General features: G+C 66.3%; 51 protein-coding genes and 2 tRNA genes (1 of these 53 running past the window's edge). 33 read left to right on the forward strand and 20 right to left on the reverse strand.

Going from position 1 to position 57,428, the window contains the following annotated elements; all coding sequences use genetic code 11:
- Window positions 1–50: 50 nt before the first annotated feature.
- The 8 genes from AC13GI_RS16375 to AC13GI_RS16410 all read left to right on the forward strand — a co-directional run bounded on the left by AC13GI_RS16375 (window position 51) and on the right by AC13GI_RS16410 (window position 9,348).
- Window positions 51–1,402 (forward strand): IS3 family transposase gene (locus AC13GI_RS16375; RefSeq protein WP_482995612.1). Its coding sequence is split into 2 segments (ribosomal slippage): window positions 51–498 and window positions 498–1,402, totalling 1,353 coding nucleotides; the frame shifts between segments, so codons are not numbered across the junction.
- A gap of 39 nt (window positions 1,403–1,441) precedes the next feature.
- A complete protein-coding gene (locus tag AC13GI_RS16380) occupies window positions 1,442–3,628 on the forward strand; it encodes a Tle-like phospholipase domain-containing protein (RefSeq protein WP_482996847.1) in 2,187 nt (728 codons plus the stop codon).
- Window positions 3,629–3,805: 177 nt separating this feature from the next.
- A complete protein-coding gene (trpE, locus tag AC13GI_RS16385) occupies window positions 3,806–5,281 on the forward strand; it encodes an anthranilate synthase component I (protein WP_099819693.1) in 1,476 nt (491 codons plus the stop codon).
- A gap of 67 nt (window positions 5,282–5,348) precedes the next feature.
- On the forward strand, window positions 5,349–6,128 hold the full coding sequence (locus tag AC13GI_RS16390) for an SIMPL domain-containing protein (RefSeq protein ID WP_482996848.1): 780 nt from the start codon (window positions 5,349–5,351) through the stop codon (window positions 6,126–6,128).
- 2 nt (window positions 6,129–6,130) lie between these two features.
- Complete coding sequence (locus tag AC13GI_RS16395; protein WP_482996849.1) at window positions 6,131–6,718, forward strand: anthranilate synthase component II; 588 nt, start codon at window positions 6,131–6,133, stop codon at window positions 6,716–6,718.
- A 16-nt stretch (window positions 6,719–6,734) separates the two neighbouring features.
- Entirely contained in the window at window positions 6,735–7,766 is a 1,032-nt protein-coding gene (gene trpD, locus AC13GI_RS16400) for an anthranilate phosphoribosyltransferase (protein WP_089237368.1), read from the forward strand.
- Between the two features lie 74 nt (window positions 7,767–7,840).
- Complete coding sequence (trpC, locus tag AC13GI_RS16405) at window positions 7,841–8,635, forward strand: indole-3-glycerol phosphate synthase TrpC (RefSeq protein WP_033832398.1); 795 nt, start codon at window positions 7,841–7,843, stop codon at window positions 8,633–8,635.
- The gene (locus AC13GI_RS16410; RefSeq protein WP_099819691.1) at window positions 8,632–9,348 is read left to right on the forward strand and encodes a haloacid dehalogenase-like hydrolase; all 717 of its coding nucleotides are present in this window, start codon (window positions 8,632–8,634) and stop codon (window positions 9,346–9,348) included. The genes trpC and AC13GI_RS16410 overlap by 4 nt, the downstream gene beginning before the upstream one ends.
- A gap of 97 nt (window positions 9,349–9,445) precedes the next feature.
- Here AC13GI_RS16410 and AC13GI_RS16415 read toward each other — a convergent pair whose 3' ends face one another.
- Window positions 9,446–10,207 (reverse strand): sulfite exporter TauE/SafE family protein, encoded by a 762-nt coding sequence (locus tag AC13GI_RS16415; protein ID WP_482996850.1) that lies wholly within the window; start codon window positions 10,205–10,207, stop codon window positions 9,446–9,448.
- Between the two features lie 137 nt (window positions 10,208–10,344).
- A complete protein-coding gene (gene crp / locus AC13GI_RS16420) occupies window positions 10,345–11,034 on the reverse strand; it encodes a cAMP-activated global transcriptional regulator CRP (RefSeq protein WP_089238148.1) in 690 nt (229 codons plus the stop codon).
- A 150-nt stretch (window positions 11,035–11,184) separates the two neighbouring features.
- Here crp and speD point away from each other — a divergent pair, with 150 nt between their 5' ends.
- A complete protein-coding gene (speD, locus tag AC13GI_RS16425; protein ID WP_025874620.1) occupies window positions 11,185–11,979 on the forward strand; it encodes an adenosylmethionine decarboxylase in 795 nt (264 codons plus the stop codon).
- Window positions 11,980–12,145: 166 nt separating this feature from the next.
- Window positions 12,146–12,466 carry a DMT family transporter gene (locus AC13GI_RS16430; RefSeq protein ID WP_099820429.1) on the forward strand — a complete coding sequence of 107 codons (321 nt, stop codon included), beginning with the start codon at window positions 12,146–12,148 and terminating at the stop codon, window positions 12,464–12,466.
- 72 nt (window positions 12,467–12,538) lie between these two features.
- Here the strand turns inward: AC13GI_RS16430 and coq7 are convergent, their stop codons facing one another.
- On the reverse strand, window positions 12,539–13,183 hold the full coding sequence (gene coq7 / locus AC13GI_RS16435; RefSeq protein WP_346578091.1) for a 2-polyprenyl-3-methyl-6-methoxy-1,4-benzoquinone monooxygenase: 645 nt from the start codon (window positions 13,181–13,183) through the stop codon (window positions 12,539–12,541).
- 196 nt (window positions 13,184–13,379) lie between these two features.
- Here coq7 and rplM point away from each other — a divergent pair, with 196 nt between their 5' ends.
- Window positions 13,380–13,808 (forward strand): 50S ribosomal protein L13, encoded by a 429-nt coding sequence (rplM, locus tag AC13GI_RS16440; protein WP_025874623.1) that lies wholly within the window; start codon window positions 13,380–13,382, stop codon window positions 13,806–13,808.
- Window positions 13,809–13,810: 2 nt separating this feature from the next.
- Window positions 13,811–14,203 carry a 30S ribosomal protein S9 gene (gene rpsI, locus AC13GI_RS16445; RefSeq protein WP_005411311.1) on the forward strand — a complete coding sequence of 131 codons (393 nt, stop codon included), beginning with the start codon at window positions 13,811–13,813 and terminating at the stop codon, window positions 14,201–14,203.
- A gap of 283 nt (window positions 14,204–14,486) precedes the next feature.
- Here the strand turns inward: rpsI and AC13GI_RS16450 are convergent.
- A tRNA-Gln gene (locus AC13GI_RS16450) sits at window positions 14,487–14,560 on the reverse strand.
- A 52-nt stretch (window positions 14,561–14,612) separates the two neighbouring features.
- Window positions 14,613–14,689: transfer RNA gene (locus tag AC13GI_RS16455), tRNA-Met, on the reverse strand.
- A gap of 121 nt (window positions 14,690–14,810) precedes the next feature.
- On the opposite strand from AC13GI_RS16455, the gene AC13GI_RS16460 reads away from it, so the two are divergent.
- The 4 genes from AC13GI_RS16460 (at window position 14,811) to bfr (ending at window position 16,689) form a co-directional block, all read left to right on the forward strand.
- Window positions 14,811–15,434 (forward strand): RNA pyrophosphohydrolase, encoded by a 624-nt coding sequence (locus tag AC13GI_RS16460; RefSeq protein ID WP_025874624.1) that lies wholly within the window; start codon window positions 14,811–14,813, stop codon window positions 15,432–15,434.
- Window positions 15,431–15,733 (forward strand): hypothetical protein, encoded by a 303-nt coding sequence (locus AC13GI_RS16465; RefSeq protein WP_482996851.1) that lies wholly within the window; start codon window positions 15,431–15,433, stop codon window positions 15,731–15,733. Before AC13GI_RS16460 ends, AC13GI_RS16465 begins: the two co-directional genes overlap by 4 nt.
- A gap of 135 nt (window positions 15,734–15,868) precedes the next feature.
- Complete coding sequence (locus AC13GI_RS16470) at window positions 15,869–16,078, forward strand: (2Fe-2S)-binding protein (protein ID WP_089237360.1); 210 nt, start codon at window positions 15,869–15,871, stop codon at window positions 16,076–16,078.
- A gap of 140 nt (window positions 16,079–16,218) precedes the next feature.
- Window positions 16,219–16,689, forward strand: coding sequence for a bacterioferritin (bfr, locus tag AC13GI_RS16475; protein ID WP_025874625.1), 471 nt, complete (start codon window positions 16,219–16,221; stop codon window positions 16,687–16,689).
- Window position 16,690: 1 nt separating this feature from the next.
- Here bfr and AC13GI_RS16480 read toward each other — a convergent pair whose 3' ends face one another.
- The 3 genes from AC13GI_RS16480 to AC13GI_RS16490 are packed head-to-tail and all read right to left on the reverse strand — an operon-like array spanning window position 16,691 to window position 21,453.
- Window positions 16,691–18,895: a hybrid sensor histidine kinase/response regulator gene (locus AC13GI_RS16480; RefSeq protein ID WP_099820431.1), complete on the reverse strand. Its 2,205-nt coding sequence runs from the start codon at window positions 18,893–18,895 to the stop codon at window positions 16,691–16,693.
- Entirely contained in the window at window positions 18,896–20,791 is a 1,896-nt protein-coding gene (locus AC13GI_RS16485) for an EAL domain-containing protein (protein ID WP_482996852.1), read from the reverse strand.
- A gap of 44 nt (window positions 20,792–20,835) precedes the next feature.
- Window positions 20,836–21,453 (reverse strand): DUF4126 domain-containing protein, encoded by a 618-nt coding sequence (locus AC13GI_RS16490; RefSeq protein WP_025874628.1) that lies wholly within the window; start codon window positions 21,451–21,453, stop codon window positions 20,836–20,838.
- A gap of 178 nt (window positions 21,454–21,631) precedes the next feature.
- Here AC13GI_RS16490 and AC13GI_RS16495 point away from each other — a divergent pair, with 178 nt between their 5' ends.
- The 5 genes from AC13GI_RS16495 (at window position 21,632) to ampE (ending at window position 25,324) form a co-directional block, all read left to right on the forward strand.
- A complete protein-coding gene (locus tag AC13GI_RS16495; protein ID WP_099820433.1) occupies window positions 21,632–22,375 on the forward strand; it encodes a DUF6776 family protein in 744 nt (247 codons plus the stop codon).
- A 4-nt stretch (window positions 22,376–22,379) separates the two neighbouring features.
- Window positions 22,380–22,844 carry a bactofilin family protein gene (locus AC13GI_RS16500; RefSeq protein ID WP_025874630.1) on the forward strand — a complete coding sequence of 155 codons (465 nt, stop codon included), beginning with the start codon at window positions 22,380–22,382 and terminating at the stop codon, window positions 22,842–22,844.
- Window positions 22,845–22,875: 31 nt separating this feature from the next.
- Window positions 22,876–23,268 carry an iron-sulfur cluster insertion protein ErpA gene (gene erpA / locus AC13GI_RS16505; RefSeq protein WP_025874631.1) on the forward strand — a complete coding sequence of 131 codons (393 nt, stop codon included), beginning with the start codon at window positions 22,876–22,878 and terminating at the stop codon, window positions 23,266–23,268.
- A 141-nt stretch (window positions 23,269–23,409) separates the two neighbouring features.
- Complete coding sequence (nudC, locus tag AC13GI_RS16510; protein ID WP_099820435.1) at window positions 23,410–24,342, forward strand: NAD(+) diphosphatase; 933 nt, start codon at window positions 23,410–23,412, stop codon at window positions 24,340–24,342.
- A gap of 94 nt (window positions 24,343–24,436) precedes the next feature.
- Complete coding sequence (gene ampE / locus AC13GI_RS16515) at window positions 24,437–25,324, forward strand: regulatory signaling modulator protein AmpE (protein WP_482996853.1); 888 nt, start codon at window positions 24,437–24,439, stop codon at window positions 25,322–25,324.
- Window positions 25,325–25,822: 498 nt separating this feature from the next.
- Here the strand turns inward: ampE and AC13GI_RS16520 are convergent, their stop codons facing one another.
- The 10 genes from AC13GI_RS16520 to AC13GI_RS16565 all read right to left on the reverse strand — a co-directional run bounded on the left by AC13GI_RS16520 (window position 25,823) and on the right by AC13GI_RS16565 (window position 42,380).
- Window positions 25,823–26,248, reverse strand: a complete 426-nt coding sequence (locus AC13GI_RS16520; RefSeq protein ID WP_482996854.1) for a DUF2752 domain-containing protein — start codon at window positions 26,246–26,248, stop codon at window positions 25,823–25,825.
- Between the two features lie 43 nt (window positions 26,249–26,291).
- Window positions 26,292–26,576, reverse strand: a complete 285-nt coding sequence (locus tag AC13GI_RS16525) for a CD225/dispanin family protein (protein WP_482996855.1) — start codon at window positions 26,574–26,576, stop codon at window positions 26,292–26,294.
- Between the two features lie 33 nt (window positions 26,577–26,609).
- Window positions 26,610–26,897 (reverse strand): CD225/dispanin family protein, encoded by a 288-nt coding sequence (locus AC13GI_RS16530; protein WP_089237339.1) that lies wholly within the window; start codon window positions 26,895–26,897, stop codon window positions 26,610–26,612.
- Window positions 26,898–27,093: 196 nt separating this feature from the next.
- Entirely contained in the window at window positions 27,094–28,983 is a 1,890-nt protein-coding gene (locus tag AC13GI_RS16535) for an MFS transporter (protein ID WP_482996856.1), read from the reverse strand.
- Between the two features lie 132 nt (window positions 28,984–29,115).
- A complete protein-coding gene (locus AC13GI_RS16540; protein ID WP_482996857.1) occupies window positions 29,116–29,913 on the reverse strand; it encodes an SDR family NAD(P)-dependent oxidoreductase in 798 nt (265 codons plus the stop codon).
- Between the two features lie 161 nt (window positions 29,914–30,074).
- Complete coding sequence (yccS, locus tag AC13GI_RS16545; RefSeq protein WP_482996858.1) at window positions 30,075–32,252, reverse strand: YccS family putative transporter; 2,178 nt, start codon at window positions 32,250–32,252, stop codon at window positions 30,075–30,077.
- A 136-nt stretch (window positions 32,253–32,388) separates the two neighbouring features.
- On the reverse strand, window positions 32,389–34,446 hold the full coding sequence (locus tag AC13GI_RS16550) for a TonB-dependent siderophore receptor (protein WP_482996859.1): 2,058 nt from the start codon (window positions 34,444–34,446) through the stop codon (window positions 32,389–32,391).
- A gap of 230 nt (window positions 34,447–34,676) precedes the next feature.
- On the reverse strand, window positions 34,677–37,799 hold the full coding sequence (locus tag AC13GI_RS16555; RefSeq protein WP_099820444.1) for an efflux RND transporter permease subunit: 3,123 nt from the start codon (window positions 37,797–37,799) through the stop codon (window positions 34,677–34,679).
- Between the two features lie 31 nt (window positions 37,800–37,830).
- The gene (locus AC13GI_RS16560; RefSeq protein WP_099820445.1) at window positions 37,831–41,064 is read right to left on the reverse strand and encodes an efflux RND transporter permease subunit; all 3,234 of its coding nucleotides are present in this window, start codon (window positions 41,062–41,064) and stop codon (window positions 37,831–37,833) included.
- 74 nt (window positions 41,065–41,138) lie between these two features.
- On the reverse strand, window positions 41,139–42,380 hold the full coding sequence (locus AC13GI_RS16565) for an efflux RND transporter periplasmic adaptor subunit (protein WP_099820446.1): 1,242 nt from the start codon (window positions 42,378–42,380) through the stop codon (window positions 41,139–41,141).
- Between the two features lie 186 nt (window positions 42,381–42,566).
- Between AC13GI_RS16565 and AC13GI_RS16570 the strand changes: the two genes are divergently transcribed.
- The 12 genes from AC13GI_RS16570 to AC13GI_RS16625 all read left to right on the forward strand — a co-directional run bounded on the left by AC13GI_RS16570 (window position 42,567) and on the right by AC13GI_RS16625 (window position 55,362).
- The gene (locus AC13GI_RS16570; protein WP_482996860.1) at window positions 42,567–43,886 is read left to right on the forward strand and encodes a M20 family metallopeptidase; all 1,320 of its coding nucleotides are present in this window, start codon (window positions 42,567–42,569) and stop codon (window positions 43,884–43,886) included.
- A gap of 599 nt (window positions 43,887–44,485) precedes the next feature.
- Complete coding sequence (gene queF / locus AC13GI_RS16575; protein ID WP_099820447.1) at window positions 44,486–45,304, forward strand: NADPH-dependent 7-cyano-7-deazaguanine reductase QueF; 819 nt, start codon at window positions 44,486–44,488, stop codon at window positions 45,302–45,304.
- Window positions 45,305–45,504: 200 nt separating this feature from the next.
- A complete protein-coding gene (locus AC13GI_RS16580) occupies window positions 45,505–45,798 on the forward strand; it encodes a LysM peptidoglycan-binding domain-containing protein (RefSeq protein ID WP_093818171.1) in 294 nt (97 codons plus the stop codon).
- 47 nt (window positions 45,799–45,845) lie between these two features.
- Window positions 45,846–46,349 (forward strand): hypothetical protein, encoded by a 504-nt coding sequence (locus AC13GI_RS16585; protein WP_099820448.1) that lies wholly within the window; start codon window positions 45,846–45,848, stop codon window positions 46,347–46,349.
- A gap of 399 nt (window positions 46,350–46,748) precedes the next feature.
- Entirely contained in the window at window positions 46,749–48,971 is a 2,223-nt protein-coding gene (locus AC13GI_RS16590; RefSeq protein WP_099820449.1) for an NADP-dependent isocitrate dehydrogenase, read from the forward strand.
- Window positions 48,972–49,298: 327 nt separating this feature from the next.
- A complete protein-coding gene (locus tag AC13GI_RS16595; RefSeq protein WP_099820450.1) occupies window positions 49,299–50,246 on the forward strand; it encodes a hypothetical protein in 948 nt (315 codons plus the stop codon).
- Window positions 50,239–50,787: a GTP-binding protein gene (locus AC13GI_RS16600; protein ID WP_025878599.1), complete on the forward strand. Its 549-nt coding sequence runs from the start codon at window positions 50,239–50,241 to the stop codon at window positions 50,785–50,787. Before AC13GI_RS16595 ends, AC13GI_RS16600 begins: the two co-directional genes overlap by 8 nt.
- The gene (locus AC13GI_RS16605) at window positions 50,780–51,196 is read left to right on the forward strand and encodes a roadblock/LC7 domain-containing protein (protein ID WP_099820451.1); all 417 of its coding nucleotides are present in this window, start codon (window positions 50,780–50,782) and stop codon (window positions 51,194–51,196) included. The genes AC13GI_RS16600 and AC13GI_RS16605 overlap by 8 nt, the downstream gene beginning before the upstream one ends.
- 52 nt (window positions 51,197–51,248) lie before the next feature.
- Window positions 51,249–51,608: a hypothetical protein gene (locus AC13GI_RS16610; RefSeq protein ID WP_089237314.1), complete on the forward strand. Its 360-nt coding sequence runs from the start codon at window positions 51,249–51,251 to the stop codon at window positions 51,606–51,608.
- A gap of 114 nt (window positions 51,609–51,722) precedes the next feature.
- Window positions 51,723–53,453 (forward strand): bifunctional isocitrate dehydrogenase kinase/phosphatase, encoded by a 1,731-nt coding sequence (gene aceK / locus AC13GI_RS16615; RefSeq protein WP_482996861.1) that lies wholly within the window; start codon window positions 51,723–51,725, stop codon window positions 53,451–53,453.
- A gap of 63 nt (window positions 53,454–53,516) precedes the next feature.
- Entirely contained in the window at window positions 53,517–54,410 is an 894-nt protein-coding gene (locus AC13GI_RS16620) for an energy transducer TonB (RefSeq protein WP_380652925.1), read from the forward strand.
- Between the two features lie 76 nt (window positions 54,411–54,486).
- A complete protein-coding gene (locus tag AC13GI_RS16625) occupies window positions 54,487–55,362 on the forward strand; it encodes an energy transducer TonB (RefSeq protein ID WP_482996862.1) in 876 nt (291 codons plus the stop codon).
- Between the two features lie 58 nt (window positions 55,363–55,420).
- Here AC13GI_RS16625 and AC13GI_RS16630 read toward each other — a convergent pair whose 3' ends face one another.
- Complete coding sequence (locus tag AC13GI_RS16630) at window positions 55,421–56,995, reverse strand: sensor domain-containing diguanylate cyclase (protein WP_099820455.1); 1,575 nt, start codon at window positions 56,993–56,995, stop codon at window positions 55,421–55,423.
- Between the two features lie 230 nt (window positions 56,996–57,225).
- On the reverse strand, window positions 57,226–57,428 hold the end of the coding sequence (gene rho, locus AC13GI_RS16635) for a transcription termination factor Rho (protein ID WP_482996863.1). The gene runs 1,576 nt beyond the window's last position; only the last 203 of its 1,779 coding nucleotides appear in the window; the start codon falls outside the window, past its right edge; it ends in the stop codon at window positions 57,226–57,228.

A 57,428-nucleotide genomic window follows, 5' to 3' on the forward strand; every position in this document is an offset into this window, starting at 1 on the left:
GGTGAAGTGACCCCCGGGAGTTGGACGCCAGATCCAACCCCGAGGGATACATGAACAGGTACGAAGCTCGATTCAAACTGCAGGTCGCCAAAGAAGCCTGCAAGACCTCCACGTCGGTCAAAGCCATCGCCCGACACCACGGTTTGGAGTTCTCCACGGTCAGACGCTGGGTGGCTACGTATCGGCTGCACGGTTGGCGCGGGTTTCACCGCCAGACCCGGTCCTATGACCTCGCGTTCAAGCTGGCTGTTCTGGAGAAGATGAGCCGGGACGGCATGTCCGGGCGTGAGGCCACCACCTACTTTCAGATTGGCGATGCCGGCGCAGTGGGGCAGTGGCGGCGCCTGTATGCTCAGGGCGGTGCCCAAGCGTTGGCACCGCCGCCGCTGCCGCCCCGAAAGCCGATGAAAAAGACCCGTTCGTCCAAACCACCTGAGGATATGAGCCGCGATGAGCTGCTCAAGGAAGTCGCCTATCTGCGTGCGGAGACCGACTACCTAAAAAAACTCGATGCCTTGATCCGGGAAGAGCAGGCGGCGCAGGACGCAAAGCGCAAGCCATCCAAGGATTGAGGCAGGTTCATACGCTGTCGCTTCTGCTCGAAGCGGCAGAGCTGTCGCGCAGTACTTTCTATTACCAGAACCATGTCCTGGCCCATCCGGATCAGGACGAGGCAGATCTGTGCGAGCGCATCCGTGCAATCTACGATCAAAGCCAAGGGCGCTATGGCTATCGCACGGTGACGCTGGAATTGGCCAATCAGGGCCATCGGACCAATCACAAGCGGGTACAGCGTCTGATGGGAGAGATGGGCCTGAAATCACGGGTCCGCGTGAAGCGCTACCGATCTTTCAAAGGGGCAGCCAATGTTGTGGTTGGCAATGACCTCAATCGCCAGTTCCATGCCGAGCGGCCCAACCAGAAGTGGGTGACCGACGTCACCGAGTTCAAGGTGCAAGGGATGAAGCTCTACCTGTCGCCGATCATGGACCTCTACAACGGCGAAATCGTGGCTTATCAGATCAAGCGTCAGCCCGTGTTCGATCTGGTAGGTCAGATGCTGGACGAAGCCATCAACAAGCTCTCCCCGGATGAGCGCCCCATGATCCACTCCGACCAGGGCTGGCAGTACCAGCATGAAAACTACCGGCACATGCTGGAAAAGCACTCGTTGAAGCAAAGCATGTCCCGGCGTGGCAACTGCCTGGACAATGCGGCAATGGAAAGCTTTTTCGGGACGCTGAAGTCAGAATTTTTCTACCTGAACAGCTTTGACAGCATCGAGAGTCTGGAGGCTGGGCTCGTGGATTACATCAAGTACTACAACCAAGAGCGCATCAGATTGAAATTGAAGGGCCTGAGCCCGGTACAGTACCGGAAACAGGCCCAAGCGGCCGTTTGACCCCACCGTCCAACTCTCGGGGGTCACTTCATAGGATGGGTGCGCGCAAGTAGTGATCCCGACGCGCTGCGCGAAGCTGGCATCAACATCTCGGACGCCGAACTCAAGGAAATGCTGCAGCCGAGGAAGTCCGGATTCCGCGCCGAGATCTATATCCCCGACAAGCGCGTCTTCGGTGAGGATGCGAAACCTGTCGTGGTCTACAAGGGGTCCACGGGTGAGATTCTTGACCCGCTGGCGCCCAATGGAAAACGTGAATCCGGCGGCGAGGATTTCCTCAACAACGGTCAGCAGGGCATCGGCATGCGCAGCGATTATTACGACCGCGCGATGGAACTTGCCGTAGCCATGAACCGTCGTCTGCCCGGCGGCTTCGAAATCGCCGGCCACTCCCTCGGTGGCGGCATGGCTTCCGCCGCGTCCGCAGTCACCGGCGCACGTGCCACCACGTTCAACGCCGCCGGCCTGCATCCGGCAACCCCGGCGCGTTATGCCAAGGACAACGGCCTGCCGACCTTCGACACGCAGCAGTCCGTGCACACCTACCAGACCACCGGTGAGGTGCTGAACGATGTGCAGAACGGCATGCACCGCCTGAGCGAGCATCAGCGTCGTGGCTACGGTGTGCTTGCCAACGAACTGGGCATGGTGCTGAAGGATCCGGCCATGCAGAAGGTCGTCGGTGAAAAGCTGCGCGAGATGCTGCCTCCGGGCGCGCAGACGTCCGCTGCACAGTTCATCGAACAACTGGCGAGCCAGCCGGGCCAGCAGGCGCTGCGCGATATTCCGCTCGCGGCAGGTCGCCTCGAGCTGTTGCTTGAGCCCAAGACCCGCGACGCGCACGGGGCACTCGTCGATCGCCCGCACGTGGCGCCGCCCAGCCAGGTGGCGGAACTGGCGGGCCCGCTGTCCACCGTGCTGCATGCCACGGCGTACGGCATGCGCAGCGGTCGCCTGGCCGGCGAGCAGGTCGAACGGGCCGGCGCCGCCACTGCCCATGCGCTGGACAAGGTGGGCGATGGTGTCGAGCGCGTACTGAAGACCGAAGGCATGGTCATCGGCCAGGTGGTGAACATGGGGTCCACCAGCCTGCAGGTGAGCACCCGGGCGACCAGTACGGTGGTTGCGTCGGGGCGCGAACTGACCGGCAGCATCGAAGCCACGCTGCACCGCGTCGAATCGCAAACCCGCTCCCATGGCCTGTCCGCACTGTCGTGGGTGGCTGACCGGGTGGGCGCGGACAACGTCGCCGGCCGGCTTGCCAAGCAGGCCGAAGCTGTCCGTGACCACGGCGAGCACCATGCGCAGCACGCGACGAAACAGGCCGTTGCCGACGCCGCAAGCACGCGCGTGGCGGGTGAACGCGTGGCCGCTGCCATCAGCCACGACGGCCAATGGGTGGCCGGCAAGCTGCAGAACGGGTTCGCCACCGCTGGCGCCCATGTCGATCGTGGCTATGACCTGGTGGCGTCCCAGCTGAAGGGCATCACCGCCAAGGCGCCGATCACCCTGTCCGCGCTGGGTGGTGCTGCGGTGGGCATCGGGGCTGCCGCCGCGACCCACGTGCCAACTGGCAACCTGCCGTTGGACGCAATGAGGCTGCACAACCTCGACAGGTCCGAACGTGTCATCCGCGGCATGATGCCGGCCTTCAGCGAGGCGACTGCCCGCCATGGCATGGATCCGACCGTCATCCCCAGCCTGGATTCGGAACTGATCAAGCAGGAAGCCGTCGCCCGCAAGCTGGTCGAGCAGCACCAGCGCATACAGCATCCGGAAGATGGCCGCCGCGCCGGCGTGGCGGCAGAACCCACTGCGCGCGCGCCCGGCATCAACGACCCTGGTCACACCGACTACCGGTTGTTCAATGGCGCACAGACCGGCGTGCACGCCCTGGATGCCGCCCACAACCGCGTGCCGAACGTGCAGAGCGACCAGCTCGCCGGTGCACTGGCCGTGCAGGCCAAGCGCGAGGGGCTGGAGTCCATTTCCCACGTGGTGCTCAGCGACGATCACCGCCGCGCCTTCGCGGTGGATACGCCCGACCTGAACGCCGCGCACCGCCGCCATGCCCACGTCGAGGTGGCGGCGGGCATGGCCCAGCCGCTCAGCGCGAGCACCGCCCAGATTGATGCGATCAACGCCAGTCGCGAGCAGGCGCAGGGGGTGTCGCTGGCCCAGCAGCAGGTGCAGGAGAGCCAGGAACAGGCGCGGCGGATGGGCTAGGGCGAAGACAAACCGCCCGTCGCCAAAGGGTTTCCCTGCGGCCAAAGCTGCGATACAGTCATTGGGTGTCCAGCCTGACGACCCCGCATACCCTTTCTTCCGCACGCCGTTGGTGGCGATGGTGGCCTGTTGCCGTCGTCCGTCCCCATAACGCTGTGTCCCGGAAGGAAAGTCGTCTTGATCTCGCACGCTCAGTTTCAGCAGCAGGCCGCTGAAGGCCACACCCATATTCCCGTTGTCCGCGAAGTGCTGTCCGACCTGGACACGCCGCTTTCGGTCTATCTGAAGCTCGCCGACGGCCCCAATACCTACCTGTTTGAATCCGTCGAAGGCGGCGAGCGCTTTGGTCGTTACTCGATCATCGGCCTGCCGGCACGTCGCGTGTACGCCTTCCACGGCCACACCCTGACTGTGCGTGAGGACGGCCAGGTGCTGGAAACCCGCGAGGTCGCCGACCCGTTTGCCGAGGTCGAGGCGCTGCGCAGCGCCCACTCGGTGCCGAAGCTGGAAGGCCTGCCGGGCTTCACCGGTGGCCTGGTCGGCTGGTTCGGCTTCGAATGCATCGGCTACATCGAGCCGCGCCTGGCCTCGCCGGCCGGCCGTGACGAACTTGGTACCCCGGACATCCTGCTGCTGCACTCCGATGAGCTGGCGGTATTCGACAACCTGAAGGGCCGCCTGTACCTGATCGTGCATGCCGATCCGCGTGTCGAAGGCGCCTTCGAGCAGGCCCAGGCCCGCCTGGATGCACTGACCGCCAAACTGCGTGCGCCGGGTGCCGGCTATCCGGCACCGCTGACCAGCGACGTGCTGGACGAGTCCGATTTCGTTTCCGGTTTCACCCGCGAAGGCTTCGTCGACGCGGTCCAGCGCAGCAAGGAATACATCCGCGCCGGCGACATCTTCCAGGTGGTGCTCAGCCAGCGCCTGAGCGTGCCGTTCAAGGCGCGCCCGGTGGATGTGTACCGCGCGCTGCGTGCACTGAATCCGTCGCCGTACATGTATTTCCTGGATGTCGGTGACCTGCAGGTGGTCGGCTCCTCGCCGGAAATCCTGGTGCGCCTGCAGGATGGCGAAGTGACCGTGCGCCCGATCGCCGGCACCCGTCCGCGCGGCGCCACGCCGGAGCTGGACCAGGCGCTGGAGGTCGAGCTGCTGGCCGACCCGAAGGAACGCGCCGAGCACCTGATGCTGATCGACCTGGGCCGCAACGACGCCGGCCGCGTGTCCAAGGCCGGCACCGTCGAAGTGGGCGAGCAGTTCGTGATCGAACGCTACAGCCACGTCATGCACATCGTCAGCGAAGTGACCGGGCAGCTGCAGCCGGGCCTGAGCTATGCCGACGTGCTGCGCGCCACCTTCCCGGCCGGTACGGTCAGCGGCGCGCCGAAGATCCGCGCGCTGGAAGTGATCCGCGAGCTGGAACCAATCAAGCGCAATGTCTACGCCGGCAGCATCGGCTACATCGGCTGGCACGGCGATGCCGATACCGCGATCGCGATCCGCACTGCGGTGATCAAGGACGGCCGCCTGTATGTGCAGGCCGGCGCCGGCATCGTCTACGACTCCGACCCGGACAAGGAATGGGACGAGACGATGAACAAGGGCCGCGCGCTGTTCCGCGCCGTCGCCCAGGCCGCCAAGGGCCTGTGAGTTTCCCTGTGCTGTGGCCTGCGCCGCAGCACCCTTCGCTGTTTCCATTCAAGACAAGGAGTACCGCATGAAGCTGCTGAGCGTTCTGCTGTGGTCGTCGCTGCTGGCCACGATGGCCCCCTCTGCGTGGGCACAGGCCAACACCATTCCCTCGCAGCCACACCTGCTGGTGAAGGGCGAGGCGCGCCGGCTGGTGATGCCGGACCGGTTCGGCCTGCAGTTGAACATCGAAGAGACCGACATGGATGCCGATGCCGCACGTCGCCGCGTGCAGGACAACGTCGCCCGCGTACTGGCGCTGTTCAAGCAGCACAAAGCGGTGGAGGGCAGCGTGCGCGCGGACAACCTGCGCATCGGCCCCGCCACGCGCTATGAGCAGAGCCGGCAGGTCTTCATCGGTACCCGCGTGTCACGCCAGCTGCGCGCCAGCTTTGCCAGCGTGAAGGCGATGCAGGATGTGCTGGGGGCGCTGAATGCCAACGAGAACGTACAGGTCAGCAGCCTGGCCCCGACGTACTCGGGCGAGGTGGCGCTGCGCCGTGAACTCAAGGGCGAGGCCGCAGCCAAGACCCGCGAGTCCGCGCAGGGCTTGGCCAAGGCCTACGGCACCCAGCTGCGCGGTCTGTACAGCATTTCCGATGTGGCGCCGAACTTCGCCTACGGAATCCAAGCAGGCAGCTGGCCCAGCAGCGGCGATCTGGTGACGCCGCCTTCGCCGCCCTCGCCCGAGGCGCCGATGAACAGCATTGAGACCACGGGCTCGCGCCTGCCCGAATCCATCGAAGCCGGCCCCATCACCTACACCGAAAACGTGTACGCCATTTTCCTGATAAGCGACGGAACCTGACCATGTTGTGGATGATCGACAACTACGACAGCTTCACCTACAACCTCGTGCAGTACCTGCAGACGCTGGGTGCCGAGGTGAAGGTGGTGCGCAACGATGTGATGAGCGTGGACGAGATCGCCGCGCAGAAACCCGAGCGCATCGTCATCTCGCCCGGCCCGTGCACGCCCAGCGAAGCGGGCGTGTCGCTGGAGCTGATCCAGCGCCTGGGGCCGACCACGCCGATCCTCGGCGTGTGCCTGGGCCACCAGGGCATCGGCCAGGTCTACGGCGGTACGGTCATCCGCGCCGGCAACATCATGCACGGCAAGACCTCACCGATCCGGCACGAAGGCAAGGGCGTGTTTGCCGGCCTGCCGGACGGTTACCAGGCCACCCGCTACCACTCGCTGGTGGTGGACAAGAACAGCCTGCCCGACGCGCTGGAAGTGACCGCGTGGACCGAGAACGAGGATGGCTCGATCGAAGAGATCATGGGCCTGCGCCATCGCCAGTTCCCGGTCGAGGGCGTGCAGTTCCACCCCGAATCGATCCTCACCGAGCATGGTCACGCGCTGCTGCGCAATTTCCTGCAGCGCCCGGCTGCCTGATCCAAGGAGTATTCCGATGAGCTTCTCCCCCCAGGAAGCCCTGCAACGCACCATCGAGCATCGCGAGATCTTCTTCGACGAAATGGTCGACCTGATGCGGCAGATCATGCGCGGCGACGTCTCGCCGATGATGACCGCCGCCATCCTCACCGGCCTGCGCGTGAAGAAGGAAACCATCGACGAGATCGCCGCCGCGGCGACGGTGATGCGCGAATTCGCGCTGGCCGTACCGGTCGCCGATACCACCCACCTGGTCGACATCGTCGGCACCGGTGGCGATGGCTCGCATACCTTCAACATCTCCACCTGCGCGATGTTCGTTGCCGCCGCCGCCGGCGCGCGCGTGGCCAAGCATGGCAACCGCAGCGTGTCGTCCAAGTCCGGCAGTGCCGATGCGGTCGAAGCACTGGGCGCGGCCATCGAGCTGCAGCCGGCGCAGGTGGCCGCGGCCATCGAACAGACCGGCATCGGCTTCATGTTCGCGCCGATCCACCACCCGTCGATGAAGGTGGTGGCGCCGGTGCGTCGCGAGATGGGGGTGCGCACCATCTTCAATATCCTCGGTCCGCTGACCAACCCGGCCAATGCGCCGTCGGTGCTGATGGGCGTGTTCCACCCCGATCTGGTGGGCATCCAGGCGCGCGTGCTGCGCGAACTGGGCGCCGAGCGCGCGATGGTGGTGTGGGGCCGCGACAACATGGACGAGATCTCGCTGGGCGCGGGCACCCTGGTGGGTGAGCTGCGCGACGGGAAGGTGCGCGAGTACGAGATCCACCCGGAAGACTTCGGCATCGCCATGTCGGCCAGCCGCAACCTGCGCGTGGACGGCCCGGAACAGTCCATCGCCATGCTGCGTGCGGTGCTCGACAACGAGCCGGGCCCGGCACTGGACATCGTCGCCCTGAATGCGGGCGCGGCGTTGTACGTGGCCGGCGTGGCCAGCGATATCGGCGACGGCCTGGCCCGCGCCCGCGCCGTCATTGCCGATGGCAGCGCCCGTGCCCGCCTGCAGCAGTATGTCGACACCACCCGCGCGCTGGTTGCCTGAGCACGCGGTTCAGCCTGACCCACCCGATGGCCGATAATGGTCGTCCTCACCGCCCCAGCACCGACCCGACGACGATGAGCGATATCCTGCAGACGATCCTGGCCCGCAAGGCCGAAGAAGTAGCCCAGCGCCGCGCCCAGCGACCGCTTGAGGAGCTGCAGGCGGCGCTGGCCGATGCGCCACCGGTGCGCGGTTTCGTGCGCGCGCTGCAGGCTGCCGTCGCCAATGGCGATCCAGCGGTGATTGCCGAAGTGAAGAAGGCCAGCCCGTCCAAGGGCGTGATCCGCCCCGACTTCCGCCCGGCCGACATCGCGGTCAGCTATGAGTTCGGCGGCGCCAGCTGCCTGTCGGTGCTGACCGATGTCGACTTCTTCCAGGGGGCCGACGCCTACCTGCAGCAGGCGCGCGAAGCCTGCACGCTGCCGGTGCTGCGCAAGGACTTCGTGATCGACGCCTACCAGGTGGTCGAGGCGCGCGTGCTCGGCGCCGACTGCATCCTGCTGATCGTCGCCGCGCTGGACGACACGCAGCTGGCCACGCTGTCCGAACTGGCGATGTCGCTGGGCATGGACGTGCTGGTGGAAGTGCACGACATCGACGAGCTGGAGCGAGCGCTGCAGGTTCCGGCGCCGATGATCGGCATCAACAACCGCAACCTGCGCACCTTCGAGGTGTCGCTGCAGACCACGCTGGACATGCGCCTGGCCGTGCCGCGTGACCGCCTGCTGGTCACCGAGAGTGGCATTCTCGGCCCGCAGGATGTGGCGCTGATGCGCGATGCCGGCATCCACTCGTTCCTGGTCGGCGAGGCCTTCATGCGCGTGGAAGAGCCGGGTGAGGGTCTGCGTCAGCTATTCTTCGCAGCATGAAAACGTACTATCCAACGCCGCGCGAGGATGCGCCGCTGGTGGTCTTCGACTTCGACCACACCCTGTATGACGGCGATTCGGGTACCCACCTGTTCGCTTCGCTGATCAAGCGCAACCCGCTGCGGATGCTGGCGGCGCTGCTGGTCACCCCGATTGCCGGGCCGATGGTGGCGATGCTGCCGACCCGCCGTGCCGGTATCTCGGTCTACGTCTGGATCGGCAGCTTCGGCCTGCACCGCGCGCGCGAGTTCAACAAGGTGATTGACGCCTACGTGCTGCGCAATGAAGCGCAGATGCGCGCCAAGCTGCTGCCACAGGCGCTGGAGGTATTTGCCGCGCACCGTGCCAAGGGCGATCGCGTGGTGGTGGCCACCGGCGCACCGCCGGAACTTGCCCGCGCGATCCTGGCCTTCGTCGCCCACCAGGACGTGCCGGTGATCGGCACCGAAGTGGGGCCGCGGCTGGGCGGGGTAGGGCCGACCCGGCACTGCCACAACGAAGAGAAGATGCGCATGCTGCGCGAGCGCGGCTACGGCGACATCGATATCGCGTACTCCGACAGCACTGCCGACCTGCCGCTGCTGCTTGCGGCGAAAGCGCCGGTGGTGGTCAACCCGAAGCCTGCCAAGGTGGAATTCTTCCGCCGCGTGCTGCCGGCCGGCACCCGCATCCTCAACTGGGGTTGCGTGGACCGCGGTGGTGACAAGGCCTGACCCGAGCCTGTTGTAGAGCCGAGCCATGCTCGGCTGCTCTTCGTTGCGGTATCCGTGCGCTATCAGCCGAGCATGGCTCGGCTCTACGGGGGATGCCTCAGCGGTACAGGTACCCGAACACGGCATGGCCCACCTGGAACAGGCTGATGCCCAGCACCAGCACGCCCACTGCGACCAGTACCCAACGTTCTTTCACCCGCTTCACCAGCATCGCCGCCACCGGCGCGGCCATCATGCCGCCGATCAGCAGGCCGGCGACGATCTGCAGGTGCTGCACGCCCATCGACAGCAGGAACGTCGCCGAAATGGTCAAGGTGACCACGAACTCGGCCGCATTGACGGTGCCGATCGTGGTCCGCGCCTGACCGCCGCCGGCGAGCAGGGTGGAGGTGGCCACCGGGCCCCAGCCGCCACCGCCACTGGCATCGAGCAGGCCGGCGAAGAAGCCCAGCACCGGCACCCGGCGGATCTCGCCCTTGGGCATCCAGCGGCCGGCTGCGCGGGCCAGGATGATGATCGCCAGCACCAGAAGGTACAGGTAGATCAGCGGGCGGATCAGGTCGCCAGGGACCTGTGTCAACACGTACGCGCCGAGCGCGCCGCCCACAGCGCCGGGCACGGCGAGGCGGAAGAACAGTCGCTTGTCGACATTGCCGGCGACCAGATGCGACACACCGGAGGCCCCGGTGGTGAACACTTCAGCGGTATGCACGCTGGCGCTGACCTGTGCGGGAGGCAGCCCCATGCTGAGCAGCACTGAGGAAGAAACCAGCCCGAATGCCATGCCCAGCGCACCATCGACCAGCTGTGCGCCGAGGCCGATAAGGATGAACCACCAGAATTCGCTGCTCAGCTCCATGGATCGAGCCTAGCGGAAGCGGGTGTGCGGGACATGCGATGGTACGTCGCACGTACGGGGATCCGCCGGGCATGGCCCGGCGCTATCGGTGGAGGTCTTGTGGCAGCGCCGGGCCATGCCCGGCGGACACCGGGTGGTCAACGGGTGCCGTACAGCACCACGGTCTTGCCGCGGGCGTGCAGCAGGCCGTCGGTCTGCAGCTTCTTCAGCACCCGGCCGGCCATTTCGCGCGAGCAACCGACCAGACGGGCCAGTTCCTGGCGTGAGACGCGCAGCTGGCTGCCCTGCGGATGCGTCATCGACTCCGGTTCCTGCGCCAGATCGTGCAGCGTGCGCACGATACGGTCGGTGACATCCAGGAAGGCCAGACGGCTGGCCTTGCGGCTGGTGTCCAGCAGGCGCTTGGAGATCTGCTGGCCCAGCGCGTACAGCAGGCGCGGGGCATCGGCCGACAGCGGGCCGAGGAACAGCTGATGCAGGCGCTCGTAGCTGATTTCGGCCAGCTCACACGCGGTGCGGGTACGCAGGATCACCTCGCGGCGGTCCGACTCCACGAACAGGCCCATCTCGCCGACGAACTCACCGGCGCCGAAATAGCCCAGCACCAGTTCACGGTCCTCTTCCTCCTCGGCCATGATCGAAACCGAGCCGCTGATGACGTAATACAGGGTGCCTGCCGGGTCACCGGGTCGGAAGACGTCGGTACGGGTGGGATAGCGCCGCCTGTGGCTGTGTGCCAGGAAGCGGTCGATTGTTGCGATGTCCAAGGCCAATGGGCTGCTAGCTAGGCGCACGGTTGACACGATAGGGGCGCTCCCTCTGCGCATGAACGGATTCACGGGGTCGATAGCGGAGCTTAACCAGCGCAATTGTTAAGGGCAAACAGTGTGCCAGAACCTGAGCGTCTTCACGTTCCCCCTGGAGACACTTATGCCGCATAATTCCCCCTTTCCCTTCTTACACAGGAATCGACCGCCGTGGTCAAGCCGTTGCCTCGCCTGAGGTTGCAGGGTTTCAACAACCTCACCAAGGCGCTGAGCTTCAACATCTATGACGTGTGTTACGCGCGCACCGAAGAGGAGCGTCAGCGTTACATTGAATACATCGATGAAGAGTACAACGCCGACAGGCTTACTCAAATCTTGACCGATGTCGCTGAGATCATCGGCGCCAACATCCTCAACGTGGCGCGCCAGGATTACGATCCGCAGGGTGCCTCGGTGACGATCCTGATCTCCGAAGAGCCGGTGATCGACAAGAAGCAGGCCGGCAAGGAGTTGATTTCCGATGCCGTGGTCGCGCACATGGACAAGTCGCACATCACCGTGCACACCTATCCGGAAACGCACCCGCAGGAAGGCATTGCCACCTTCCGCGCCGATATCGACGTGGCTACCTGCGGCGTCATTTCGCCGTTGAAGGCACTGAACTACCTGATCGAGAGCCTGGAATCGGACATCGTGATCATGGACTACCGTGTCCGTGGCTTCACGCGTGATGTGAAGGGCAAGAAGCACTACATCGATCACAAGATCAACTCGATCCAGAACTTCCTGGCCAAGAACATCAAGTCGCGTTACGAGATGTTCGACGTCAACGTCTACCAGGAAAACATCTTCCACACGAAGATGCACCTGAAGGACTTCGACCTGGACCAGTACCTGTTCGAGGAGAAGGCCAAGAACATCTCGTTCAAGGAACGCATGAAGATCGAAGCGCTGCTGCGTCGTGAGATCGAAGAGCTGTTCCACGGCCGCAACCTGGCTGAGTGACCCATGCGCGATGCCGTCAGGCATCGCCACCCAGGCGGGACGCCCCGCCCCGTGGAGCCTGCGCTTGGCGCAATCTTCAGTTCCACGGCGATGTACCGACCTACGGCCCGGTGTGAAAACACCGGGCCGTTTCGTTTTTCTCAAAAAAGGTAAGGAGCCCCCACCCATGCCCTGGATCTATCTGCTGCTGGCCGGTCTGTTCGAGATCGGATTCGCCCTTGGAATGAAGTACTCCGAAGGTTTCAGCAAACCCGTGCCGACCGCCCTGACGGTGGTGTCGGCCCTGATCAGCCTGTACCTCATGAGCCAGGCGATGAAGAACATTCCGGTCGGCACGGCCTATGCGATCTGGACTGGTATCGGCGCCTTGGGCGTGACGGTGCTGGGCATCTATCTGTTCAACGACAGCGCCTCGCCGGCACGCCTGGCCTGCGTGGGCCTGATCGTGGCCGGCGTCATCGGCCTGAAGCTGGTGTCACCCAACTGAAAGGTGGCCCGACCAACGGTCGGGCCCCACCGTGTGGTTGGGTAGGCCCCCACCGTTGGTGGGGGCGCCGCCTCAAATGCGGTAGGCAATGCTCTTCATCACCCTCGAGGCCAACGCCATCGCGCCGGGAATCGGGAACGGCAGGCGGCGTGCGCCGGCCTGCTCCGCATGCTCGGCATGCCGGGCTTCGTCTTCCTTCATCACCCGGATGACCGCGCGGCTGCGCAGATCGCCGGCCGGCAGGTCGACCAGGTGTTCGTCCAGATGGGCTTCCACCTGGCGCTCGGTCTCGACCACGAAACCCAGGTTCCAGCCATCGCCACGCAGCCCGGCGAGGGTGCCGATGGTGTAGCTGCCGGCGTACCAGAGCGGATTGAACAGGCTCGGGCGGCTGTCCAGCTCGCCCAGGCGGGTGGCGCACCAGGCCAGGTGGTCGGTCTCTTCCTGGGCCGCCTCCAGCAGATGCTCGCGGGTCGCCGGATCGCGCGCCACCGCGGCCTGGCCGAAGTACAGGCCTTGGGCGCAGACCTCGCCGACATGGTTGATACGCATCAGCCCGGCCGCGTGGCGACGCTGCGCGCTGTCCATGCCGGGTTCGCCGGTGTCCGTGGCCGGATAGGGGCGGCTGGCCGGCGGGTTGCCGAACACCGTGTCCAGGGCGCGCTGCGCCTCGGTCAGCAGGTGGTCCAGCGGGGTGGTCTGGCGAAGCACGGTCATGGCGGCACGGCGTGGAGCGGGGGAGGCCCGATTCTCGCCCGGCCCCGGCCCCCTGCCAACCCGGGGCGGAAGCCGGGTTGCACCCGCCAGCCAAGCTGCGTACAATGCCGCCCCTTACGCTCCACCTTTCACAACGCGTGGCAGAGTTCCGGCGAGTCCTTCGCCGCAATGAGCCCGACCTAACCAAGAGTTCTTCATGAGCACTTTCACTGCCAAGAACGAGACCGTCCAGCGCGACTGGTACCTCGTCGACGCCGAGGGCAAGACCCTGGGCCGTCTCTGCACCGAGCTGGCCCGCCGTCTGCGTGGCAAGCACAAGCCGGTCTACACCCCGCACGTTGATACCGGCGACTATCTGGTCGTCATCAATGCAGAAAAGATTGTCGTCACCGGCAAGAAGCTGCAGGACAAGATGTATCACCGTTTCACCGGTTACATCGGCAACCTGAAGACCGAATCCCTCGCCCAGGCGCTTGAGCGCCACCCGGAGCGCGTGATCGAGACCGCCGTCAAGGGCATGCTGCCGAAGGGCACGCTGGGTCGCCAGATGTACCGCAAGCTCAAGGTCTACGCCGGCACTGAGCATCCGCACGCCGCACAGCAGCCGCAGGTTCTGGATATCTAATCATGGCTATCACTCAAAACTACGGCACTGGCCGCCGCAAGTCCTCCACCGCTCGCGTGTTCCTGCGCAAGGGTTCGGGCAACATCACCGTCAATGGCCGTCCGCTGGACGAGTTCTTCGGCCGTGAGACCGCTCGCATGATCGTGCGCCAGCCGCTCGAGCTGACCAAGAACACCGAGAGCTTCGACATCCTGGTCACCGCCGCTGGCGGCGGCACCACCGGCCAGGCCGGTGCGATCCGTCTGGGTATCGCCCGTGCTCTGGTCGAGTACGACGAAACCCTGAAGTCCGAGCTGCGCAAGGCTGGCTTCATGACCCGCGACGCCCGCGAAGTCGAACGTAAGAAGGTCGGTCTGCACAAGGCCCGCCGCGCCACCCAGTTCTCCAAGCGCTGATCTGCCGCGCCTGGTTGGGCTCCCTCGGGAGCCCACTGGCTGGAAAAGCAAAAGCCCGGCTTCGGCCGGGCTTTTGTCGTTCTGGGGCTGCGCATTTCGAGGTTGCCGGCCAGCGGCCAGCACTCCTCGTGGTTCCGCATACCCGACCCCGGAGTTCTGTCTGGAGGAGAGGCCCCTTGATGTTCAAGGGGGTGCGCCGACAGGCGCAGGGGATAAGGTGGAATGCGTGATCAGATTAAACGCAAAAGGCCAGATCTTTCGATCTGGCCTTTTGCATTTAATTTGGCTGCCCCTGATGGATTCGAACCACCGATGCCTGAGTCAGAGTCAGGTGCCTTACCGCTTGGCTAAGGGGCAATGTAACGTGTAACTATTTTCTCACTTTTCACATTGAAAAACAACTTCAACGTGGTGGCTATGGGTGGACTCGAACCACCGACCCCAGCATTATGAGTGCTGTGCTCTAACCGGCTGAGCTACATAGCCTTGGTGAGCCCGCTATTCTGCTGATGTGCACAAGGACTGTCAACACCTTTGTATCGTGCTTGTGGCCCGACAGACGGCATGGGATAGTCCCAACCAGTAGATTTTCTTAGGAGTCCGCATCGTGATCGATCCGGACGGCTATCGACCGAACGTCGGCATCGTGCTGATGCGGCAGGACGGGCAGGTGTTCTGGGCACGACGTGTGCGCCGGGATGGCTGGCAGTTCCCGCAGGGTGGCATGAACACCGACGAGACGCCTGTCGAGGCCATGTATCGTGAACTGCAGGAAGAGACCGGGCTGTTGCCGGAGCACGTTGAAGTGCTTGGGGCGACACCGGGCTGGCTGCGTTACAAGCTGCCGGCGCGGGCCATCCGCCGCAATGAACGCCAGGTCTGCATCGGCCAGAAGCAGGTCTGGTTCCTGCTGCGCCTGACCGGTGACGAGGCCCACGTCAGCCTGGACCATACCGACTCGCCCGAGTTCGATCATTGGCGCTGGGTCGACTTCTGGTATCCGGTGGAGCATGTGGTGGTGTTCAAGCGTGGCGTCTATGCGCGTGCGCTGCGACATCTGGCGCCGTTGGCCCAGGGGGTGGCGGGGCAGGGCATCAGTGCCATGCCCAAGAGCGCTGCCGAGGCCTGGATGCCAGGCCACGCCGCCGGCCATGACAGGCCCAGGAAGCGCACACCCATGCGCGGCGGGTACTGGCCGCGGAAAGCCAAGGGTGAACCGGGGGCGGTTTGACGCGCAGGCTGCGCAACGAGCGGGTCGATCGGTCGCAACGCAGCGCTGCCGGCTATTTCCGGCAAGGACTGGTTGTCCGCCTGGCAAGCCTCCCCTGGCTGTTGTTGAGCGTGGTGGTTCTCGGCGACCTCGCATGGATGCCGCTTGCGCTGGGGGCGTGCCTCGCCTTCGCGACCTGTGCAGGTGCGCTGTTGCTGGCGGACCACCTGCTGCGGCTGAGAGCGGCAGGCGGGGGCGTGCAGTGGCTGATCGTCTTCTTCAGTGCACCGGTGCTGACGCTAGCGCTGCTGCGTCTGTAGCCCCCTCATGGCGGGCCGGTTCGGCGGGACGCTGAACCGTATCGAGAATGGTTCAGGTCTCTGATTGACAACCATTCTCGTTTCCATTGGAATAGCGACCAGGCCGCTACTGGCCTGCTGCCCTGGTTCCCGCCTGTGTACGTCTGCATCTGCAACGGTGTTACCGACCACCAGATCCGCGAAGCCGCCAGTCATGGCGTAACGTCGGTGGCCGAGTTGACCATGCGTACCGGATGCGGCGCCACCTGCGGTTCCTGCCTGGACATGGCCGGCGACCTGCTGGCCAAGGCGCGTGCCACCCACGATCTGCCGCTGCCGGTACTGGGTCTGGCGCAGGTCGCCTGAGTCGTTTCGCGGCGCGTTGACGCCGCGCTCTCCTGATATTCATTGCTGGCCGCACTGGCCAATGCGCACGATTCGCGTTCCTTCACGCGCGCGCGCAAGGCGTTACAGTGCCCGCGATTTCAGCGTGCAGGAGCATCCCCATGAAGGGCGACACCAAGGTCATCGAATTCCTCAACAAGGTCCTCTACAACGAGCTGACCGCGATCAACCAGTACTTCCTGCACGCCAAGATGCTGAAGAACTGGGGCATCAAGGAACTGGCCGAACACGAGTACAAGGAATCGATCGAGGAAATGAAGCATGCCGACATGCTCGCCGATCGCATCCTGTTCCTCGAAGGCCTGCCGAACTTCCAGGCGCTGGGCAAGCTGCGCATCGGTGAGAACCCGACCGAGATCCTGCAGTGCGATCTGTCGCTGGAACGCGATGGCGTGGTCACCCTGCGCGAGGCCGTGGCCTACGCCGATTCGGTCGGCGACTACGTCAGCCGCCAGCTGTTCGTGAAGATCCTCGACTCCGAAGAAGAGCACATCGACTGGCTGGAAACCCAGCTGGAGCTGATCGAGCGCATCGGTGAGCCGAAGTACCTGCTGAGCAAGCTCGAAGAATGATTCAGCGTGCCTGGCCGGCGAGGTAGCCGGTCAGCGCCACGCGCGCGCGGGCGAACTCCGCCACCAGCAGCGCTACTGCCACGGCGGGGCGCTGCAGGCTGCCACTGCGGGCTTCGTGTTCGATCCGCCGCGCCACTGCTGACAGCGACAGCGCGCCGACGTTGGCGCTGGAGGATTTCAGGCTGTGCGACAGCGCCTGCAGGCGCTCTATGTCGTTGCCCTGCGCTGCCTGCTGCAACTGCTGCACCAGCTGCGGTGCGTCTTCCAGGAACACCGCCACGATCTGTGCAGCGGCATCGCCGATCACCGCGTGCAGTTCATCCAGCACGCTGCGATCAAGCACCGGCTGGGGAGTCGGGGTCGAACGTGCTCCTTCATCACGCGGGCTCTCGCCGTCACGCATGCTCGTCGTTGCGGGGAGTTCCACGGGTTCCGGCAGCGCTGCATGTCCGCGATCCGCGGATATCCGGCCCCAACGCTGCAGCAAGGCATGCAGCGTTTCGCGCGCGATCGGCTTGGACAGGTAATCGTCCATGCCCGCCTGCAGACAGCGTTCGCGATCACCGGCCATGGCGTTCGCAGTCATCGCGATGATCGGCAGCCGCGTGCGGCCCGCATCGGCTTCTTCCCTGCGCCAGCGCTGTGTTGCGCTGTAACCATCGAGCACCGGCATCTGGCAGTCCATCAGCACGACGTCGATCCCACCTTCGCGCAACAGTGCGAGGGCCTGCTCGCCGTCGGCGGCGTTGCGCACCTGGCACTGGAAGACACGTAGCAGGTGCTCGGCCACCATCCGGTTGACCGTGTTGTCCTCGACCAGCAGGACACGCAGATCCAATGACGGCAGCGTGGCCGCCGGCTGTGCGTCTTCGGCATTGGCCAGCAGCGCTGCCGGACGTGCGGTGGCGGTTGGCTGCGCCAGCAGCGCGTGCAGGGCGGCATCAGTGAAGGTGCTGTGCAGCTGCTGCTGGCGCGGCCGCAGCGTGACCGGATCGTCCTGCAGCCACAGCACCTGCAGCGTGTCGTCGGCACCGCGCTCGGCCAGGGCCCGCTGCAGGGCCGCCTCGCCATTGCGGCGTTGGCGCGCGTCGATCAGCAGCCATGCCGGTGTGCTCTGGCCCGGGCGTGGTGCTGCGCGCAGACGTTCCATGGCCTCATCAATACTGGCCAGCAGCTGTACCTGCAGGCCATGGTGCGCGGCGACGCGTTCGATGCGTGGCTGCAGCTGTGCATCGGCGGTGTACAGCAGCAGCGCTGTCGGCGAACGTGCCAGCGCCGGCAGATCGCCGGGGACCTTCAACAGCGGTATTTCAAACCAGAACGTTGCACCCTGTCCCGGCGTGGACCGTACGCCGATGTCACCCTGCATCAGGTCGGTGATGCGCTTGCAGATGGCCAGGCCCAGGCCGGTGCCACCGTAGATGCGTGTGGTCGACGCGTCGGCCTGGCTGAAGGACTGGAACAGCCGCGCCTGCTGGGCCTCATCGATGCCGATGCCGGTGTCGATCACTTCAAAACGCAGCTGGTGCTGGGCGGGGCCTTCGCCCAGCCGCTGCACGCGCAGCTGCACCTGGCCACGTGCGGTGAACTTGATGGCATTGGCCAGCAGGTTGCCCAGTACCTGGCGCAGGCGCACCGGGTCGCCGCGTACCGGCAGGCGCACGGCCGGATCCAGTTGCAGGCTCAGCGTCAGGCCCTTGGTTTCGGCGGCACGCTGCAGCAGCTGCACCACACCGTCGAGCAGTTCGCGCAGGTTGAAGCTGGTGATCTCCAGTTCCAGTGCCTGTGCTTCCAGTCGCGAGTAATCGAGGATGTCATCGACGATGCGCAGCAGCTGCTGCGAGCTGGCCGAGGCAGTGGCCAGCATCTGCCGCTGGTCCTCGCCGAGCGGACCACGGGCGATCAGCTCCAGCATCGGCAGGATGCCGTTGAGCGGCGTGCGGATCTCGTGGCTCATGGTGGCCAGGAACTCGCCCTTGGCCAGCACGGCGGCTTCGGCGGCCTGCTTGGCCTGCAGCAGCTGATGTTCCAGCTGCCCCTGGCGCTCGGTGGTGCGCCGCAGCTGGTCGCGCTCGCTGGTCAGGGTGATGCGGTCGCGCTGCAGTGCCGCCAGCGCGTGACTGCGCGAACGCAATCGCAGGCCCAGTACCAGCAGGGCGATGATGGCCAGTGCCAACGCCGCCAGCAGCGCGACCGTCGATGACACTCAGAGCACCGCGTTGTGGAAGTCGAAGTTCAGGTCGCTGCCGGCCGACTGCACCATGTTGCCCTGGATGTAATCGACACCACCGACCCACATCGCGGCCGCTGCCTGCGGATCCTCGATCTGCTGGCCGATGATCTGCAGGCCGGCGGCATGCGCCTGCTCGATCGATCGGCGCAGTTCTTCGCGCGTATCCGGGTTGGAGTGGCTGCTGGAAAAACGTGCGGCCATGCGCACGAACGACAGCGGCAGCTGGGTGAGCAGGGCAAGCGCTTCGCTGCCCGGTTCGAACTGGCTCAGGCAGAAGCGCACGCCGACGCTGGCCATGCGCTGGCAGAACTGCTGCAACGGCACGGTGTGGATCAGCGCATCGGGCAGGCGCACGTCGATCACCAGCGCGCTGCCGGGCAGGCGGCGTTGCTGCAGCGATTCCAGCAGCCAGTCGGCGAACGCATCGCGCTGCAGGGTGCGCAGCGACTGCGAGACGAACAGGTTCAGCGGCTGGGTGGCGTGGCGATACAGGTCGAGCAGGCCCATCGCATGCTCCAGTACCTGCTGGTCAAGATCGGCGATGCGGCCGGCGGCTTCGGCTGCGGGAATCACCTGGCCGGCGGTCAGCACGCTGCCATCGGCCCGGCGCAGGCGCAGCAGCAGCTGGTACTGCGCGCTGCTGCCGCCGGCGACGGCGACGATCGGCTGGTAAGCGAGCTCCAGCTGGCCTTCCAGCAGCGCCAGGTGCTCCTGCTCGGTGGTCACCTGGCGATGCACGTGGCCGGCCACGCCGGCGCTGAGCAGGCGCGCTTGCAGGGTGGTGCGTTCGACCGCTTCCAGGGCGCTGTTGGCATCGTCGAAACCCGGCGACAGCGGCGCGTAGCCGACCACACCACGCAGGTGCACCGACTCGTCGTCGCGGATCACGAAGGCGCGCGCGGACAACTGCTCGCGCAGGGTGCCGGCAATCGCTTCCAGGCTGTCCTCATCGGTGTTGCGCGCCAGCAGCAGGAAGCTGTTGTCATTCAGGCGTGCCAACAGGTGCGGATGGCCAGCTTCGGCAAGACGTTGCCCGGCCTGCACCATCAGCCGCTCGAAGGCCGCGTAGCCGTAGCGCTCGCGCAGCCCCAACGCGCTGGAGATTTCCACGAAGAACACGCCACCGCGTTCGTGCTGGGCAAGCGTTGCGTTGAGCTGCTGCAGCACGTGGTGGCGCGTGGGGAGCCCGGTTTCCGGATTGCTGGTGGCCGGTGCGCCGTTGGCACCCGGCAGGGTCGCGGCCTGCGCGCGTGCGCGGCGGATGCGGTTGGCCACCGCGGCAATCAGGTGGCGCGGCCGGATCGGCTTGCTCAGGTAATCGTCGGCGCCGCAGTCGAGCACCTCGAACTGGCGCTCCGGGTCCGGGTCTCCGCTGAGGAACACGATCGGCAGCAACTGCATGCCGGGCTGCTGGCGGATCATCGCGGTCAGCCGCATGCCATCCAGCCCGGGCAGGTGCAGATCCATCAGGATCAGGTCCGGGCGTTGCTCGCGGATGGCCTGCTGCACGCCATCGGCGTCGCCAAGCACGATCGCCTGCATGCCGGCGCCGTGCAGCACGCTCTGCGCGAACAGTGCCTGGGCACGGTCGTCTTCTACGATCAGCACGCGGTAGGGCGAGTCGGCGTCGACAGGCGCCATGTCACTGTTGCCGGCCTCCGGCAGTGTCGCGGTGGAGGGCAGGGGCGGCGGAGCAGCCAGCCGGGTACCGTCGCTGGGTGCTGACAGGGTGGATGCCTGTTGCATTGCCGGTACTGCCTCGGCAGGCGTCGCCGCAGCCAAGGGGGCGGCCCAACGTTGCCAATGATCGGCCGGAGGGGTTTCAGCGCGTCCCGGGCGGGGGCCCGCGGCGGATTCGTTTGCGGCCATCGATGCTCCTGGTGTTCGCGGCCATTATGCGACAAGCCTGCCGATCAGCCGGTACGCGGTTGCCGTTGTCCGTCGTCGCTGCCGCCACGTGCCAACCAGCGCACGCTTTTCCACAAGGTGCGCCAGACCAGCCAGACCAGCAGTGCACCGGCCAGGCTGCAGGCCAGCACCACCACCAGCGCGATCCATGGATGCGCCAGCGCGAGCGCCAGCCCGCCGATCACCACGGTATCTTCGGCTGCAGAAGCGACCCAGTTGCTGGCCGGTTCCGGTGAGGTGTTGAGCAGGGCGCGGGTGCCAGCCTTCAGGCCGTGGCTGGCCAGTGCAACGCCCGCGCCGGCCACCAGTGCACCGGTGCCCAGGTCGCCATCGGGCGACAGTGTCGCTGCCGCAAGGAAGGCACCGGCGGGCACGCGCGCAAGTGTCTGCACCAGGTCCCAGGCGGAATCCACGCCGGGAATCTTGTCCGCGAAGAATTCGGCGATGGCCAGCGCCGCCGATGTGCCCAGCACCCACCACGATTCGGTGGCCTGCAGCGCCGGCGGCAGGTCGACCCAGCCGAGCAGGCCGGCAATGCCGACCCCGAAGACGGTGAGGTAGACGCGGATGCCGGCCAGCCAGGCCAGCAGGATGCCGATCACGAACAGGTGGGCTTCGGTCATGGCGGGCTCCGGCGGCGGAACTGTGCGGGGTGCCACACTATCGACGATGGAGTGGCTGAATGCCACCGCCCGCTGCCGGCCGGCACGGGGGAAACCTGCCGTTCCTGTCATACACTAGCCCGTCGTTTGCCCCAGGGGCCGTACTGGCGTCGCCACTGCGATGCCACGGAGACTACCCATGAACAACCGCCCTCCCATGCGTGTGCAGGTCCGCCTTCCCGGTGCGCCGCAACCCCCCGCCGACCGCCGTCGCCTGCTGGTGATCGCGGGCATCTGGCTGCTGAGCCTGGTGCTTGCGGTGCTGGGTGGCTGCTGGCTGGGCGCGCCGCGCGGTGAACAGGGCCAGCGCGTGCAGGCGGCCGAGAAGCGCGCCGATACCCTGCAGACCCAGCTGACCGAGTTGCAGCAGAAGCAGGCCACGCTGGAAGCGTCCGACCGCATCAGCCGCGCCGCCAACAACGAAGTGCAGTCTTCGCTGGCCGAGCGCGATGAAGAGATCGCCGGCCTGCGCGCTGACGTCGCCTTCTACGAACGCCTGGTGGGCTCGACCAGCCAGCGCAAGGGTCTGAACACCCATTCGATTGAATTCAGCCCGGAATCGGCCGGCACCTGGCAGTACAGCGTGGTGCTCACCCAGAACCTCAACCGGGGCGCGATCAGCCAGGGGCAGATGCGTTTCACGGTGGAAGGCGTGAAGAACGGCAAGCTGGCCACCATCAGCTGGGACGAGCTGCACCAGCGCAGCAAGGTGCCGGGACAGGATTACTCGTTCCGGTACTTCCAGCAGCTCACCGGCAGCGTGATGCTGCCGGCTGACTTCACCCCGCAACGGGTGAAGGTGACATTGGGGAGTGGTGCGGGGGGCACCACGCAGGTATTCGACTGGAAACAGGCCGGCGCACCGGCCAGCAAAGGGGAGTAGGCAGATGTTCGGAAGCAGCAAATCGAGCCGTGATGGCCAACTGGTGGTGGATGCCCTGATCGGCAACCAGGTGGTGATCCGTGGCGATGTGGAATTCAGTGGTGGCCTGTACGTGGAAGGTCGCATCCACGGCAAGGTGATCGCCCAGGAGGGCGCCAGCGCGGCGACCCTGACCCTCGCCGAGCATGGCGTGATCGAGGGTGAGATCCGTGCCCAGGTGGTGGTCATCAGTGGCCGCTTGGACGGCGACGTGCATGCCACCGAGAAGGTTGAACTGACCCCGAGTGCCCGGGTCAACGGCAACGTTCATTACCAGGTGGTGGAAATGAACGCGGGCGCCCAGCTGAACGGCCGGCTGATCCATGCCAGCGCCCCGATGCAGGCCCTGCCGGCGCCGGAAGGCGAAGCGTCCGCTGACGGCAAGGGCGACACCGCGGCCCGCCGCAAGCTGGCCGAGGCGATGGCTTGAAAGCCATCGCCGGCGCCCCCATGCTGAGCCCATGAACACGCTCGTCTCCCTCCCCGGCGCCACGCCGGCCGCCGCCCCCGACTACCAGTCGCTGGATCGGCCGCTGAACTTCACCGAAGCCGCTGCGGCCAAGGTCAAGGAACTGATCCAGGACGAGGGCAACCCCGACCTGTCGTTGCGGGTGTACATCGAGGGTGGCGGCTGTTCGGGCTTCCAGTACGGGTTCGAGTTCGACGAGAACCGTGCCGGCGATGACCTGGCGGTGCAGACCAGCGGGGTCACCCTGCTGGTCGATCCGCTCAGCCTGCAGTACCTGATGGGCGCCGAGGTGGATTACACCGAGAGCCTGACCGGTGCGCAGTTCGTGATCCGCAATCCGAATGCCAAGACCACCTGCGGCTGCGGCAGCAGTTTCAGCATGTAATTGCAGGGCGTGGGGCATGCGCCCCGCGCGGTGCCGTCCGTAGATCCACGCCATGCGTGGATGGCTTTTCCTGCACCCATAAGCGGGTTTCCGCAACGTCTGCGGCTTGCCACCCGCATCGATTGGCGGCAGGCTAGCTGGATGCTCACTTCTCCTTCGCCGCTTTCCGGTTTTGCCTTCGTGGGTGAACCGTTGGAGCGCGCCGATGCCATGCGCGAAGATGCCGATGCTCTGGCGCGCCTGTGGCCGGATGCGCGCATTCTTGTCCTGGACCAGGACGGCACCGCCTTCACCGGTGATGACGACCAGCCGCTGGCGCTGACCGGCGCTGATGTCGGTGGCGGGCCCGGGGTCGCGATCTTCCTCGGCCTGCGTGGCGAGCAGGCGTGGTTCTCGGTGGAAGCTGCCAGCGTGACCGTCACCGCGCCACGCCGGCTCGATCTGCGCCAGGCCGCCCTGCTGTGGACCGTGGCCGATGCGACCGCCTTCAGCTACGCCCGCGGCATGTCCTACTGGCAATCGCGGACCCGCTTCTGCGGCGTCTGCGGCACGGCCGTGACGTTCGCCCGTGGCGGCTTCGTTGGCCGCTGCCCGCAGTGCGCGACCGAGCACTACCCGCGCGTCGACCCGGCCGTGATCGTTGCCGTGGAAAACCAGGGACGGCTGTTGCTGGGCCGCCAGTCCAACTGGGCGCCGCGCCGCTATTCGGTGCTGGCCGGCTTTGTCGAGCCGGGCGAGACCTTCGAGCAGACCGTCGCGCGCGAAGTGCACGAAGAGAGCAAGGTGCGGGTGACCGCCTGCCAGTACCTGGGCTCGCAGCCCTGGCCGTTCCCGGGTGCATTGATGGTCGGTTTTCGTGCGCAGGCACAGGACGATGTGCCGACCGTGGACGGCGAGCTGGAAGACGCGCGCTGGTTCAGCGCCGAGGAAGTCGGCGCGGCCCTCGCACGTGACGTCGAGGACGATGGTGAAGGCATCCGTCTGTCACCGCCGATCTCCATTTCGCGGGGGCTGATCGAGCATTGGTACCGCCAGCAACCGGCGGCCGGCGGCGCCAGCATTGCCGCCACCTGAACACGCTGCCGGTTACAGTACGGTTCACCGCTGACGGCGGCGCTGCGACAGGTAAGGTAGCGACGCCGAACGCTTGCTCGTAGGGAGACCTGCCATGTTCACCACCCTGGTCGCCGTGTTGGTGGCACTGGCCCTTGGCCATGTCGCCCCGGCTGCTGCCGCGTCGCTGCGCCGTTTCGACGGCTTCCGGCGCTGGCTGGGCTGGCTGGACGCGCGCGGTGGTCGTACCTGGCAGGGAGCGGCCGGCGTGGCGCTGGCGATCGTACCGCCACTGCTGCTGATGGCACTGGTTGCCTGGCTGCTGCGCGGGGTGTTGTTCGGCCTTCCGGCGCTGCTGCTGGGCGTGGCCGTGCTGGCCTGGTGCTGGGGCCCGCGGGATCTGGACCGCGACATCGAAGCGATCATCGATGCCGACGAAGCACCGACCCGGCAGGCGGCGGTACGCAACCTGCAGTCGGCCGGTGGCAGCCTGCGCGAGGATGTTCCTTCGCTGGTCGAGGCGACCGTGCTGAACGCACTGCGGCGCTGGTTCGCGGTGCTGTTCTGGTTCCTGCTGCTGGGGCCGGTGGGTGCGCTCGGCTATCGCCTGCTGGCACTGATGGCGGAAAGCCCGATGCGCGCACGCGTGCCGGTGGAGCCGCTGGCGCTGGCGCAGCGGCTGCTGGGCTGGATCGAGTGGCCGGTGGCGCAGTTGATGGCGTTCTCGATGGCGCTGGTCGGCAACTTCGACACGGCCTGGAAGGCATGGCGGCAGGCGCATGGTGAGCGCCTGGCCGGCGGCATTGGTTTCCTGGGCGCGGTGGCGCGTGCCAGCGTCAATGCCGAATTGCGCGAAGATGCGCACGATTACACCGAAGCCGGCCTGCTGCCGGTGTGGCAGCGGCTGCCGGACCTGCGTGATGCGATGAGCCTGGTGTGGCGGATGCTGCTGCTGTGGCTGGCAGTGCTGGCGTTGCTGGTGATCGCAGGCTGGGTGACGTAGTTGCTTTGCAGGGCTTGCAGCCCTGCACCTGCAGAGGCCAAAGCCAAAGCCAAAGCCAAAGCGGCTCTGGGTTGCTGAGGGTTGGGCGGGGCGGTGTGGGGCTGCAGGACACGCCGTAAACCCATCCATGGGGGCTCGATGGCGCCATCCATGGCGCCAACGGTCCTGCAGCCCCACACCGCCCCACCCCCGACAGGTTCCGGCGGCTGTTGGTAGGTGTCGACCTTGGTCGACACGGTAGATCCACGCCATGCGTGGATGCAGAGCGAAGCGATCCGCTTCCGCTTTTGATCTTCTCTTCTTTCTTCCGTGGTGGGCGCACGGAAACTGTCCGTGGCCGGGCGGGAGGGCTGCGCAGGGGCGTGAGCCGCATGGATGCGGCGACCGAGCTTACATGGACGTACTTGCAGCGGCCCCTGCGCAGCCCTCCCGCCCGGCCAACCCCCACGGCTTCTGCCTTCAACGACCACCACGAGGGGCTGCGCCGTTGGCGGGAAACTACACCGGAGCCAGCGCGGTGAACGGTGCCCACGGCAGGTTGCGCAGCACGGCATACCCAGGCAGCAGCCACAGCCAGAACGTGGGACTGGCCAGTACCCGCATCAGCGGATCGAGCACGCGCGGGCGCACGCCGGCTGTGTTGAGCAGCATCAGGAACAGGAAGGGCAGGCTGATGACCAGCAACGGGTTCATTGCCATCGCGCCGGGCAGGTCGAAGTGGACCAGGGAATACAGGCAGCGCGTGCTGCCGCAGCCGGGGCAGTAGAAGCCGGTCAGTGCATACAGCGGGCAGCCCGGCAGCGGATTGCCGGAGACATACGGATTGACGTGGTGCAGGACCACGGCGGCACCCGCAGCCAGGCCGGAAGCGGCCAGCAGCGGAGCCCAGCGGGCAAGACGGGAACGCGCGGGAAGTGCGGACATGCAGGAGCGGGATCCGGCGCGTGGCCGGACCCCGTCGCAGGCATCAGTAGCTGCCGTTGCCGCCGCTCAGGGCGCCCAGGCCGCCAACGGCCATGATCAGGATGACGTACAGGACGCCAACCACGACTGCAGCGATGGCCGACCAGATGGCCCACTTCTTGGCCTTGTCGGCCGATTCACGGGCACCGGCAACGTCGCCGGCAGCCAGCTTGCCGTTGACCTGTGCGGCGTAGACGATCGACACGATGCCGGCCGGCAGGCAGCAGAACAGGGTGGACAGGATGGCCCAGACCAGATTGTTGGGGACCTGCGGGGTACTGGTGTTCATGGTTCAAGCTCCTCGATGGGTGGTGGTGGTGAATCAAAGGTCGGATAGAGCGCCCAGCACGGCCAAGCCGCCGAACAGCCCGAACCACAACAGCAACAGGACCGGCAGGGCAACGGCCGAAGCCACCGCCCACCAGCCCGCCTTGCGCGACGCGCTGTATGCCCCCGGCAGGTCACCGGCCGCGCGGCGACCATCGACCTGGGCGGCATACACGATCGACACCACGCCCAACGGCAGGCAGCAGAACAGCGTCGTCAGGATCGCCCAGACCAGATGGTTGGGGATGTAGACCGGACGGCTGAGCGGTGGCGGTTGATTCAAAGCAAGACTCCATTCCTTGGCGGTCGGCGTGTCGTAGACAGGCCGAACCTCCCCCCTGTGGGTGCGTAATCTACCGCAACCTGCGACGCATGTATGCGGTTACAGCCAGATCCCGTCGCCTTTGGCGCTTGACGGGACAAGAAAAAGCCGGCGCTTGGCGCCGGCTTTCAGGGCACGCTGCGGCGTGATCGGCCCCTCAGGCGAGATCGCCGCGCAGGGTACGGACCTGGGCCTCCAGGGCGGCGGCATCGGTGGACTGGCCATCCACCGCCGGTGCCGCGACCACCTCTACGGTCGCCCGGAACCGGCGCGGCACGCGCATGCGGCCCAGCCGGGTATCGCGACGGCTCCACATGCTCGACCACATGCCGCGCAGGGCCATCGGCACCACCGGCACCGGGCGGCGTTCGAGGATCTTCTTCACGCCGGATTTGAACGGTGCCATCGTGCCGTCGCGGGTCAGCGCGCCTTCCGGGAAGATGCACACCAGTTCGCCCTCGGCGAGTGCGGCATCGACTTCATCGAACGCACGCTGCATCAGCGCCGGGTCTTCACGCGCACCGGCGATCGGGATCGCCTTGGCGGTGCGGAAGATCCAGCGCATCACCGGGATGTTGAAGATCTTGTAGTACATGACGAAGCGCACCGGGCGCGGAATCGTCGCCGACAGGATCAGTGCATCCATGTAGCTGACATGGTTGCAGACCAGCAGCGCGGCGCCTTCATCGGGCACATTGTCCTCGATGCCATGCGGGCGCAGGCGATACAGCGTGCGCACCATCACCCAGCTGAGGAAACGCATCAGGAATTCGGGGACGATGGTGAAGATGTAGATGGCTACCACCGCGTTGGCGATCGCCAGTGCCAGGAACAGCTGCGGGATGGTCCAGCCGAGCAGGCGCTGGGTGAGCAGGCCGAGTACCGCCGCAGCGACGATGAAGCCGGAGTTCTGGATGTTCAGCGCGGCGAACACGCGCGACATCTCCGATTTCGGCGTGCGGCTCTGGATCAACGCAAACAGCGGCACCACGAAGAAACCGGTGAACAGGCCGATGCCGAGCAGGTCGATGATGATGCGGATGCTGCCGGCCTGGTGCACGAACTGGGTGACCGACAGGCCCTGCGCGGTGGCTTCACCGGCGCGTGCGAAGTACAGGTCCAGCAGGAACGCGGTCATGCCGAACGCGCCCAGTGGCACCAGGCCGATCTCCACGGTGCGTGCCGACAGCTTTTCGCACAGCAGTGAACCGACACCGGTGCCGACCGAGAACAGGGCCAGCGCGAAGATGTACAGGGTGGGCTCGCCACCGAGGTTGGTGACCGCATAGGACGGCAGCTGCGCGGTGAGGATGGTGCCGACGAACCAGAACCAGGACACGCCGAGGATGGCGTTGCGTACCGATTTCTGTTTCCTGGCCATGCGCAGCACGGCCAGCGATTCGGGGATCGGGTTCCAGTTGATCTTCAGATCCGGCGCGCCGGCATCGACCTTGGGGATCATGCGCGCGGCGAGGTTGCCGCAGATTGCCAGCGCGATGACCGCCGTGGCCGCCACGATCGGTCCATGGGTGCCGGCCAGGGTGAACACCAGGCCGCCGACGATCATGCCGGTCAGGATCGACATCGACGTGCCCATCTCGACCAGGCCATTGCCACCGGTCAGTTCTTCCGGCCGCAGTACCGAGGGCAGCACCGAGTACTTCACCGGGCCGAACAGGGTGGATTGCAGGCCTGTGCAGAACAGGGCCACCAGCAGCACCGGCAGGCTCTCGGTGAGAAAGCCCACCGCCGCCAGCGTCATGATCACGATCTCCATGGTGGTGGTGATCACGATCAGTCGCGATTTCTCCAGCTTTTCCGCGATCTGCCCGGCCAGGGCGGAGAACAGGAAGTAAGGCAGGATGAACAGCGCCGGCGCGAGGTTGGTGTAGAGCGTGCGCTCGCTCTCGGCCACGCCGAGGTAGAACAGCAGGCCGATGATCGCCTGCCGGTACACGTTGTCGTTGAAGGCACCCAGCCCCTGCACGATGAAGAACGGCAGGAAACGGCGCTGGCGCAGCAGGGCGAACTGGTTGTGACCGGACATGGAACCTCCTTGGACCGGCGCAGCCTAGCATTCCTGCCCATCTGTCGGGACCGTGGCGGCATGCATCCACGCATGGCGTGGATCTACTCAGACCCCCTGGGTACGGACGGTGGGTCCGCACACCTGAGAACCTCAGACGATATCGTCGACCACGCCGCCATCGACCCGCAACGCTGCGCCGGAGGTGGCCGACGCCTGCGGCGAGGCGAGGTAGACCACCATGTTGGCCACTTCCTCGACCGTGGCCGCGCGCTGGATCACCGACGCAGGACGATGGGCCATCACGAACTCACGGCCGATCTGTTCCAGCGGCTTGCCGCTACGCGCGCGTTCTTCTTCGAACATCGTTGCGAAGCCGTCGGACAACGTCGGGCCAGGCAGCACCGCATTGACGGTGACGCCGCTGCCGGCCACGCGCTTGGCCAGGCCGCGCGACAGCGACAGCTGCGCGGTCTTGCTGACGCCGTAATGGATCATGTCGGCCGGAATGTTGCGTGCCGATTCGGAGGAGATGAACAGCACGCGGCCCCAGCCGGCGTCGACCATCGCCGGCAGCAGGGCGCGCGACAGGCGCACGCCGGACATGACGTTGGTCTGCCAGTACTGCTCCCAGGTGGCATCGTCGGTCTCGAAGAAATCCTGCGGGCCGAAGATGCCGGCATTGTTGACCAGGATGTCGACTCTTCCCGGCAGGCCGGCCAGCAGGGTGTCGACGCCGCTGGCATCGGACAGGTCGGCGGCCACGCCCAGCACCTTGGCCGCGGGGATGGCAGCCAGCAGGCGCTGGCGCGCACGTTCCACGCTGTCGGTACTGCGGCCGTTGAGGATGACCTGCGCGCCGGCCGCAGCCAGCCCCTGTGCGATGGCCTGGCCGATGCCGGCGGTGGAGGCAGTGACCAGCGCGGTGCGGTCGTTGAGTTCGATCTTCATGGGGGAGATCCTGCATGGGCGACACGGCAGTATCGGCGCCCGGGCGTGATCGGAATGCCCCCGTGGACGCAACACGATGTTGCACGACCGTCAGCCGCCCAAGTAGATCCACGCCATGCGTGGATGCCCTCCCAGTAGATCCACGCCATGCGTGGATGCCGTCAGCTCAAACCACGCACCGCGCCATTGGCCGCCGCTCTCACCTTCGGCAGCATCCGCAGCACCAGCGCCATCTGCGTGCGGATCAACTGCAGCTTCGGCGGCATCGCCTCATCGAGCTGCTCCAGTTCCGCCGCCACCGCACGATCGGCATCGTTGTCTTCTTCCGACACCGGCTGCTGCGCAGTCAATGCCGATGCCAGCTGCTGCAGTGCCTTGCGCACCCGCTCGCCAGCGGCCAGCGCCAGTGGATCGCCCGCGTAGCTGTCGACCTGGTCGCGGTGCGCACCCAGCGCCGACAGATGACCGAGCAGGGTGTTGGACAACGCCAGGAAGTGGAAACCCGAATCGAGGTTGCGGCGCACGTGGCCCGGTTCGCGCAGCATGTTCGACAGTGCGGTGGACAGTGCGGCATCGGCGTTGTGCATGTCGCGGCGGGCGATGCGGTAAGCCAGATCGTCGCGCATGCCGCTGCGGTACTGGCCCAGCACCGATTCCAGATAGCGGGCGGCGGTATCCAGCACCCGTGCCAGCACGCGGTGCAGCTGTCGACCCTGCCAGTCCGGCAGGATCAGGAACGCGGCCGCTGCGGCGATCGCGCAGCCGAGGATCGTATCGACCATGCGCGGCACGATCAGCACGAAGCCGTCGCCGATCAGGTTGAAGCAGGTCAGCGCCATCACCGTGATGGCCGCTGAAGCGACCAGATAGCGGTCGGAACGGGTGAAGAAGAACAGCAGCGCCGACAGCAGTGCGATCAGCAGCTGGATCTCCAGCCGGGGGAACAGCTGCAGCAGCGCCCAGGTCAGCACCAGCCCGGCCAGCGTACCGACGATGCGCTGGGCCAGGCGCTGGCGGGTGGCGCCGAAGCTGGGCCGGCACACGAACACGATGGTCAGCAGCACCCACGAGCCGTTCTGTGCATTGAACAGATGGATGGCAACGAAACCGGCGATCAGCGCCAGCGCCATGCGCAGGCCATGGCGGAACAGCACCGAGCCGGGGGTGAGCTGCTGGCGCAGGCGCACACCCATTTCGCGCAGCGTGTGCGGGTTGCTGTCGCGCAGGCGGGTGTCGACGTTGTCCAGGCTGGCTTCGGAACGTTCGGCATCGAGCAGGCGGCGTTCGATGCTGCGCAGATTGTGTACCAGCAGGTCCAGCGAGCCGAGCAGGCGCTGCCATTGCGGACGTTGCTGGTCGCGCAGGTAGGCCAGCGCATCGGCCAGATCGCGCCCGGCCTGCTGGTTGCTCTCGCCGTAGACGAACGGGCGGCGCAGCCGGATCGCTTCGCCCAGCCGTGCACAGGCCTGGCCCTGCAGGTCGAGCAGGCGCTGGCAGCGGTACAGCACGTCGCTGTGGAAGAACGCATCGACCAGCGCGCCGTACGGATAGTGCGAGGAGCTGGCGCGCTCATGGAAATCCTGTGCCATGTAATACAGGCGCAGGTACAGGCCGGAGTTGACGCCGGGCCGGCCGGAGCGGCCAAAACGCGCCAGGATCGCCGTCTTCGCCTCGTTCAGCGCGCCGACCACGCGGCGGTTCTGTTCGGCCAGATCGAGCTGGCGGCGCTGCAGGTCCGCCTCGCGCACGGGTTCGAACAGGGCGGCCTTGAGCTGCAGGTAACGGCCCAGTTCCACGTACAGGCGGGCCACGCGCTCGCGCACCGGTCGGTTGGCGAACAGCGTGGTCCACAGAATCGACAGCAGCCCGTACCAGACCGCACCCGCCAGCAGGTGGCTGACCGCGTCCAGCGCACTGTGCAGGTCGTGGGCACCATGCTGTTCCAGGCCGATCATGGTGTAGATGGCCAGGGTGACGGTGGCCTGGGCGATGGACGCGTAGCGCTCGCCGAGCGCGCCGAGCAGTGTCAGGCCGAACGTGGACAGCGCCAGGGCCGTGATGAAGATCCACGGCCAGGGGAACAGCCAGATCACCGAGGCCGCCGCCAGGCAGAAGCACAGCAGCGACAGCAGCACGGCCTTGGTCCGGCCCCACCAGTTGTCATCGGTCTCGGCAATCGCGCTGGCGATGATGCCGAGGAACACGCCGGGCAGGGCGGTCAGCGCATCCAGGTGCCAGCACACGGCCAGGGCCGCGGTCAGGGCAATGAACACCCGCAGGCCATAGCTGGCCTTTTCGTGGGCCCACAGGCGGCTGAGGCGGGATTCGCGTGCGGACATGCAGGCTCGGCGGAAGGATCGACCTCCATTATTGCGGGCCGCGCGTGAAATGGTAGATCCACGCCATACGTGGATGATTTTCCGCTCGATACCCGGTAGTGCCGGACAGCGGCCGGCACTACCGTTTGCCGGTCGCTTACATGTCGAACCGCACGCTCAGCGCGAAGGTGCGCGGCAGGCCGACGCCCGCATTGGACCAGTACCTGCGGTTGGCCAGGTTCTCCACGCTGGCACGCAGGGTCACCGGATGGCCGGAGGCCAGCAGGCGGTAGCCGATGCCGGCATTGACGAGGGTGTAGTCGGGCAGCTTCAGGGTGTTGTCGGCGTCATACCAGACATCGCCGTAGTAGCGCACGGCGGCATAGGTCTCCAGCCCGTCCACCCACGGCAGCTGGTAGGTGGCATGCAGCACGCCGCTCCAGCGTGCAGCACCGGCGGTGCGGTTGCCTTCCTGCGCCGCGCTGCCCGGTGACAGTTTGTCGTAGGTCGGGTCCAGCCAGGTCACGCCACCGCCGACGGTCAGCGCATCGCTCAGGTGCAGGTCGGCGCTGGCCTCGATGCCTTCGTACAGGGTGATGCCATCCTGCACCAGGCGCTTGCCTGCATCGGTCAGCTGATCGATGTTGGCGCCGCGCTCCAGGCGGAACGCAGCGACGTTCGCGTTCCAGCGATTGGCTTCAACCTTGGCGCCGATCTCGTACTGCTTGCTGATGGTGGGATCGAGCACATCGCCGGCGTTGACGTAGCTGTTGCCGACGCGGCCGCCGGCTTCCAGCGACTCGATGTAGCTGGCATACAGGGTGACGGCCTCGCTGGGCTTGAACATCACCGCATAGGTCGGGGTGACCGGATAGGTGTGGTACGCGCCCTTGGTCTCAAAATCGTTGTAGCGCCAACCGGCCAGCACCGACCAGCCATGGCCGAGCTCGACGGTATCGCTGACGAACACCGCCTGCTGCACGGTCTCATCACCGCGGGTCATCACCCGTGAACCCACCGCGTCGTGGCGGACGTCATGGCGCTGGTACAGATTGGCGCGGCCGATCAGGCTGAACTCGTAAGGACGGTCCCAGCCCAGCCCGGTCTGGTGGCTGACCCCGGCCACCAGCCGGTGCTGCAGCGGCCCGGTGTCGAAGCTGCCCTGCACCAGGGCCTGCGCCAGCTTCCACTCGCTCTTGCCGCCGAGTTCGTAGACGTTGACGGCGTAGTCGCCGTTGAGGTCGTCGATGTAGGCGAAGATCTTGTTGACGTCGTTCCACGAGGTGGTGACGCCATAGCTCAGGCTGGCCTTCCAGTCGCTGTTGATCTGCCAGTCCAGTGCCGTGGACAGCAGGCTGGAACGGGTGTCGTAGTAGGTGCCGGGCACGCTGTTGTCGACATCGCCGGCGATCGGCCGCGGCAGTGAGGTCAGGCCACGGAAGTAGTACTGCGGTGATTCCTCGCGCAGGTCGCGCGACTGGAACACGCCGTCGAAGGTCCAGGTGAGCGCATCACTCAGGCGCGCGTCCAGCGACAGCGCGCCGACCTTGCGATCGACATGGCCGCCGTTGAAGGTTTCACCCTTTTCCTGGAAGGCGTTGAAGCGGTAGCCGAACATCTGCTCGTTGCCGAAGCGGCCGCCGACGTCGATGCCGCCGCTGACGATGCCCTGCTCACGCCAGCCGAGCTGGGCGGAGAAGGTCGGTACCTCGGTCGGCTTCTTGGTGATGTAGTCGACGATGCCGCCCGGTGCGCCGAAGCCGTACAGGAACCCGCCGGGGCCCTTCAGCAGGTCGACCTGTTCCATCACCTCCAGCGGCCATTCGGTACCCCAGGACGAGACCTGCAGGCCGTTGACCCGGTAGCTGTCGAAGTTCAGGTCGATGCCGCGGTTGCGGATCGGCGAGCTCCAGCCGCTGGCATAGGCACTTACCTGCGTGGTGACCGAGGGGTCGAGCAGGAAGGCTTCGCCCAGCGACACGACCTGGCGCTGTTCGATCTGCTCGCGGCCGACCGCGGTGATCGCAAACGGGGTATCACGCAGGGCGCGATCGCCGAGGGCACCGGCCTCGGTGTGGGTACGCTCGGCGATGACCTTGACCGCGTCCAGATCGGTGGCACTACGGGTGTCGGCGGGGGCTTCGGCGTGTGCCGTGCAGGCGGCGGACAGCGCGACGGCCAGCACGGCCAGGCGGGGGGAGCGAATCGGCAACATCGATGGAGATCCTCGGCGGGCGGCCACGGGCCATCCGCCCATGCAGGGGGAAAGGTCGGTGGCTGGGATCACGCAGGCGTGCCGGCAACGGCAGCGGGGCGCCGCAACGGGGCGCAGGACCATGGCTGGATGAGAATTGTTCTCTTTTCGTTACGGCGCGTCAAATGTCATCGGGGTGCGGACCAACGGTCCGCACCCAGTAGATCCACGCCATGCGTGGATGGGTCTTGCTACGCCCGCTGCGCGCGCCTCAGCAGCTTTGCCTCACGCCTGCGTGCACGCCGCGCCTTCCAGCGCTCGGCCAGGCACGAGAAGATCACGTACAGCGCCGGCGTGCTGAGCAGGGTCAAGCTCTGCGAGAACAGCAAACCGCCGATCATCGCGATGCCCAGCGGGCGACGCAGTTCCGACCCTTCGCCCAGCCCGATCGCCAGCGGCACCGCCGCCAGGATCGCCACCATGGTGGTCATCATGATCGGGCGGAAACGCACGATGCTGGCTTCACGTGCCGCCTCGCGCGGGGTCAGCCCATGTTCGCGCTGCGCCACCAGGGCGAAGTCGATCATCATGATCGCGTTCTTCTTGACGATGCCGATCAGCAGCACCAGCGCGATCATCGAGATCACCGACAGTTCGGTGTTGGTGCCGAACAACGCCAGCAACGCACCCACACCTGCCGCCGGCAGGGTGGACAGGATCGTCACCGGGTGGATCAGGCTTTCGTAGAGAATGCCCAGTACCAGATAGACGGTGAGGATCGCCGCCAGTACCAGGATCAGCATGTCGCTGGGGTCGGAATTGAAGCCGAAGCCCGCGTCGTCGGCCAGGCGGATGTCGCCGGGCATGCGCATGCCGGCCACGGTGCTGTCGATGATGGCCTTGGCCTCGCCCATGCTGACGCCGGGGGCGAGGTTGTAACTCAGGTCCATCGTCGTGTACTGGTTTTCATGGGTGATCTGCGAGGGCGCCAGGCCCGGCGCCTGTCTGGCCACCGCGGTGATCGGCACCATCTCGCCGTTGCGCGCGCGCACATGCACCTCGTCCAGTGCCGCGGGCGTGGCGGTCTGCGACGGCAGCGCGTTGACCACCACGCTGTACTGGTTGATGTCCGAGTAGATGGTGGAGATCTGGCGCTGGCCGAAGGCGCCGTACAGCGCACCATCGATGGCGCCGACCGAGATGCCCAGGCGCGCGGCCTTGGCGCGGTCGATCTCGATGTTCTGGCGCAGGCCGGCGTTGTCGACGTCGGTGCCGACATCACGCAGCTTCGGGTTCTTCTTCAATGCCGCCTGCAGCTTGGGCAGCCATTCCTGCAGCGCGGCCAGATCGTTGCCCTGCAGCGAGACGCGGTACTGCGCGCCCTGGCTGTTGCCACCGCCATCATTGCTGGGCAGGTCCTGGATCGCGCGCAGGCGCAGCTGCAGGTCCGGGTAGCGGTCGGCCTTCGCACTCAGCCGTGCCAGTGCGTGTGCGGTGGTTTCACGGCGGCCTTCCTTGCGCGACTTCAGTTCGACGTTGAACTGTGCGCTGGAGCCCTGGCGGCCACTGCCCAGGCGTACGCCCACGGTCTTCACCGCCGGGTCGGCCATCAGCATGTCGGTGATGCGGCGCTGGCGGCTGACCATGTCCTCGAAGGACACCGTCGCACCGGAGTTGGCGCGGCCCCAGATCAGGCCGGTGTCCTGCGGCGGGAACGCCCCCTTCTTCACCGCACCGAACAGGAAGATGGTGACGCCGATCAGGATCAACGGCGTCAACGACAGCAGCAGCGCATGGCGCAGCGAGAAATCAAGGAACACGGTGTAGATGCGCAGCATCCGCTCGTGACCGGCATCAAGCCAGCGGCCGAAGCGCGACGGTGCCGCCTTGTGGTCGTGTGCGCTGAGGAAGCGGCTGCACAGCGCCGGGGTCAGCGTCAGCGAAACGATCATCGACACCACGATCGCCGCCACCAGGGTCACGGTGAACTCGCGGAAGAACGCGCCCATCATGCCGCTGGCGAACAGCAACGGGATGAACACCGCCACCAGTGAGGCGGTGATCGAGACGATGGTGAAGCCGATTTCGCGCGCACCGGCGAAGGCCGCCTGCATCCGCGGCATGCCCTCGTCGAGGTGGCGCATGATGTTCTCGATCACCACGATCGCATCGTCGACCACGAAGCCGATCGCGATCACCAGCGCCAGCAGGCTCAGGTTGTTCAGGGTGAAGCCCATCACGTACATCACCAGCGCGGCACCGGCCAGCGACAGCGGCACGGTGACTGCGGCAATCAACGTCGGCGCCAACCGGCGCAGGAACAGCGCCATGGTCAGCACCACCATCGCCAGGCTGATCAGCAGGGTGATCTGCACTTCATGCAGCGACGACCGGATGGTCGGGGTGCGGTCGAAGTAGGGCGTCATCGTGGTGCCCGGCTGCAGGTAATCGCGCAACGCGGGAATCTGCGCTTTCACCCGGTCCACGGTCTCGACGATGTTGGCGCCGGCACGGGTGAACACATACATCACCACGGCCGGTTTGTGGTCGAACCACGCGGCCTGGTAGGCATCCTGCTGGCCGTCGTAGACGTTGGCGATGTCCTTCAGGCGGATCACCCGGCCATCGCCCTGGGTCTTGACCACCAGGTCGGCGAAATCGGCGGCGCGTGCGACCGAATCGTTGGCGATGATCGCGGTGGTGGTGTTGCCATCGCTGAGGAAGCCGGTGGGCGAGGTCACGTTGGCCGCGCGCACGGCATTGCGCAGGTCGTCGGCGGTCAGTCCCAGCGCGTTCATCAGGCGCAGGTTGACGTCCACGCGCACCGCCGGCGTTGAAGCACCGGCGATGTCGACCGAGGCGACACCACCGATCTGGCGGATGCGCTGGGCCAGCAGCGAGTCGGCGACGTTGTACAGCTCATCGGCGGACTGCGTCTGCGACGTCAGCGCGATGGCGATCACCGGGTCGTCGTTCGGGTTTGCCTTCTGGTACATCGGCGAGCCCATGCCCGAGGGCAGGTCGGCCTGCGCCGAATTGATCGCCGTCTGTACGTCCAGCGCGGCCGAATCGATGTCGCGGTCGCTCTGGAAGATCATGAACACCAGCGAGCTGCCCTCCGAACTCGACGAGCGCATGCGGTCGATGCCCGGCAGCTGGCCGAGGTGGCGCTCCAGCGGCGCGGTCACCGTGGAGGCCATGGTCGCTGCGTCCGCACCGGACTGGCTGGCGTGCACGAAGATCACCGGGATCTCGATGTTCGGCAGTGCCGACACGCCGAGCCGCAGGTAACAGATCACGCCGACCATGAACAAGCCGATGGCCAGCAGCGCGGTGCCGATCGGACGGCGGATGAAGGGGCCGGACAGGTTCATCGTGCAGCCCCCCGGAGGTGCGGGGCCAGGGTCATGCCTGCGGCTCCTGCAGCGTGCCATCGCGCAGCGCGCGCTGTTCACGGCGACGTGCAAGCCATTCCGAGAAGCGTTCCATGTACAGGTAGATCACCGGCGTGGTGTACAGCGTCACCAGCTGCGACAGCAGCAGGCCGCCGACGATGGCGATGCCCAGTGGGCGACGCAGTTCCGAGCCGATGCCGGTGCCCAGCGCCAGCGGCAACGCACCGAGCATGGCCGCCGCAGTGGTCATCATGATCGGGCGGAAGCGCAGCAGGCAGGCGCGGCGTATGGCCTCGCGCGCGTTGGCGCCGGTGCGCCGCGCCTCGATGGCGAAGTCGACCATCATGATGCCGTTCTTCTTGACGATGCCGATCAGCAGCACGATGCCGACGATGCCGTCCACCGACAGGCTCAGGCCACAGACCATCAGTGCCAGCAGCGCACCGACGCCGGCCGGCGGCAGGGTCGAAATGATCGTGATCGGGTGGATGTAGCTCTCATACAGCACGCCCAGCACGATGTAGATTACCACCAGCGAGGCCAGCAGCAGCCACACCACGTCGGTCTGGCTGCCGGTGAATTCGGCGGCCTTGCCGATGAACTGCGCATGCACGTGCGCCGGCATGTCTAGGCTGGCCTTGGTCTCTTCGATGGCCTTGACCGCATCGGACAGCGAATAGCCCGGGGCGACGTTGAACGACACCGTCACCGCAGGCAGCTGCTGCTGGTGGCTGACCAGCAGCGGCGCGCTGGATACCTTGGCCTCGGCCAGCGCCGACAACGGGATGATGCTGCCCGCACCGACGGTGATGCCGGTGTTCTGCGCACCGATACCGGTGGCGGTGGACGAGTTGGAGGAAGTGACCTGGCCGAAGCTGGTCGCGTTGGTGCCGGTCAGTGCGCCGGCGCCATTGGAGGCGACCGCCAGCTGTTCCATCAGCGCGGTGCTGGTGCGGAACTGCGGCGCCACTTCCAGCACCACCCGGTACTGGTTGAGCTCGGTGAAGATGGTCGAGATCTGGCGCTGGCCGAACGCATCGTAGAGCGTGTCGTCGATGGTCTGCATCGGCACGCCCAGCACGCTGGCCTTGTCGCGGTCGATGTTCAGTTCCAGTGCGCGGCCCTGGTTGGACAGGTTGTTGTCGACGTCGGCCAGTTCCGGGCGCTGGCGCAGCGCCTGGGTCAGGCGGTTGGCCTGCAGGGCCACCTCCGCGCTGTCCACGTCCGACAGCGAGTACTGGTACTCGGTGGCGGCCACGCGGGTATCCAGGGTCACGTCCTGCACCGGCTTCAGGTACAGCGCCACGCCGGGAATGCCGGCGACGGATTTCTGCAGGCGCGGCAGGATCTCATCCAGTCCATCGCGCTCGCCGCGCTCTTTCAGCACGATCGACAACTGGCCCTGGTTGAGCGTGGGATTCATGCTGCCGGCGCCGATGAAGGCCGACACGCCGGTCACGTCCGGGTCCTTGCGCAGCGCTTCGGCCACCTGTTTGGTGCGCTGCTCCATCTGCGGGAACGCGATGTTCTGGTCGGCCTGGACCACGGCGGTGATCAGGCCGGTGTCCTGTTCGGGCAGCAGTCCCTTGGGAATCAGCACGTACAGCAGCACGGTCAGTACCAGCGCGGCCGCGGCCACGGCCAGGGTGAGGGGCTGGTGTTCCAGCACCCAGTCCAGGCTGCGCTCGTACAGGCCGACGGTGCGCGTCCACAGGTTCTGCTTGCCGGCCGCGGCGGCACGCTCGTGCGCGTCCTCGCCCTCGGGCAGCGCATCGGGCTTGAGCAGGTAGGCGCACATCATCGGGGTGAGCGTCAGCGAGATCAGCATCGACAGCACCACCGCGATGCTCAGCACCCAGGCGAACTCGTGGAACAGGCGGCCGGTGACGCCGGGCATCAGCAGCAGCGGCAGGAACACCGCCACCAGCGAAACTGTCAGCGACAGCACGGTGAAGCCGATCTGCCGTGCACCGATCTCCGCTGCTTCCTTGCCGCTCTTGCCTTGTTCGATGTAGCGCACGATGTTCTCGATCATCACGATCGCATCGTCGACCACGAAGCCGGTGGCCACCACCAGCGCCATCAGCGAAAGGTTGTCCAGCGACATGCCGGTAAAGGCCATCACTGCGAAGGTGCCGGCCAGCGACAACGGCACCGCAACCGAGGGAATGATCGTGGCCCAGAACCGGCGCAGGAACACGAAGATCACCGCCACCACCAGGCCGATGGTCAGGATCAGGGTGAACTGCACTTCATGCACCGACGCACGGATGGTTTCGGTACGGTCGGAGAACACTTCCAGGTGTACGTCGGCTGGCAGTACGCCCTGCAGCTGCGGCAGCAGCGCGCGGATGCGCTCGACGGTCTGCACGATGTTGGCGCCCGGCTGGCGGCGCACTTCCAGCAGCACCGCCGGCTTGCCATCGGCCCATGCGGCGAGCTGGTCGTTCTCCACGCCATCGATCACTTCGGCCACGTCGGACAGCCGCACCGGGCGGCCGTTCTTGTAGCTGATGATGGTGTCGCGGTACTCGGCGGCGCTGGCCAGCTGGTCGTTGGTGCCGATGCTGTAGGACTGGGTCTTGCCGTTCAGCGAGCCCTTCGGCGCATTGACGTTGGCCTGGGTGAGCGCGCTGCGCAGCTCTTCCAGGGTCAGGCCCATGTTCGACAGCTGCGCCGGATTGACCTGGATGCGCACGGCCGGACGCACGTTGCCGGCGATCGACACCAGGCCCACGCCCTGCACCTGCGACAGGCGCTGGGCGAGGATCGAGTCGGCGTAGTTGTTGACGTCGCGCAGCGGCCGCGTATCGGAGGTCAGCTTGAGGGTGACGATGGCCGCGTCGGCCGGGTTCACCCGGTTGTAGACCGGCTGGTACGGCAGCGACGAGGGCAGGGTGGCCTGGCGGATTGCGGCCTGCACGTCCTGTGCGGCGATGTCGATGTCGCGGTCCATCGAGAACTGCAGGATGATCGTCGACAACCCCGCCGAGGAATCGGAGGTCATCAGTTCCAGGCCGGAGATCTGCCCGAACTGGCGCTCCAGCGGCGTGGTCACCAGCGAGGCCATGGTGGTGGCGTTGGCACCCGGGTACTGGGTCGTCACCACCAGGCTGGGCGCATCGATTTCCGGCAGCGCCGACACCGGCAGCTTGCGGTAACCAAGAATACCCAGCAGCAACAGACCTGCCATCAACAGCGAGGTCGCGATGGGACGGCGGATGAAGATCGTCGAAAAGCCCACGGACTGATCCTTGCTGGCGCTTCAATGGCAGCGCCGGCATCGATGCCGGCGCGAAGGGAAAGGGTGGCCTGCGCTCAGCGCGGACCACCACCACGACGGCCGCTGCCGCCACTTTTCTGTTCGGCGGCCTTCAGTTCGGCCTCGGTCGGCGCGGCCGGCGTCTCGCCCGGTTTCAGCGCGGTCACCTTGCTGCCCGGCTTCAGGCGGAACTGGCCTTCGCTGACCACGCGCTCGCCGCCCTTCAGGCCTTCGGCGATCTGCACCTGGCTGTCGCCCACTTCCACGCCGCTGCGCACGGTCTGCATCTTCACCGTGTTGTCGCCCTGCACAACGTAGACGTACTCGCCATCGGGGCCACGCAGCACCGCCTGGGTGGGGATCACCACGCCGCCGCCGATGGTGCGCAACTGCATGCGCACATTGACGAACTGGCCCGGCCACAGGCCGTTGTCGGTGTTGTCGAACACCGCGCGCGCCTTGAAGGTGCCGCTGTCGGCACTGATCAGGTTGTCGACCACGTCCAGCTTGCCGTCGCCGCTGAGCACGTGCGAATCGGCGCGGTCCAGTGCTGCAACCGGCACGCTGCCGGCGGCCTGCGCCTGGCGCACGTCGCCGAGCTGGCGCTCGGGCAGGTTGAACAGCACGTGGATCGGATGGATCTGGGTCAGGGTGACCAGTGCGGTGCCGGCGTTGACCACATTGCCGGCGTCGACCGCGCGGATGCCGGCGATGCCGGTGATCGGGGCGGTGACCTTGGTGTACTGCAGCTGCACCTGCGCCGAGCGCATGCTCGCTTCATTGGCGGCGACTGCGCTTTCGTACTGTGCCACCTGGTTTCGTTGTGTATCCAGATCGGTCTTGGCCACGAACTGGCGGTACTCCGGCGCGTTCGAGCGCTGGTAGTTCGAGCGCGCGGTGGCCAGCAGGGCCTCGTTCTGGCGCTTGGAGGCGACGGCCTGGTCATAGCTGGCCTGGGCGGTGCGCGGGTCGATCACCGCCAGCACGTCGCCCTTCTTCACTTCCTGGCCTTCGCGGAAATTGAGGCTCATCAGCTGGCCGCCCACCTGCGGGCTGACGGTCACGGTGTTCATCGCGGTTACCGTGCCCAGCGCGCTGGCATACACCGGCACGTCCTGGCGTGCGGCATCGATCACGGTCACCGGCACCGGGCCGGCATCGGGATCCTCACCGCCCTGGCGGGCACCGGCTTCCTGCCCAGCGGCCTTGTCCTTGCCGCCACCGAGTACGCGCAGGCCAACCACGGCCAGCACCAGTACCGCCACGACCAGCAGCACGATCTTCCAAACACGTGACATTCAAGACTCCAAGAGGGCTGGACGGGGTGGCACCCCGGGTGGCAATGCGCAAAGCATACCTGTGGCCCACCGGGTTTCCTGCATGACGGATGGGACGGGCGCTCAGACCGGTGGGCGACGGTGGAGGTTCCCGTGGCGACGAGGTTGCCCTACATTCAGGTGCAGACCCCTTCCGTGGAGATCGAGATGCGCCGTTCGTTGCTGCTGTCCGCCCTGCTGCTGGCCCTGCCGGCCCTTGCCCATGCCGAGGACGCCCAGCGCCCGGAAGTGACCGCCGCCGCGCAGCGCCTGCAGGCCAAGGTGGTTGAATGGCGACGCGATTTCCACCAGCACCCGGAGCTGTCCAACCGCGAGGAGCGCACCTCCGCCGAGGTCGCCAAGCGCCTGCGTGCGATGGGCCTGAAGCCGAAGACCGGCATCGCCCACCACGGCGTGGTGGCGATCATCGAAGGCGGCAAGCCCGGCCCGAAGATCGCCCTGCGTGCGGACATGGACGCACTGCCGGTGACCGAGCAGACCGGCCTGCCGTTCGCCTCCAAGGCCACCGCGCAGTACCGCGGGCAGACCGTAGGCGTGATGCATGCGTGTGGCCATGACGCACACACCGCCACCCTGCTGGGCGTGGCCGAAGCGCTGGTGGCGATGAAGAAGGACCTGCCGGGCCAAGTGATGCTGATCTTCCAGCCGTCCGAGGAAGGTGCGCCGCCGCCGGAAGAGGGCGGTGCCGCGCTGATGTTGAAGGAAGGCCTGTTTGCCGACTTCAAGCCGGAAGCCGTGTTCGGCCTGCATGTGTTCTCCAGCGTGCAGGCAGGTCAGATCGCGGTGCGCGGTGGCCCGCTGATGGCCGCGTCCGATCGTTTCGGCATCAAGGTGATCGGCCGGCAGACGCATGGCTCGGCACCGTGGAACGGCGTCGACCCGATCGTGGCCACTGCCGATCTGATCGGCACCGCACAGACCATCGTCAGCCGCCGCGCCAACCTCTCCAAGCAGCCGGCGGTGCTGACCTTCGGCGCGATCAACGGCGGCATCCGCTACAACATCATTCCCGATGAAGTGGAGATGGTCGGCACCATCCGCACCTTCGACGAGGGCATGCGCCAGCAGATCTTCGCCGACCTGCGCAACGTGGCCGAGCACACGGCTGCCGCGCATGGCGCCAAGGCGGTGACCGACATCTACGAATTGGAAGGCAACCCGGCCACGGTGAACGACCCGGCGTTGACCGCGAAGATGCTGCCAAGCCTGCAGGCGGTGGTGGGCAAGGACAATGTGTACGAGCCGCCGCTGCAGATGGGCGCGGAGGATTTCTCGCTGTACGCCAAGGAAGTGCCGGGCATGTTCTTCTTTGTCGGCTCGACCAGCGTGGGCATCGACCCGGCGACGGCGCCGGCCAATCATTCGCCGAAGTTCCTGCTGGATGAGAAGGCGCTGGATGTCGGATTCCGCGCGCTGCTGCAGGTGAGCCTGGATTATCTGCATGGTGCCGGCACCCCGGCGGGGTGAGGGTTGCAGGCAGGGCTTGCAGCCCTGCACCCGCCGAGGCAGCGGCAACAGCAGGAGCAACGGCAAAAGCTGGCTATTCGTGGGATGGCGGGGTGGATCCGGTTGCGGGGGACGCCGTAAACCCATCCCTGGGGGCTTGGCCGCGGCATCCATGCCGCGGACACCCCCGCAACCGGACCCACCCCGCCTTCGACAGATTTCCGCGATCTGTCGGAACAGCGTTCTGTGCTGCTTCTGGTGGGTGTCGACCTTGGTCGACACGGTAGATCCACGCCACGCGTGGATGGCAGACGTCATGAATGTCTGAAGGATCGGCTTTTGATCCTGCTTTTGATTTTGATTTTTCTGATCTTTCCCGTGGCGGCCGCCGCGCGCAGGAAACTGTCAGAGGCCGGGCGGGGAGGCTGGGCAGGGGCGTGAGCCGCATGGATGCGGCGACCGAGCTTACATGGACGTACTTGCAGCGCCCCCTGCCCAGCCTCCCCGCCCGGCCAACCCCAGAATCCCGGCTGTACGCGACCAACCCACCCACCACGGAGGGGCTCCGCCGTTGGCCGACCCGGCCGAAGGCCCGCTCCACGCGCGATACAATAAGCACCATGAACACCCCACAGGATTCCAGCCTCGGTCGCGAGGTCAGTTACCCGTCGCAGTACGATCCCGGCCTGCTGTTTCCCATCCCCCGCGTCGGCGCCCGCGCCGAGATCGGCCTCGACGAGGCCGCGCTGCCGTTCGTCGGCCACGACCGCTGGCACGCCTTCGAGCTGAGCTGGCTCGACCCGCGTGGCAAACCGCAGGTCGCCGTCGCCACCGTGCAGGTGCCGTGCACCTCGCCGCGGCTGATCGAGTCGAAGTCGTTCAAGCTGTACCTGAACTCGCTCAACAGCACCCGCCTGGACAGTGCCGATGCCCTGCGCGAGCGCCTCGTCGCCGATCTGTCGGCCTGCGCCGGTGCCCCGGTCCAGGTCACGTTCGGGCTGCCGGCGCTGCGCGAGTCGCCGCTGGGCGAGTTGATTGATGGCCTTGATGTGGACATCGACTGCTATGGCCCGCCGCAGGCGGACTATCTGTCGGCCGACGCCGACGTGCTGGTGGAGGAGACCCTGGTCTCGGCCCTGCTGAAGTCCAACTGCCCGGTCACCGGCCAGCCGGACTGGGCCACCGTCAGCCTGCGCTATCGCGGCCCGCAGATCGATCGTGCCGGCCTGCTGCGCTACCTGGTCAGCTACCGCGAGCACGCCGAGTTCCATGAGCAGTGCGTCGAGCGCATCTTCAGCGAAGTGTCCGCGCGCTGCCGGCCGCAGTGGCTGGAAGTGGAAGCCCGCTATACCCGTCGCGGTGGCCTGGACATCAACCCGTGGCGCGCCAGCCCCGGCATCGCCGCCCCGGCCGCGACCTACCGCGAACTGCGGCAATAAGCGTCGCCGGGCATGGCCCGGCGCTACCGTGGGGCCGCACTGTGACGGGTAGCGCCGGGCCATGCCCGGCGAGCCCAGCAGCGGCGTTCCGCCTCGATTGTTCAGCCACCCCGGGGGCGGCTTCACATCGGCACCATCCCCATTTAACAACCTCTATGACACCGTGCCAGCCATGTAGTCATACAGACGGGAGTGTGTGGATGAGTACCGAGAAGAAAGCCGATTTCTCCGGCGTCAGTGGCAGCGTCGACAGTACCGCCCAGCAGGTCCCCAAGGCGGACTTTTCCGGCGTCAGTGCCTCGGTGGACAGTACCGCCGAGGTGGCCAGCGGTGGCACCTACACCGTGCAGAAGGGGGATTCGCTGTCGAAGATCGCCAAGCAGCACCTGGGCGATGCCAACGCCTGGAAGAAGATCTTCGAAGCCAACCGCGACGTGCTCGACGACCCGGACAAGATCTTCCCGGGCCAGACCCTGAAACTGCCGCCGAAGTAATACCGGCGATCCAATCGCCGTCCGACAATCCCTGGGAGGAACCCCGAATGATCAAGACGACCCCGCTTCAGAATGCCCTGCTGGCCGCGCTGCTGGGCAGTGTCGCCCTGGTGGGCTGCAAGAAGAAGGAAGAAACCGCAGACAACAACGCGGCTCCGGCGGCAACCACGCCGGCCGAAGCGCCCGCTCCGATGACCGGCGCGCCGCCGCCGATGGCTGCATCGGCCGTTGCTGTGTCCGCCGTCACTGTCGGCAAGTCTGCCGCTGCTGACAAGTCGGTGGCCACTGCCGCCCTGTTCGCGCCGAAGGACGATGTCATCGTCTCGGTGAAGACCGATGGCGCGGCCAACAATGTCACCGTTGGCGCCAAGCTGACCTTCCAGGATGGCCAGGTGGCCGGTGAGCAGAACGCGACCCTGAACACCAGCGGTGCAGAGACCACCAACATCACCTTCAAGAATGCCAATGGCTGGCCGGCCGGCAAGTACCGCGCCGAAGTCATGGTCGATGGTAAGGCGGCCGGAACGCCGCAGGAGTTCGAGGTCAAGTAAGTCCCGCCGACTCTCTCCCGGTTGGACTCACGATGGACGCAGCCGCGAGGCTGCGTCCTTTTTTGTTTGTGGCTTTTGCGCGAAGGCTCCATCCACGCATGGCGTGGATCTACCGGAGACCGGCACGCGGCATCTCCATCCACGCATGGCGTGGATCTACTGACGCCCGGCACGTGGTGCATCCGTCCACGCCATGCGTGGATGGATCACAGCGTTGCCTGGGCGCAGTACCGCCGCGTATGGCGCGGCTTTGCCCCGCGCGGCTGAAAACGCGACAATGCAGGGGTTTCTCCGGCGCGCGCCCACCCTGACGGCGGCGGAGGAAAGCGACACGGTTGCACGTGGCCCGGCGCTGGCGCCGGCCTTCCCCTGAGCACTGCTACAGAGTCCAAGTCCCCCATGTCCAAGATCCTCTACACGCTGACCGACGAAGCACCGTTCCTGGCCACCCAGTCGCTGCTGCCGATCGTCGACGCCTATACCTCCACCGCCGGCATCGCCGTGGAAACCCGTGACATCTCGCTGTCCGGCCGCATCCTGTCGCTGTTCCCGGAACTGCTGAGCGATGCGCAGAAGGTCAACGATGACCTGGCCGAGCTGGGCCAGCTGGCGACCACCCCCGACGCCAACATCATCAAGCTGCCGAACATCTCCGCCTCGGTGCCGCAGCTGAAGGCAGCCATCAAGGAACTGCAGGACCAGGGTTATCCGCTGCCGGATTATCCGGAAACCCCGGCTGACGACCAGCAGCGCGACTACAAGGCGCGCTACGACAAGGTCAAGGGCAGCGCGGTGAACCCGGTACTGCGCGAAGGCAACTCCGACCGGCGCGCGCCGCTGTCGGTGAAGAACTACGCCCGCAAGCATCCGCACCGCATGGGCGCCTGGGCGTCCGATTCGAAGTCGCACGTCGCGCACATGGCCGCTGGTGATTTCTACGGCAGCGAGAAGTCGGCCACGCTGGCCAACGCCGGTTCGCTGAAGATCACCTTCCACGGCAAGGACGGCAGCACCGTCGTGCTGAAGGAAAAGACCGCGGTCAAGGCCGGCGAGATCGTCGACGCCGCGGTGATGAGCCGCAAGGCACTGGCTGCTTTCATCGGCGAGCAGATTGCCGATGCCAAGGCCCAGGGCGTGCTGTTCTCGCTGCACCTGAAGGCGACCATGATGAAGGTCTCCGACCCGATCATGTTCGGCGTGGCGGTCAACGAGTTCTACAAGGACGTGCTGGCCAAGCACGCCGACGTGCTCAAGCAGGCCGGTTTCGATGCCAACAACGGCATCGGTGACCTGGCCGCGCGCCTGCCGTCGCTGCCCGAAGCCACCCGCACCGCCATCGAAGCCGACCTGGCTGCCGAGTACGCACAGCGCCCGGGCGTGGCCATGGTCAACTCGGACAAGGGCATCACCAACCTGCACGTGCCGAGCGACGTGATCGTCGACGCCTCGATGCCGGCGATGATCCGCGACTCCGGCAAGATGTGGAACGCCGAAGGCAAGCTGCAGGACACCAAGGCGGTCATTCCGGACCGCTGCTACGCCGGCGTGTACCAGGCCGTCATCGACGACTGCAAGGCCAACGGTGCCTTCAATCCGGCCACCATGGGCTCGGTGCCCAACGTCGGCCTGATGGCGCAGAAGGCTGAAGAGTACGGTTCGCACGACAAGACCTTCCAGATCGCTGCCGACGGCGTGGTCAAGGTCACCGACGACGCCGGCACCGTGGTGTTCGAACACGCCGTGGAAGCGGGCGACATCTGGCGCATGTGCCAGACCAAGGACGCGCCGATCCAGGACTGGGTCAAGCTGGCCGTCGAACGCGCCCGCCTGAGCAGCACCCCGGCCGTGTTCTGGCTGGACGCCGCCCGTGCCCACGACGCGCAGGTCATCGCCAAGGTCGAGACGTACCTGAAGGACCACGACACCAACGGCCTGGACATCCGCATCCTGCCGCCGGTGGAAGCGACCGCGTTCTCGCTGGCCCGCATCCGCAAGGGCGAGGACACCATTTCGGTGACCGGCAACGTGCTGCGCGATTACCTCACCGACCTGTTCCCGATCATGGAGCTGGGCACCAGCGCCAAGATGCTGTCGATCGTGCCGCTGATGGCCGGTGGTGGCCTGTTCGAGACCGGCGCAGGTGGTTCGGCCCCGAAGCACGTGCAGCAGTTCGTCGAAGAGGACTACCTGCGCTGGGATTCGCTGGGTGAATTCCTGGCCCTGGCCGCGTCGCTGGAGCACCTCGGCAATCGTTACGACAACGCCGCTGCGCGCGTGCTGGCCAAGGCACTGGACGAGGCCAACGGCCAGTTCCTGGACAACGACAAGTCGCCGTCGCGCAAGCTGGGTGGCATCGACAACCGCGGCAGCCACTTCTACATCGCGCTGTACTGGGCACAGGCGCTGGCTGCGCAGAACGAAGACGCTGCACTGCAGGCACGCTTCGCTCCGCTGGCCAAGGCACTGGCCGACAACGAGCAGAAGATCGTTGACGAGCTGATCGCGGTGCAGGGCAAGGCCGTGGACATCGGTGGCTACTACCGTCCGGACGTGGCCAAGGCCGCTGCCGCGATGCGTCCGAGTGCGACCTTCAATGCTGCGCTGGAGCAGCTGCGCGGCTGATCCATCGCTGTCCGGTCGTGACCTTGAAACCCGCGCTTCGGCGCGGGTTTCTTTTTTGCGGGCCGGGGTCAGATCCCTGTGCACCGCAGAGGGATCTGACCCCGCCCGTGGCGTAGGTCCACTCGGGCCCGGAACCGTGAAATCCGTCGTCTGTCGGAATGCCGTCAACACGGCATGAAACTTGCCCGCGATGGCCGTCGCAGAACGGATGCGTGCGTGTTTGCCACTGCCACCAATATGAGCAGTCGATCACGACGATGGCGGCAAGCCATGGCCTAGCCTTTGCGATGCGAGACCGCCGGGGAGGTGGTCGCACGGGGAACACGGATGGCACGCGTGCTCGTAGTGGGAACCGATATCCAGGGCGAACAGGCCCTGCTGCAACGACTGCGGTTGGCCTCGGCGCTGCCCGACGGGCAGATCCGCCGCAGCCAGGACCTGGACGACTGCGACCTGCTGGTGATCCGCGATACGCCGGCGCTGCGCAACGCGGCACTGCGCATGCGCCAGCAGCGCCCGCGGCTGCACTGCTGGATCGAAGACCTCGGTGGGCAGTTGCGCGAGGGCGATGGCGGCCAGCACGTGCTGGATGATGGCGCGATAGGACGGGCACTGCGCGGCATGCAGGCTGGTACCGAAGCGACACCGATTCGTCTCGCTGACGGCGCGCATGCGATCACTCGTCTGCTGCGCGAGCGGCTGCCCTTGCGGCAGGGCCAGGCGCTGTTGGGCGAGGGCGCAGAGCCGTTGCTGCTGCTGGATCTGGAACAGGACCAGGCGGTGCTGCTGCACGAGCCGGCCACGGTGCTGGTGGAGCGGCTGGCACAGGGCTTCGAGCAGCTGTATCTGGATGCGCTGCAGCCGGCGCAGTTGCAGGCGCTGGCCGGGGATCGCACGCGACTGCCGCTGCGTCCGCTGCTGTGGCAATGGGCGCAGCGCAGCCGCCACTGGCAGGCGTTGGATGAGCGCCTGCGCGGCGCCTCGGTGAAGCTGCTGCGCTGGCCGGATTTCCGCGTGCTCGGCCACGATCACGATGGCTTCCGTCTGTGTTCGCTGCTGCTCAAGCGTGCCTGCACGGTGGACGAATGCGCGATGCTGCTGGATCTTCCCGCCGCCGCCGTACGCGATTTCATCCACGCCGCCTACCTGTGCGGTTATGCACAGCTGCAGGTTGCGCCTGCCGCACCGCTGGCGGGCGCACGTGCCAGCACTGCCGACACCGGCCTGCTCGCACGCCTGTGGCGCACGCTGCGCGGGAGTGACCGCGATGCGTGAGCACAAGGTGGTGGTGCTCGGTGGCATGGGCAGCGGCAAATCGACCTTGGTACGCAGCATCGCCGCTGGGGCGGTGGTCGATACCGATGTAGCCAACAGCGACCGCGCGGGGGCGGACAAGGCGTCGACCACGGTGGCGCTGGACTACGCCGATATCGACCTGCCCAACGGTGAGAGGCTGCGCCTGTATGGCACGCCCGGCCAGCAGCGCTTTGATTTCCTGTGGCCGATCCTGCTGCAGGGCGCACGCGGTGCCGTGCTGCTGCTGGATGCGCGCCGGGCCGGGGTGGCCGCTGAACTGGACGCCTACCTGCAGGTGCTGCGCCCGTTCGGTCCGGCTTTGGCCCTGGTGGTGGCGGTGACCCATCTTGACCAAGTGCCGGCAGCGGCACTGGATGACTGGGCCGAGCGCGCCCGTCTCGATGGCCAGCCGCTGCCGTTGCTGGCGGTGGACGCCCGTGATCGCGAACAAGGACTGCTGCTGATGGACGTACTGATGAGCGAAATGGAAGCGCATGCACTGGTGGCCGCACATGGCTGATGGACAAGGCGCGCCGTTGCCCGACGCCCACCAGCGTGAGCGCCTGCAGCCGTTGCTGCAGGACCTGCAGCAGCGGGTGGAAGGGGTTCGGACCGTGGTGCTGGCCAGCGTTGATGGCTTTGCCCTGGTCAGCGCCGGTGCGGAAGGGCGCGGCGAGCGACTGGCGGCGATGACCAGCGCGATGCTGGCCCTGGCCGCGGCGGTGGGGCGCGAGCTGGCACTGGGCGATCTGCAGACGCTGATGCTGGAGGCCGCCGGCGGCAAGGTGCTGATGCTGGCCATCCAGGCCGAAGGGCGGGCACCGCTGCTGCTGATGGCGGCCTGCGACCAGCGCAGCGTGATCGGCCAGGTGCTGTGGCAGAGCAGGGAATGTGGCCAGGCGATCCTGGCCGAACTCAGCGGATCGTGAGCCCGGCCGCAGGGGAACGAGGGGCTCGAACCAACATTGAGAGGGGTGCAACGTGGCTGGATTGAATGATTCGTTGACTGCACTGATGGGTATCGATGGCGCGCAGGCCGTGGCGCTGGTCGACTACGAGAGCGGCATGCTGCTGGGCGAAGCCGGTTCGGGCATGGACATGGAAGTGGCTGCGGCCGGCAATACCGAAGTGATCCGCGCGAAGATGAAAACCGCCGCCTCGCTGAACCTCAACGATGGCATCGAGGACATCCTGATCTCGCTCGGCAAGGCGTACCACATCATGCGCCCGGTGGCGAAGAAGAAGGGCCTGTTCTTCTACATCGTGCTGGACCGGGCCAAGTCCAACCTCGCCCTGGCGCGGCGCAAGGTGCAGGACGTGGAGGCCGAACTGGCGATCTGAGCCGGGCGCATGGCGGTGGGGCCGAAGGCTGCCGCAGGAGCAGCGGCCTTCGGCTCTACACAAGCCACCCCACGCCAGCGTATGGTGGCATCGGTTCTCCGTCGTGAGCCGTACATGCCGCCCGCTGTCATTTCCGCCGAACTTGCACCGCGCATCGCTGATGCCATCCGTGATGGCTTCGAGGACTACCATGCGCGATTCGCCGCGATCTCGGCGCGTGCCCGCGTGCGTTTCCAGCAGCGTGACTGGGCGGCGGCACGTCATGATGCGGTAGAGCGCATTGCCCTGTACGACCAGTGCATCGCCGAGCAGATGGATGCGCTGCGTCGGCTGGCCGGTGACGCCATCAGCGAACGCGCGCTGTGGCTGCAGGTGCACGCGCGCTACAGCGCCCTGCTGCAGGGCCTGATCGATGCCGAGCTGTACAAGACCTTCTACAACACCCTGTCGCGACGCCTGTTCGCCATCCGCGGCGTGGACCCGGACGTGGAGTTCATCGCCTTCGATGTCGAGCCCTCCGATGCAATCACTCATCCGGTGGCGCGGCATACCTATGCCGTTTCGCCGACGCGGCCGGTGGAGGCGCTGCAGCGGGTGCTGGGCGACTACCGCTTCGACGTTCCGTATGCGCACCAGCTGCGCTGTGCTGCCGCCATCGCCGTGCGCCTGCAGGACGATCTGGCGCACTGGGGTGACACGCCGGTGCGCAGCATCGAACTGCTCGATACCGTGTTCTACCGCGAGCGTCGCGCCTATCTGGTCGGACGCGTGTTCGGCGAACACCGTTTCTCGCCGTGCGTGATCGCGCTGGTCAACGACGATCAGGGTCTGCGCGCCGATGCCGTGCTGACCCGGCGCCGCGATGTCGCCCATCTGTTCGGTGTGTCGCGCAGCTATTTCCAGGCCGACTTGGCCACCGTTGGCGATGCGGTGGTGTTCCTGCGCAGCCTGTTGCCGGGCAAGCCGATCGACGAAATCTACACCGTGCTCGGACGTGCCAAGCAGGGCAAGACCGAGCGCTACCGGACGTTCTTCCGCCACTTCAATGAACACCCGAACGAGCGCCTGGCGCATGCCGAAGGCACGCCGGGCATGGTCATGGCGGTGTTCACCCTGCCCAGCTATCCGCTGGTGTTCAAGCTGATCCGCGATCGCTTCGCCTGGCCCAAGGCGATGTCGCGGCAGCAGGTGGAGGAAAAGTACGCGCTGGTGTTCAACCTCGATCGCGTCGGTCGCCTGCTCGATGCACAGCCCTACCGGCACCTGCGTTTCCCGCGCGGACGCTTTGCCCCTGCGTTGCTGGACGAACTGTTGCAGCAGTGTGCGCAGAGCGTGCGCGTGGATGGCGACGAGGTGGAGATCGCGTTGTGCTACGTGCAGCGCCGCTTCCGGCCACTGAACCTCTACCTGCGCGAGCAGGCCGGCGAGGCCGTGCTCGCAGCCGTACTCGACTACGCGCAGGCAATCACCGACATGGCGCGCAACAACATCTTCCCCGGTGACATGCTGCCGAAGAACTTCGGCGTGTCGCGCCACGGCCGTGCCGTGTTCTACGACTACGACGAGTTGTGCCTGGTCAGCGACTGCGTATTCCGCGCCTGGCCCACGCCAGGCTCACCGGAAGAAGCGATGGCCGATGAGCCCTGGTTTCATGTCGGTCCACGCGATGTGTTCCCTGAGCGGTTCGGGCCGTTCATGGGCTTGCCGGCGCAGGAGCTGGCAGCGGTGCGCGAGCACTACCGGCATCTGTTCGATCCCGCCTGGTGGCAGGGGCTGCAGGCGCGCTTTGCGGACGGTGATTATCCGGACACGCCACCCTATTCGGCTGCGCAGCGGTTGGCGTGATCGGCTGTGCCGATGGCGCGGAACTCCGGTAATCTCGGCACTTTCATCACCAAGGATCGGGCCATGATGCGTTCTCCCCTGTTTCTCGCCTTCGCGCTTGCGATCGGCACGGCGGGCTCCCTGCTCAGCACCGATGCCGCAGCGCAGAGCACGCGCGCGGTGCGTGCCACCGCCGAAGCCAGCATGGTCTTGACCGGCAACATCGATGTCGCCGCAGATGGCGCGGTCTCCGGCCTGGTGCTCGACCAGCGGGCATCGATCACGCCTGCCATCGCTGCGTTCGTGGACGGCACGATCCGCAAGTGGCAGTTCGAACCCACCCTGGTGGACGGCAGGCCCGTGGCAAAACATGCGCCGTTGCGCGTGCGTCTGCTGGGCCGGCCCGGGGCCGACGGCAACACGGAAGTGCGCATGACCAGCGTGGACTTCAGCGAATATGACGACAAGGCCACCGACGCGGTGACTGCCGAGCAGATGCGGCCTCCGCGCTATCCGGAAGCGGCTTTCCGCGTCGGCGCACAGGGCGAGGTGATGCTGCTGGTCAAGGTCGAGCGCGGCGGTGCGGTTGCCGATGTCGTCGCCGAACAGGTGAACATGGGCGTGGTCGCACCCGAACACGTAATGAAGAAGATGCGCGACATGCTGGCCAAGGCCAGCATCAGCGAGGCCCGCAAGTGGACGTTCACGCCGCCGACCTCCGGTGAGGACAAAGGCCTGGCGTTCTGGACCGTGCGCGTGCCGGTCACCTTCGCGCTGAGCGAGACGGGCAGCAGGCAACCGCCCAGCCCCTACGGGCGCTGGCAGGCCTACATCCCCGGCCCGCGCCAGCAGGCCCCGTGGCGCACCACCGGGGATGCCGCGCAGGTCGGCAGTGACCTGTTGCCGGCCGGCGGCGTGTACATGGTCGACGGCGCCACCCGCGGGCTGCGTCTGTTGACCCCGCTTGCCGAGCAGTGATGTCGGCCAACCGACCCCAGGTTGCATAGGCCCGGGCGTCAGACTTCATCGTTTTCATGCACAAGGAGTGGCTGTGATGCGTTCTTCTCTTTTCCTGGCGTTGGCCCTTGCCGTGGGTGGCGGTGCCGCCCTGGTCGATACCGCCGCTGCGCAGACCGCGCGCGAGGTACGCAAGCAGGCCGAGGCCAGCATGACCCTCAGCGGCGTCATCGACATCGGCCGCGAAGGCCAGGTTGAAATGTTCCAGCTCGACAGTCGCGAAAAAGTCGATGCGGGTATTGCCGGCTTCGTGGACAACGCCGTGCAGGGCTGGCGTTTCGAACCGGTGCTGGTCGATGGCAAGCCCGTACAGGCACGCACTGCGGTGCGCCTGCGGCTGATCGCCGACAACCCGGACGAAGGCAGCATGCGTGTGCGCCTGGTCGATGCCAATTTCAGCAAAGCAGGTGGCGAGCGTGAGGTCAGCACCGACAAGGTGACCAGCAACGGACTGCGCGCGCCGGAGTACCCACCGATGGCGGTGACGATGCAGGGCGAGGGCACGGTCATGCTGCTGGTCAAGGTCGGCCGTGATGGCAGGGTGGCTGATGTGATCGCCGAGCAGACCAATCTGACCGTGATTGGCACCGCGCGCGCGATGAACCAGCTACGCGATATCCTGGCCAAGGCCAGCGTCCGGAATGCGAAACGTTGGACGTTCACCCCACCCACCACTGGCGAGGCGAAGGATCGCGACTTCTGGACCGTGCGCGTACCGGTGCGCTACGCCTTCGAGGATTCGCGCGAGCGCTACGGCCGCTGGTCCGCCTACATCCCCGGCCCGCGCCAGCGGGCACCGTGGAAGACCGGTGAGGACGCCCTGGTCGCCGGAACCGATCTGCTGCCCGAAGGCGGTGTGTACATGGTCGGACGCGCGCAGGAAGGCCCGCGCCTGCTCACCCCGCTGGGCTGATGCGTCATTGCGGGATGCCCCGGACCGGTCCCGGCGCATCCCGCTTCAATCGATGTGCTCAATCGGCGTGCGGGTACACCACGACCCGGTTGCGGCCCTGCTCCTTGGCCAGGTACAGGGCCTTGTCGGCCAGGCGCAGTGCCTGTTCCGGATCGGTGTGGAAACTGGGGAAGTGGGCCACGCCCAGCGACACGGTGATGGTGCCCACCGGGGCGAAGGGCTCGTCGGCGATGGCCTGGCGCAGGCGCTCGCCGGTCTGCCGGGCCGCTTCGATGCCAACGCCCGGCAGCAGTACCAGGAACTCCTCGCCACCGGCGCGGCACAGCACGTCGGTCTCGCGCGAATGGCGGCGCATCTGTTCGGCGATATGCACGATGGCCGCATCACCGATGTCGTGACCGTGGCTGTCGTTGATCGACTTGAAGCGGTCGATATCCAGCGTCAGGATCGCAAACGGCAGGCCCTGCGCCTGCAGCGCGTCGAGCGCCTGCTGCAGCCCGCGCCGGTTGAGCAGGCCGGTCAGCGGATCGGTGCGGCTGGCGCGGTTGAGCGTGCCGATCCGGTCCTGCAGCGCATTGAAGCTGTACAGCACGGCCTGTTTCAGCTGCGCCACTTCGAAGTACCACGCGCGGATGCCATTGACATGGCTGATTGCGTTGCCGGTGTCTTCGCCATCCTGCACGTTGCGCGCCAGCTGCCACAGCGGCAGCGAAATGCGGCGGGCGAACCACCAGGTGATCAGCAGCGACAGCACGCCCAGCGGAATGGCATTCCAGATCACCGCCGACATCAGCCGTGATAGCGGCTGCAGCGTCGCCTCGGTCGGGCGCTGCGCGACGATGCCCCAGCCGGTCGCCGCGACGGGCGCGTAGCCGGCCAGCATCGCCACCTGGTGGTTGTTGCGCACCTGCTGCGCACCGCGCTGGCCGCGCATCACCTCTTTCACCGCCGGGTTGTTCAACGCGTAGGTACCCACTTCCTTGGGATTGATGTGATAGATCAGGCGGCCATGGCGATCCACCACGTACAGGTAGGAACCATCGCGGTAGTAGTGCGTACCCAGCAGGGTGTTGAGGGCGCTGCGCTGGCGCAGGTACAGGGTGCCGCTGACATAACCGCGGTACTGGCCGCTGCGGTCGAACACCGGGTGCGAGATCGAGATCAGCAGCTTGCCGGTGGCCGACTGGTAGGGGTCGCTGATCATCGGCTCGCGCCGCTCGAGCGCCGCCTTGCTGCCCGCGCTGCGCAGGATCTCGCCCTGCAGCTGCAGGCTCTGCGGCGAGGTCGCGATCACCCGTCCGTCGCTGGCCACCACCAGCGAAGAATTGAAGCTGCTGGACTGCAGCTGCAGGCGACTGGCCTCATCCTGGGCCTGCGCAGGATCCATGTCGCTGTTGCCAAGCCGGGTGGCGGCATAGGCCAGCTGCTGCTGCGCCGCCAGCAGGAAATTCTGCGTGGTCTCGGCCAGCTTGGTGGCATACACACGGTTGGCTTCCAGGGTGTTTCCCACCAGCTGGTCGCGCTGCACGCGATAGCTGGCCAGCAGTGTATTGGCCAGGGCGATGACGGCGCTGAGCAGGGCCAGGGCAAGGATCAGCTTGCCCAGGTTGAGCCGGGGGGACAGTGTGCGCATGCGGTTGAAGGATCGGGCAGGGCTGGACCCGCCGGATCCTCCGGATGGGGCAACAGCGGGAATCGGCGGCCCGGCCAGCACGGTCGGGGCGGAGAGTCAGGCATTTGTGGCGCAGATTATCGCCAAAACACCGGGCTGCGAAGTGAAGCCGTCTGTCCTGCCGCCTTCCAAAGAAAAAGCCCCGCATCGCGGGGCTTTTCCGTATTCCATCAATGCCGCGCGATCCGCGATCAGCGCTTCATCGAACCGAAGAACTCGTCGTTGGACTTGGTGTTCTTCATCTTGTCCAGCAGGAATTCCATCGCCGTCATTTCATCCATCGGATGCAGCAGCTTGCGCAGGATCCAGATCTTCTGCAGCAGCTCCGGCTCGATCAGCAGATCCTCGCGACGGGTGCCGGAACGGTTGATGTCGATGGCCGGGAACACGCGCT

Source organism: Stenotrophomonas sp. 82F1 (assembly GCF_056861525.1).

Coding starts and splice junctions, on each gene's coding strand:
- AC13GI_RS16390 (WP_482996848.1), top strand. CDS start 5,349: ATGAAGCTGCTGAGCGTTCTGCTGTGGTCGTCGCTGCTGGCCACGATG.
- AC13GI_RS16395 (WP_482996849.1), top strand. CDS start 6,131: ATGTTGTGGATGATCGACAACTACGACAGCTTCACCTACAACCTCGTG.
- trpD (WP_089237368.1), top strand. CDS start 6,735: ATGAGCTTCTCCCCCCAGGAAGCCCTGCAACGCACCATCGAGCATCGC.
- trpC (WP_033832398.1), top strand. CDS start 7,841: ATGAGCGATATCCTGCAGACGATCCTGGCCCGCAAGGCCGAAGAAGTA.
- AC13GI_RS16410 (WP_099819691.1), top strand. CDS start 8,632: ATGAAAACGTACTATCCAACGCCGCGCGAGGATGCGCCGCTGGTGGTC.
- AC13GI_RS16415 (WP_482996850.1), bottom strand. CDS start 10,207: ATGGAGCTGAGCAGCGAATTCTGGTGGTTCATCCTTATCGGCCTCGGC.
- crp (WP_089238148.1), bottom strand. CDS start 11,034: ATGCGCAGAGGGAGCGCCCCTATCGTGTCAACCGTGCGCCTAGCTAGC.
- AC13GI_RS16430 (WP_099820429.1), top strand. CDS start 12,146: ATGCCCTGGATCTATCTGCTGCTGGCCGGTCTGTTCGAGATCGGATTC.
- coq7 (WP_346578091.1), bottom strand. CDS start 13,183: ATGACCGTGCTTCGCCAGACCACCCCGCTGGACCACCTGCTGACCGAG.
- rplM (WP_025874623.1), top strand. CDS start 13,380: ATGAGCACTTTCACTGCCAAGAACGAGACCGTCCAGCGCGACTGGTAC.
- rpsI (WP_005411311.1), top strand. CDS start 13,811: ATGGCTATCACTCAAAACTACGGCACTGGCCGCCGCAAGTCCTCCACC.
- bfr (WP_025874625.1), top strand. CDS start 16,219: ATGAAGGGCGACACCAAGGTCATCGAATTCCTCAACAAGGTCCTCTAC.
- AC13GI_RS16485 (WP_482996852.1), bottom strand. CDS start 20,791: ATGGCCGCAAACGAATCCGCCGCGGGCCCCCGCCCGGGACGCGCTGAA.
- AC13GI_RS16490 (WP_025874628.1), bottom strand. CDS start 21,453: ATGACCGAAGCCCACCTGTTCGTGATCGGCATCCTGCTGGCCTGGCTG.
- AC13GI_RS16495 (WP_099820433.1), top strand. CDS start 21,632: ATGAACAACCGCCCTCCCATGCGTGTGCAGGTCCGCCTTCCCGGTGCG.
- AC13GI_RS16500 (WP_025874630.1), top strand. CDS start 22,380: ATGTTCGGAAGCAGCAAATCGAGCCGTGATGGCCAACTGGTGGTGGAT.
- erpA (WP_025874631.1), top strand. CDS start 22,876: ATGAACACGCTCGTCTCCCTCCCCGGCGCCACGCCGGCCGCCGCCCCC.
- nudC (WP_099820435.1), top strand. CDS start 23,410: ATGCTCACTTCTCCTTCGCCGCTTTCCGGTTTTGCCTTCGTGGGTGAA.
- ampE (WP_482996853.1), top strand. CDS start 24,437: ATGTTCACCACCCTGGTCGCCGTGTTGGTGGCACTGGCCCTTGGCCAT.
- AC13GI_RS16520 (WP_482996854.1), bottom strand. CDS start 26,248: ATGTCCGCACTTCCCGCGCGTTCCCGTCTTGCCCGCTGGGCTCCGCTG.
- AC13GI_RS16525 (WP_482996855.1), bottom strand. CDS start 26,576: ATGAACACCAGTACCCCGCAGGTCCCCAACAATCTGGTCTGGGCCATC.
- AC13GI_RS16535 (WP_482996856.1), bottom strand. CDS start 28,983: ATGTCCGGTCACAACCAGTTCGCCCTGCTGCGCCAGCGCCGTTTCCTG.
- AC13GI_RS16540 (WP_482996857.1), bottom strand. CDS start 29,913: ATGAAGATCGAACTCAACGACCGCACCGCGCTGGTCACTGCCTCCACC.
- yccS (WP_482996858.1), bottom strand. CDS start 32,252: ATGTCCGCACGCGAATCCCGCCTCAGCCGCCTGTGGGCCCACGAAAAG.
- AC13GI_RS16550 (WP_482996859.1), bottom strand. CDS start 34,446: ATGTTGCCGATTCGCTCCCCCCGCCTGGCCGTGCTGGCCGTCGCGCTG.
- AC13GI_RS16555 (WP_099820444.1), bottom strand. CDS start 37,799: ATGAACCTGTCCGGCCCCTTCATCCGCCGTCCGATCGGCACCGCGCTG.
- AC13GI_RS16565 (WP_099820446.1), bottom strand. CDS start 42,380: ATGTCACGTGTTTGGAAGATCGTGCTGCTGGTCGTGGCGGTACTGGTG.
- AC13GI_RS16570 (WP_482996860.1), top strand. CDS start 42,567: ATGCGCCGTTCGTTGCTGCTGTCCGCCCTGCTGCTGGCCCTGCCGGCC.
- queF (WP_099820447.1), top strand. CDS start 44,486: ATGAACACCCCACAGGATTCCAGCCTCGGTCGCGAGGTCAGTTACCCG.
- AC13GI_RS16580 (WP_093818171.1), top strand. CDS start 45,505: ATGAGTACCGAGAAGAAAGCCGATTTCTCCGGCGTCAGTGGCAGCGTC.
- AC13GI_RS16585 (WP_099820448.1), top strand. CDS start 45,846: ATGATCAAGACGACCCCGCTTCAGAATGCCCTGCTGGCCGCGCTGCTG.
- AC13GI_RS16590 (WP_099820449.1), top strand. CDS start 46,749: ATGTCCAAGATCCTCTACACGCTGACCGACGAAGCACCGTTCCTGGCC.
- AC13GI_RS16595 (WP_099820450.1), top strand. CDS start 49,299: ATGGCACGCGTGCTCGTAGTGGGAACCGATATCCAGGGCGAACAGGCC.
- AC13GI_RS16600 (WP_025878599.1), top strand. CDS start 50,239: ATGCGTGAGCACAAGGTGGTGGTGCTCGGTGGCATGGGCAGCGGCAAA.
- AC13GI_RS16605 (WP_099820451.1), top strand. CDS start 50,780: ATGGCTGATGGACAAGGCGCGCCGTTGCCCGACGCCCACCAGCGTGAG.
- aceK (WP_482996861.1), top strand. CDS start 51,723: ATGCCGCCCGCTGTCATTTCCGCCGAACTTGCACCGCGCATCGCTGAT.
- AC13GI_RS16620 (WP_380652925.1), top strand. CDS start 53,517: ATGATGCGTTCTCCCCTGTTTCTCGCCTTCGCGCTTGCGATCGGCACG.
- AC13GI_RS16625 (WP_482996862.1), top strand. CDS start 54,487: ATGCGTTCTTCTCTTTTCCTGGCGTTGGCCCTTGCCGTGGGTGGCGGT.
- AC13GI_RS16630 (WP_099820455.1), bottom strand. CDS start 56,995: ATGCGCACACTGTCCCCCCGGCTCAACCTGGGCAAGCTGATCCTTGCC.